This window comes from Serratia sp. N21D137, assembly GCF_047530005.1.
Lineage (GTDB): Bacteria > Pseudomonadota > Gammaproteobacteria > Enterobacterales > Enterobacteriaceae > Chania > Chania fonticola_B.
This window is the reverse complement of sequence record NZ_JBLJAJ010000002.1, coordinates 56673-114343: the sequence shown is the minus strand read 5'-3', so window position 1 is coordinate 114343 and position 57671 is coordinate 56673. Positions and strand designations below refer to the sequence as shown.

Below are 57671 nucleotides of genomic sequence, written 5' to 3'. Positions count from 1 at the left end.
GCATAAAGCGGAAGGTCTGATCGATGGAGTCATTCACCAACGTCAGATCCAGCTTATAGTGCTCGGCAATGCGCTGCCAGTAGGCAATGCCGGAACCACCAAGCGGGTCGACGCCCAGCTTCAGGCCCGCACGCTGAATGGCTGGCATATCGACAATGTCCACCAGCCCTGCCACGTAAGGCTGCACCAGATCCTGCGCATGCAGATGGCCGCCAGTCCAGGCTTTATCCAGCGATTGACGCTGCACGCCCTGCAGCTTGAGGCTCAGCAGTTCGTTGGCACGCTTTTCAATCACGGAGGTCAGGTTGGTATCGGCTGGGCCACCGTTTGGCGGGTTATATTTGATGCCGCCGTCTTCAGGTGGGTTATGCGAAGGCGTAATCACGATGCCGTCTGCCTGCGCGCCCCCTTTACGGTTGAAGCACAAGATAGCATGTGACACGGCAGGGGTTGGCGTAAAGCCGTTGTTTTCCTGCACCACCACGTCAACGCCGTTGGCGGTCAGCACTTCCAGCACGGAAATAAAGGCGGGTTCGGACAGCGCATGGGTGTCTTTACCCACGTAGCAAGGGCCAGTGGTGCCCTGTTGACGACGCACTTCGGCAATGGCCTGAGCGATCGCCAGGATATGTGCTTCGTTAAAGCTCTGACGAAGCGCGCTGCCGCGATGCCCTGAGGTACCAAATTTCACCGCGTGTGCAGCATTACCGGCCTCGGGTTGCAGTACATAATACTGCGACGTCAGCTGGGCTACGTTGATCAAATCACTTTGCTGAGCGGGTTGCCCGGCACGTGGGTCATTAGCCATCGACTACTCCCTAAAATGCCAGTACTGTGGCCGGGCAATGAGTCGCTTACGGCCACCGTAACGGGCTGTTCGCTAAATTAGACGGTGCCGCAAACTTTCTCGATCAGTTCCGCAGGGAACTGCATGGCCTGCATGATGTGTTCGATCATGCTGCGTTTGCGGCCGGTGTTGGTATTGGTGATAACCCAGTAAGGCGTACCTGGCACATGCTTGGGCTTGGTATGCGTTCCGTTGGCCAGCAGCGTTTGCTGATCGCCAGCAAAATAGGTACGGGTACGGCCATGCAACGAATCCGTTGCCGCGGCAAAGCCCGCCGCATCGAGGGTGTACAAGGTGGAAAGTACCAGCATAAAACGATTTACAGCTTTGCTCTGTTCGGCATATTCGTCCGACAGCAGCAGCTCGCGCACCGCACGCACGCGATCGCGCGGACGCTGTGCTGCAACAGCAGCCGCTGACGGCTCTGCCTGGCCACTGGCAACCACAGGGGCCGTGCGCACAGGCTGGCCTTCTGTAAACTTCAACATACGCCGTAAAATATCAGACGCACTTTCACCGATATGTTGCGTGTGGCTGGCAATATAGCGGTAAAGTTCTTCGTCGACTTCAATAGTTTTCATCTTTATCCAGTACGTTTTTTCTACTTATGAACCTGAAGCCAATTGGTGCATTCAAGCCATGGGATTATAAGGTTAAAAGCGCGGGCGCGAACACTACAATGTTCTCCCAAACGGCAAAAGCAGACTTTAGCCAATCGCCTTGGCCGCCAACCCCTCACCATACCATGAAATATCGGCAAAATTCTGCGAACCAACCAATAATCTCTCTGGTCATGTTAACCTAACTCATTATCTCAAGATCATGAACTTCACCATGAAATTACATTATCAATTACTGGCCGCAGCGGCTGCCACGCCAGCGAGCCTACCGATCGTGCTGATCCACGGCCTGTTTGGCAATCTGGATAACCTGGGCGTACTGGCGCGCGACCTGAACCAGCAGCATACGGTGATCAAGGTCGATCTGCGCAATCACGGGCTGTCACCGCGTGCAGCGGAGATGACCTACCCGGCCATGGCGCAGGATCTGTTGACGCTGTTGGACGATTTGCAAATCGAGCGAGCCATCGTGATCGGCCACTCGATGGGCGGCAAGGCGGCAATGGCATTGACCGCGCTAGCCCCAGAGCGGATTGAACGGCTGGTAGCGATCGATATCGCCCCGGTGGATTACGACACCCGCCGCCATGACCAGATCTTTACCGCACTGCAAGCCGTCACCGATGCGGGTATCACCCAGCGTCAGCAGGCTGCACAGCTCATGCGAGCCACGCTGGATGAAGAAGGCGTGATCCAGTTTCTGCTGAAATCTTTCCATGCTGGCAGTTGGCGGTTCAACCTGCCGGTGCTGATCGAGCAATATGAGAACATTATCGGCTGGCAAGAGGTTCCGCCCTGGCCACACCCGACGCTGTTTATCCGTGGCGGCCTCTCACCTTACGTGCAGGATAGCTACCGCGATGACATCGCCCGCCAGTTCCCGCAGGCACGCGCCTATGTGGTTACAGGCACCGGCCACTGGGTCCATGCAGAGAAGCCGGACGCCGTATTACGGGCAATTCACCGTTTTATTGACCAGCCCTAAGCTCAAGTGGCGAAAAAACGCGCTAGAGAGAATAGCTTAGCGCGTTTGTAGCTAAGTTAGGCATTGTCGTCGCTCCATCTGCTGGGGTAATATGGCGCGCTATAATTTTGCCACCCTGTCCAGGTGTGAAGCTGCGCTTGGCTGGGGGTGAATTTGGGTTAGGGTTTATTGGCCCGAATTGTGTAAATCGAACCGTCTGGAAGCGTAAACCGCTTTTTGATGCAAACTCCCTTGCAGTAGCGCAACAATGGCAAAAGAACAAACGGATCGCACGACGCTGGATCTGTTCGCAGATGAACGCCGTCCAGGGCGCCCGAAAACCAACCCTCTTTCCCGTGATGAACAGCTTAGAATTAATAAGCGTAATCAGCTACGACGGGACAAAGTGCGTGGATTACGGCGTGTGGAGCTGAAAATCAACGCAGACGCGGTAGATGCTCTCAACAAACTGGCCGACCAGCGCAATATCAGCCGCAGCGAATTGATCGAACAAATGCTGTTGGCCCAACTGGCAGAAGAACAGCCAGAACACTGATCTCTGCCGCCGCACGCGCGGCACGGCGTTAAGGATGACGCCAGATCGGTTCCACCTCCGCAGAGGCATCGCATAAACGCGATAAAACCTCAGGGCAAATTTCTGGCATGATACGCATTTACGGCTGAGCAAGCCTGCCCTTGGCAGCGCCTCAGGCCGCGTTTACGCAACACATTCATTTGAATTAAAAGGTTATCTTTACTATGGCTCATGTAGGCATTTTCTTTGGCAGCGACACTGGCAATACCGAAAACATTGCCAAGATGATCCAAAAGACGCTTCAGCAAAAATTCGGCAACGACGTGGCAGAAATCCACGACATCGCCAAAAGCAGCAAAGAAGATCTGGCAGCGTTTGATATCCTGCTGCTCGGTATCCCAACCTGGTACTATGGCGAAGCCCAGTGCGACTGGGATGATTTCTTCCCGACGCTGGAAGACATCGACTTTAACGGCAAGCTGGTGGCGCTGTTTGGCTGTGGCGATCAGGAAGACTACGCGGAATATTTCTGCGATGCGATGGGCACCATCCGCGACATCATTGAACCACGCGGTGCGGCCATCGTCGGCCACTGGCCAACCAAAGGCTACCATTTTGAAGCCTCCAAGGGTCTGGCTGATGATAATCACTTTGTCGGGCTGGCCATTGACGAAGATCGTCAACCTGAGCTGACCAACGAACGTGTAGACGCCTGGGTCAAGCAAATCAGTGAAGAGCTGAGCCTGGCCGAGATCGTCGGCTAAGCCTCTGCCCCGGCGGATACGTAGCACACAGTAAGGGCGCCGTAGAGCGCGCCCTTCTGTTATCGGCATCACGGATTAGAGCAATAGAAGCTACAAGTTTGTAACTTCCTACCTCGCCACGGTAGACTGAGATATCGGTTTATCCCATCCATCAAAGCTTTGCATGATTACCCTGTAAACGTGCAAAGATATGTTTGTTAACAACCGGCGGTTTCTATTTGCAGCAACCGGTTCTATAATGAGACGCAATTAACGCTTTGTGCCAACCGATGCCATAGGCGAGAACGCCTCAACTTGATTAGCATAGTAACAGGACTGAATCCGCATGACTGATAACAACTCCGCATTGAAGAAGGCTGGCTTAAAAGTCACTCTTCCGCGACTCAAAATCCTGGAAGTCTTGCAGGATCCGGCATGCCATCACGTCAGTGCGGAAGATCTGTACAAAAAACTGATAGATATGGGTGAAGAAATTGGCCTGGCCACGGTATACCGCGTGCTGAACCAGTTTGACGACGCAGGTATTGTGACCCGCCACAATTTTGAAGGTGGCAAGTCGGTTTTCGAACTGACTCAGCAGCACCACCACGATCACCTGATTTGCCTGGACTGCGGCAAAGTGATCGAGTTCAGCGACGAATCCATCGAAGTGCGTCAGCGCGATATCGCCAAGCAACACGGTATCAAGCTCACCAACCACAGCCTGTACCTGTACGGCCACTGTGAAACCGGTGATTGCCGCGAGAACGAAACGCTGCACAACAAGAACTGATCCTGGCCCGCCAGAACGCGAAAACCGCCTACACGGCGGTTTTTTTATGCCTAAATGACAGATAAAAAAATCCCCGGACAGGCCCGGGGAAAAATATCCACTCAATTATCACAATTGCAGTTTTCTCTCACCTCGCACTATCTCAGCCCACCTACCGACACGTAGGCGGGCGGAGTTCTCACTTACGCTTTTACTGGCTCGGCACGGCTGAAGCGTTTGCCATCCGGGCTAATCGCGCGGATTTGCACATCTCCCGCTACCGCAGGGCGCGCTTTATCGTCATAACGCTGCCACTGTTTGCCGCCGTCGGTGGAATATTCAATTCCCAGGCCAGGCAGAGCAATATTCGCCTCCAACTTGCCACCGATGATGCGTGCACCAGGGACCGGCAGGCGATAACTCACCCCCGCTTTATCCATCTTGGCCAGCTCACGTTGGCCAATCAGGTTGGCAAAGCGCAGCCAGTCCTTATCAAGGGTTTTGGTATCGACCTGATGGGTTTCGCCACCTTTGTACTCACGACCAGCTTTGTAATCCTGCTCCCAACTGGCGCGGTGCCATGCACGTTCTGCAAGCGACACGGCACGTGGGTAAATCATGTATTCCATCTGCTGGTCGGTACGCACCACTTCACTCCACAGTTGGGCGGAAAGACCGTATGCGCCCGGCCAAGGTTTATCGCTCTTGGCGGTGAAGTGGTTACCGTCACGGTCCACCGAAGTTTCGGCGTTCTGCGGCAGGTTATTCGGTGCAAAGCTGAAGATCTTCTGCTCGTCGCTGAAACGGGTGCCCCAGTAGTAACCGTGCTCGTCCGGGCTGACTTCATACGGGAAGTCCATATAGACGTAGTCCGGGTTAGAGATCACCACGTCATAGCCTTTGTTCGCCCAGTCGTTAGCCGAGTCGAAACCACCCCAGTACAGGGTATCCCAGAAGTTCACCGCCACATGGTTGGTCGCGAAGGCCTTCGAGTCTTTGGCATCTTTCAGGCCGTCCTGCCACGCCTGCATTCTGTCAATGCCGTGTGCTTTCACCAACTGGCTGACTTCCAGACCGAAGTAGCTTGGCAAGTGTTCCATATCTTCCACTTTGCCGTCTTTGATGATGGCCTGGCAAACCTGCGACTTGGCCCACGGCTTGTCTTCTTTGCTCAGATCGAGGATGCCCTTGCCCGCTTCCGGGTTTTTCACATCGGTATAGCCAGCACCCAGACGGATGTTCTTCGCTTCGTCCCCACCAAAGTGCCAGGTTTTCAGCGGCTGACCGGCCTCTTTGTGCATCTGGGCCACTTCGCCAATCACTTTGTCCACGAAGTTTTTGGACGAATCCAGGCATGGGTTCAGGTAGCTCTGACGGTTGAAGTACTGCACCGAGGTAGTGTTGGAGGTATCGGTCGGATCCACCAGGCGGAACTCGTTGGCCTCTTTCTCTTTCCCTTCGGCAAGCAGCTTCTTATAGCGAGCTTCCATGGAAATAATCGCCGCACGGGCGTGCGCCGGCATGTCGATCTCAGGGATCACTTCAATCTGGCGTGCCTGAGCATATTTAACGATGTCGATATAGTCCTGACGGGAGAAGAAGCCACCGTGCGGTGCCGGGCCAGAGCCATATTGTGGCATCAGGCAGGTGGTCTCGCTCAGGTCATGACAACGCTGGCCTCCCACTTCGGTCAACTCAGGCAGGCCAGGGATCTCAATGCGCCAACCTTCGTCATCGGTCAGGTGGAAGTGGAATTTGTTCAGCTTGTAGGCTGCCATTTGATCCAGCAGGCGTAATACGGCGTCTTTTTGGTGGAAGTTACGCGCCACGTCCAGGAAGATGCCGCGGTATTGGAAGCGCGGTGCATCTTTGGCATCCAGCGTCGCGATCTTCTTGCTGCCATCCGAAGGGATTAACGACAGGATGGATTGCAGACCATAGAACACCCCAGTCTGATCGAAACCGACGATCTCGGCACCTTTCTCGCCGATCTTCAGCTGGTAGGCACCAGGCACGGCCTGATCGCCTTTGAATGCCGCTGGCTTGATATCCGTCTTGATTGGATAACCGTTCGCCTGGCTCTCAATGCCCAGCAGTGCAAAACGCTCGGCTGCGGCATCTGCCGCTGGCTTGGTCAAGGCGCTCAGTTCCAGCGCCACGCCTTTGCTCAGGTCAATATCCTTAGCATGGACTTTAACTTCCATCGGGGTTGGGATGATTTGCCCACGCAGCGATGCCATCGGCAACACTTTCAGATCCTGGTTCTTGGTGAAGCGGCTTTCCGGCACCATCAGAATGTTGTTGTCATCCTTGGTACGCTTCCACTGGTCGCCGGTGAACGGGGCAACAAACTGGTGAACATCTTCCGTATCGGTATTCGACAGGATCTTCGGCTGAGCATCGCCGGAAGTGGCATACCAGCGCGGCAGGAAGTCGGTGCGGAACAGCTGCCAGTATTCAGCGATAATCGGGATTTCCACCGCCTGATTGGCCGGGAAGCTGGTGAATTTGTCCGTCGGTTCCAGCTTATACAGATCGCCGGTAATGTGGGTGATTTTGAACTGGTCGTTATCGACCTTCAGCGTCTGGCGCGGGCTGTGGAAATAGATCGCCCAGTCTTTATCTTTGATTTCCTGATTGCCGTTGGTCAAGGTGATCAGCACCTTGTGGCAGGACGCCCAGTCGGCACCCAGCTTGGCACAGTCTACGCCGTTCTCGGCGGCACGGTTGTCCAACATCTTCAGATTGACCTGCAACTGGCTGAGTTGATCAACCACCTGCTGGTTGGCCATGGCAGAACCCACGCTGCCCAATAACCCAACGGTAGCCGTCAGGGCGGCGAGAGCACTCATCTTAAACTTGTTCATCTGCAACCTCTTGCGTAATCAGTTGTTGTTAGCGCGAATTTCTTTCCACAGCTTGCCGCATTTGGCGTCATACGCCTGGCCATTGCCGGTATGGGCGGCCTGGATGCAGCTTTGGTAATCCAGCACCCGCACGGTTTCCTGCTCAGCGAACTGTTGGTGCTGTTTCTCTTGCTTCAACACGTTCAGCACCGCCTGGCAGGCCTGCAATTTCTCTGGTGAACCTTCCGCGGTATTGATACAGGCGCTGTAGGCTTGGCGCAGCTTGACGTCTTCCGGTGGCGCGGCCGACTGCGAGCAGGCGCTAAGCCCGGCAACCGCGACCATAATCAGCATCAGTTTTTTCATGGTTAAAGTCCTGTGGCATTTCCCCGGCAGCCTGGCCACCGGGGAGGCGCATTAGAAGATGGTGAACGGTGCGATAACGATGAATTTGACGTCTTTCTCATCCTGGAAGATGTTGCCGTAACCTCCGCCCCAGCTTGGGATATCGGAATGGTTGTCATACTGCGTGAAGTGCAGTTTGAACAGGGTGCCTTTGGCGCGCCCGTCCTGCATGGTGTACATCGCATCCAGGCTGTAAGCGCTCTCTCTCAGACGCTGGCTCTGATCGTATATCGGGTTGGTGCTTGGCTTGGCGTCCCAGGCGTAAACGTAGGAAGCGCCGACGGCCATGCCAGGCAGGTTCCAATTGCTGAGGTCATACATCACGCCACCGAACACGGCTTTTTCGCCGTTGGCGTTAAAGTCGGAGCGGTTATCCCACCAGATATCGAGGCGGCCGTTTGATGAGGCGTAGGTCGGGGTCATACGCTGCAGGAAGAAGCCTTGGTTACCTTCCGCCTTGACCATGGTGCCTTCCAGACGCCAGTTGAACTGGCCGGTGGTATAACCGAAGGTCAGCGCCTGCAACCATGCCAGACCATCATAGATGCTGTTCGGATCGCGATTATCACCGATGCGGTCTTCTGCGCCGTAGAACTGGTAGCTGGTGGTCATTGGGTTGCCAGCCAGGTCAAACTTGTAAGACGCCTTGGTGAAATACTGATTCACGTAGCCTTGCGCCTGGCCAAACGCGGCTTCCAGCACCAGGTCGTTTTTGAAATCGTATTTGGCACCCAGCGAGTGCAGGTAGGACACGTTGGTCTTGCGATCGTTCTGACGGAAATCGTCCATCTCGATGTGCCAAGGCGCCTTGTACTTGTTGGTCCACATGTAGGAGAAACTCAACGCACCTGAATCGCCATAGTCAAAGTTGGCACCGGCTTCAGCCCCCTGGTAGGTACCCGGCATAAAGCTCCAGTGCGGGGCCAGCAACGTTTGCCCGGTTGGCTGGATATAACCGGCACGCGCCCAGACCGGGCCATACTTGAACTTACCGGCCGCTTTATACAGGCTGATACCGCTTTTATCGCCGGAGTAATCTTCGTCATAGGTACGGTTACGGCTGGAGAACGCGATTTCGTTCGGGTGGCCACTCTCGCTGGATTCGGCCATTTCGATGGCGGTGAACGCCGCCACATCGAGACCAAACATGTCCGCCGCATAGCCGGAGGTGAAATCCAGGTTGGCGTTCCAGGTAGAGTGAGAGAGGTTGGTTTTAAAATCACCGGTTTCAACGTCTTTACGATCGCGTTGACGTTGCCAGTAATAGACCCCACCGGTCAGCGTAGAATCGTCGATAAACCCTTCCGCTTGCGCTTCTGGGGCCAGAACGAATCCGCTTCCTAATAGTGCACCCGCGACTGCGAGCGCCAGCGTTTTACGCTGAGCACCGTGCGTACCCATAAGAAAATTCCTCTTTGACTTTGACTTTAAAGTGCGCCCGCCTGCGTTCACCACTGCCCTGCACGGTCGCTAATATAAAAACCCTAATCGGGTAAAATTGTGCCGGGTGATAAAATTCACCTCGGCCTTGATACTGTAGCTAGACTATTTTTCGCGACGCGAATTATCAAATGAAAAGTGAGAGAGATTTGTCAAAGTATGACAAGGTGCACACATTGATGATAATTCGTTACAATAATGAGTAAGGTCACTATTTATAAATAATTCCCAATAAAATCAGATAATAAAATCTTAAAAAAGCTAATTCCCTGTGGATTGAAAGGTTTCAGCAAGCGAAAAACGCCGATTGGCGCTAAAAATGAGAGCGCTCTATAAATGATATTAATTCGCATCGCGAATATATAAGTCGAGATGATGAAAAATGACACGCAGTGATAACCAAGTTAATTCTTAGAAAAAAACAAGCGTGATCACCGCTAACAACAGCGCAAGGGAGGGTTGGTTTTAGGGATAAAGAAAGCCGAAAAGGGTGCAGCTTGTGTGCACGGGACTAGGTGCGGAAATTTGTAGGGGACGAACATGTTCGTCCCAAGTGGGTCAGGCAGTTAACCCTCCGTCGAGGATCAGGCTCTGTCCTGTCATATAACGACTGTCATCGCCGATCAGAAATACAGCCGCCCTGGCGACCTCGCTGGCCTTGCCCAAACGCCGCAGCGGGATTTGTTTGCGCAGCGCCTTCAGCGCCTCCGGTGGGATCGCGTCTGTCATCTCGCTGTGAATGATCCCCGGCAGCAGGCAATTCACCCGGATGTTAAAGCGCGCCACCTCCAACGCCAGCGACTTGGCCAGGCCTATCATCGCCGATTTACTGGCAGCGTATGCCGTCTGCCCCACATTGCCCTTGATCCCCGTTACCGAAGACATCAGTACGATAGCTCCTTCCCCCTGCCCCATCATGGCTGGCAGCAGGTGCCGGTTCCAGTAGAATACGGCATTGAGGTTAGTGTCGATCACTTGCCGCCAGCGCTCGCTAGTTTGTTGGATATGCAAACTGTCTTGGGTGATCCCTGCATTATGGATCACCGCCACAGGCGCTCCGAGGCGGATCAACAGTTCTGGTGCTACAAGGTTCACCGCCTGCTCATCACTGCCATCGCAAACAACGCTTTCCACCCAGCCAGGCAAGCCGGCACAGGCCTCAATCACCTCGGCTGAGGGCGATCGATCGCTACGGCAGGTCAGCACCACGTTCCACCGTTTGGCCAACTCTTCCACCAGCGCGCGGCCAATCCCCCGGCTACCGCCGGTCACTAAAACCCATTGTCTGGTCATAGGCTTATTTATGCTGTTCGGCCAGAGATTGGCACAGTTCACCCAGTGTCATATTGGGTTTATCGATAAACATTTCGGCACTCAACGTGGCGCCAAATTCACGCTTGGCCAGCACCATCAGTTCGACGTAATCCAGGCTATCGAGTTTTAGCTGATGCAAGGGCATCTCTGGCGAGAGGTCGTCCATCTCGAGATCTTTGGCGTCACAGATCATTTCGCTGACGGTGAGGTAAATTTGTTGGTACTTTTCCATGGTATATCCTTATGTTTTTAACTGGCCAACGGCCAGGTTTTCAAGGTGACTGCCGTTGTTATCAGCGGTTGCGACAGCGTGTTAGCCTGGATCTCCGCCCGTAACACCCAGCCGCTGTGTTTATCCCCCATGATCAACATTGGCGAAATCTGGTAGTACAGCCGCTCGGCAAGGTGAAAATGGGGATCGGGAGTAAAAAGCTGGGCGCTAAAGTGGGTCTCATGGTGTGTCTGCACCACCGGGATCTGCGCGAACACGTCGAGCAGCGTCTCGGCAGCCAGTTCGGGAAACGCTGCGCTCAGCGTCGCCAGCGTTGCCGGCGATTGCACCAACAGCTGAAATAACAGCGCATCAAAGAACCCCCAAGTCTGAGTGATATCCGAGACCTCTCCGGGAAATCGGCGGGCTAATGCCATCACTTCAGCCATCGTCAGCGAGTGTTCCTTCACGCCAACACTCAATGGCAAGAGTGGTGCCGAAGTCAGCGTGCTGCTAAAACAGCGTTCCTGCTTGGTACTGTCCAGCAACGTACCGGTCACCGAGCTTCCCTTGCTGGCTATCTGCAACTGATAGGACGTCTGGCACAACACTGGCTGGCGCAAACGTGCGCGGAAGGTATAGCCATCCTGATCCGGCGCTGCAGCCAGCAGGGCTGTGCTCAGGTGGCGTTTCATATCCAGCATCGCACGCATCCCATGTACGCTCAGCTTCGCCACACCGATTTTGCGCGCCTGTTGCAGATCAAAATGGATCGGATTGTAATCGCCAGAAAATGCGGCCCAGGCTTCAGCATCTTGCACGGTATAAGTGAGGTCCATGCTCATGCCTGCCCGATGACCAAGGCCGCATTGGCACCGCCAAAACCAAAGCTCAGATTCAGCGTATTTTGTAACGCTGCAGAGCGATGCCCCTCACCGATGTAATCCAGATCGCATTGTGGATCGGCATTCGTCAGGTGACAGGTCGCGGGCATCACCTGATGCTGCATGGCTTGCAGGCAAATAATGGATTCAAAACTGCCCGCCGCCGCAATCAGATGCCCGGAGTAAGATTTGGTGCTGGAAAGCGGTGTGCTAAAAGCGGCTTCACCGAAGGCCAGTTTGATGGCCTGTGTTTCGTTCAGATCGTTGAGCGGCGTAGAAGTGCCATGCGCATTGATATAGTCGATATCCGCCGCCGCCAATCCCGCCTGATCCAATGCTCGCGCGATAGTCTTGACCCGGGCAAGCTTGTCTTCGGCGGGGGCAGTAAAATCGACGGCATCGGAATAATTACCGTAACCTTTGATTTCGCCAAGGATAGTTGCCCCGCGAGCCAGCGCGGCTTCCCGCTCCTCCAGGCACAAAACGGCCGCCCCTTCGGATAGCACAAAACCGTTGCGATCCAGGCTGAACGGGCAGCAGGCCTTGCGGATATCTTCCTGCTCGCTCGCCAACGCACGAAGGATGTCGATGTTCCACACTGCGGCATCGGTACGCAGCGACTCCCCGGCCCCGGCAAGCATCATGGAGGCGCGACCACTGCGGATCACCTCAAAAGCATCACCGATGGCGATCGTCCCGGTCGCACAGGCCGCAATCGGGCTGTTTTGATAACCGCGCAGGCCCCAGAACAGGCTGCACGCCGCCGTAGCCGCATTCGGCATCGACAGGAAACAGCCAAACGGTGACCCCAAACCCGTGCGCAGATAGCCTTCATAATTCATATGGGTTTCATCCTGCCCCGCCCAGCCGCTGCCCATAATCGTGCCGCACTCCAGCAGATCGTAATGGGCCGCCGGGCTGTCGCCCTGAAACGCCATGCCCATAGCCTCACGGGCCGCTGCCAACACCAGCCGGGCAAAACGCGGCAGACGGCGACGGATCGCCGCAGGAACCCCTTTCAAGCTAGGCTCCTCGTCGATCACCCCCAGAAAACGCGACTGGATCCCGACGCTGGATTTATCGTAATAACGGTAACCTAGCTGATAATCCATGATCGCCGCCCAGCTTTGCGCTGCATTCATTCCCAGCGGCGTCACCGCCCCGTAACCGGTGACCACCACTCGGCGCGGCATTAAACCTTTATTCATGATTTCCCCTTTCCCTGTCATTGTCTTTTGTCACACCGCCGCCCAGTGCCAGCCAGAGTTTCATGGTGGCATTGAGGTAACCGTACTGCAGATCCGCCAGATTATTTTCAATGGTCAGCAGGGCATCTTCTGCATCCAGCAGAGTCTGGAAAGAAACGGCTCCCGCCTGGTATTGGCTAGTCGCCAGCGCTAAACGCTGCTGGCCTAGCTGCAGATTCTGCTGCTGGTTTTTTCTTTGCTGCTGATAGCCAAGCCGCTGCGTCATGGCGTTATCCACATCGGATAAGGCGCTGTAGACCGTGCTGCGAAACACAATCGCCGCCTGCCTGACATCCAGATCCGACTTTTCGATGGTCAGTTGTACGGTGTTCCATTCCACAAACGGTAAGGCAGCGTTAGCGCCCAGTGTTCTGGCCGGGTTACTGAACCACTGCTGGAAAACATGACTGGCAGCCCCGAGTGAAGCACTCAGCGAAAGCGTCGGATAAAAGCCCAGGCGGGCCACATCCGAACCTGCCAACGCCGCGCGCAGCTGGCTTTCCGCCGCTTTCACATCCGGGCGGCGGGCGATAACCTCAACCGGCAGCATCTTGGCTATCGGTACATCCTGGTGGGTGTCCAGAGAAGATCGCTCTACCTGACGATCGGTGGGCGAACGGTTGAACAGGATGGCCAACGCGTTGCGGGCCTCCTCGCGCTGTTGTTGCAACAGGCGCAGACGGTTTTCACGCTCGAGCACCGATTGCTGCGCCTGCAATACATCAAGTTGCCCAGCCGCGCCTGCTGCGTAACGGGACTGCACCATGTCGAGCGTCTGCTTACTGATTTGCAGCCCGGTTTGCTGTTGCGTGATCTGCTGATTGAAGCTGGCGATCTGCCAGTAATAGCGCGCGGTATCACCGATCAATATCAGCGCGGTGTTTTGCCGATCCTGCTCCGAGGCCTCAACCTGCCACTGAGCCTGCTCTCTGGCCCGCGCCAGCTTGCCCCACAAATCCAGTTCATAGCTCAGATCCAGCGAGGTGCGGTAAGACTCCGTCGGGGTGGTATTGCTGCGCAGGTTTTTTTCATTGCTTGCGCCGCCGCTAACCACCACGTCCGGCGTCAGGTTGGTATTCGTTAACCCCGCAGCCAGCCGCGCCTGCTGTAGCTGCAATCCGGCAATCGCCAGATCGTTGTTACTGGTCAGCACCCGACCAATCAGTGTCGAGAGCTGTGGATCGTCAAAGCTGTCCCACCAGCGTTGGCTGTGCTGTAAATAACCTGCCCCGCTCTCCTGCTGCCGCCATTCGGAGGGCACAGAAAGCATGGGTTGCTGATAGTCGCTTTTGACTAATGAGCCACACCCCGTCAGCAACAAGGGGAATAGCAGTGTCCAGGGAAGTTTGCCCATCATCATTCGCGTGCCAGCGCCTCCGTAGGGTGAAGGCGCGCTGCATTACGCGCTGGGAAAAAGCCAAACCCCAGGCCGATCAGCGCCGAGAATCCGCAGGCCAGCACCATCGGTGGCCAGGTAAAGATCATGGAAAACTCCTGCGTTACCCAGGAGAAAATCACCCCGGCCAGCCCGGCACCGATAATGCCAATCAGCCCGCCCAGCGCGCAGATCACCATCGCTTCGATCAGGAACTGGCGCATAATATCCGCAGGACGCGCCCCAACCGACAGGCGGATGCCGATCTCATGGGTTCGTTCCGTCACGGAGACCAGCATGATATTCATCACGCCAACGCCCCCCACCAGCAGGGAAATTCCGGCGATGGCGGTGATTAGCAGCGTCATGGAGTCCGACGCCTTGCGGATGGCCTGCGTCATCTGGTCATTGGTCTGGGTGAAAAAGTCACGCTGGCCATGCGCCTGCTCCAGTAATGCTTCTACCCGGCCTTGCACCTCACGCAATGAAATGCCGTCATTGACCCGCAGGGTTATCGATTCGATCGGCATATTGCCGGACATCCGCTCCAGCAACGCGGTGTAAGGCATCCACGCCCCAAGCATCATGCCGCTGAACTTGCCGCCTTTACGCTCGGCAATACCGATCACCCGGTAAGGCGTCCCCGCCAACTGGATGATCTCCCCCTCGGGCAACTCATCTGGCTCAAACAGCGTGGCGCGCAGTTCTGGATCGATGATCACCACCGGCTCACGCTCGTCCAGATCGCGCCCGGTAAAGCCGTTGCCGGAGAGGAAATGCAGGCCCTGCACGCGAAAATACGCGTTGCTGATGCCGGAAATCGACACCATGGCCTGCTTGCCTCCACGTACCGCTTTTACCGTATTGCTGACCAACGGCGACACGCTATCGACATAAGGTTGCTCCGCCAGCAGTTCGACATCGGCCACCGTGAGCGCCCGCGCAAAATCGGGGCGGAGATTATCCCAGCCCAGTCCCGGCCGGATCTCCAGCGTACTGGTGCCCAGCTGGCTGATTTCATTGAGAATACTTTGCCTAGCCCCTTCCCCGACCGCCATGGATGACACCACCGAAGAGATACCGATGATGATACCCAGCATCGACAGAAAGGCCCGGGCGCGGTGCCCCAACAAGGCCCGCCAGGCCATCTTGACGGCCTCTTTCACGCTTTGCCAAAACCTTGTACGGCCAGTAGCCACCGCAACCGGCAGCGCTGGCGGGGCCTCCAACGGCGCGACGGCATGATTGGCCTTGTCGGAAATAATCTCACCGTCGCTGATTTCAATGATGCGCTGTGCCTGGTTGGCGATATCACGATCATGGGTCACGATAATCAGAGTGTGTCCTGCCTGGTGCAGCGCGTGCAGGATCCCCATTAACTCCTGGCCGCTGGCACGATCGAGCGCCCCCGTCGGTTCGTCAGCCAGAATGATTTCCGCCCCGTTCATCAGTGCCCGGGCAATACTGACCCGCTGTTGCTGGCCACCGGAAAGCTGGGCCGGTTTGTAATGGATACGCTGCTGCAACCCAAGCCGGGTCAGTAAATACTCGGCCCGTTGCTGACGTTCAGCCGTCGGCATCGCCGTATACAGAGCCGGGATGGCGACGTTTTCAGCGGCGCTGAGGTACGGCATCAGATGATAGCGCTGGAAAATAAATCCAATGTACTGGCTGCGTAATTGAGCCAACTGTTCGCTACTGGCCTGGGGGGTGGAAATACCCTTGATGGACATTTCCCCCTGCGTCGGCTTATCCAGGCAGCCGATAATATTCATCAGCGTGGATTTCCCCGAGCCGGAAGCGCCAATGATCGCCACCATTTCACCCCGCTGAATGGTGAGTGAGATAGATTTCAACACCGCCACCGTCTGCAATCCGGACACAAAATGGCGGGATACGCCGCGCAGGGCGATCACAGGCTCATTATGTTCAGCCATGATGATCGCTTCCCGTCACCGAGGAGCTCAACACCACGCGATCTCCCTCGTTGAGCCCTTCTTTGACTTCGGCAAACTGCCGGTCATTAAGCCCAATACGGACCCAACGTAGCTCAAGCTGCTTGCCATTCATCACCTGCACCTGATAGCGGTCTGCATCCCGCTGTGCACCAAAGGCGGCAACCGGCACTCGCAGGATATTCCTGGCCTGTTCGGTGATGATAAACACCTGGGCAGTCATTGAGGTTCGTAGCAAACGCTGGGCGTTGGCGATCACAAATACGCCGTTGTAATACACCGCAGAGGCTTGTTGGCTGGAGGACGTCGCGAGGCTGTCGTCCAGCAAGGCCTCGCCAGGCGCTTCCTGGATCGATCCCATCACACTCTCATAGCGCTTTTTCGGATCGGCAACCACGTAAAACCACAGTGGCTGCCCAACGCGAACCTTGAGGATGTCCGTTTCTGAAATACGGGTATGCACTGACATGGTATCGACATCCGCCAACACCAAAATGGTGGGTACGGTTTGAGAAGAGACAATGGTTTGCCCCTCTTTGGTGACAATCCCCAACACTTCACCATCAATCGGCGCGACAATGCGGGTAAAGCCCAGGTTGGCGCGGGCCGTTTCCAGCTCCATCTGCGCTTGAACGATTTGGGCATCATTCACCTTTAGCTGGGCGACCTGCGTCTGGAGCTGGGCCTGGGCTTTCTGCAACTCACTTTTTATGCCAGAGCCTTCGCGATCCATTCTGCGCTGCCGGGTCAGTTCCTGCTGATACTGTTTAAGCATCGCCTGAGTGACCTGTTTCTGCGCCTGCGCGCTTTGTAATGCCGCTTCTGATTTACGCAGCGCATTCTGCTGCAACGTAGGATCAATCTCCGCCAACAGTTGCCCGCGAGTGACGCGATCCCCCTGTTTCACATACAGCTTTTGCAGTTGCCCGTTGACCTGCGCCCCGACGCTGACTTGCAGCAACGGTTTAAGTACCCCGGTAGCCAGCACCGTTTTCTCAATGTCACCACGGGTAATTTCGGCAGTATTGAGGGCACCCTCTGATGTTGGCGTCATGAAATACCAGACAACCGCACCGCTCAATGCGGCCAATGCCAACACCACCATCAGCAACTTCGTCCCTGTCATTTTAATTTTCATGAGTATGCTGCCGCTGTCAGGTCTGGTTGCGATGCGAACAGGGTATCAACCTGCGCCATCCCCCCATTGTCCATGCGATAAACCCGATCAAACATCGACAGCACGCTTTCGCTGTGTGTCACGGTGATCAGCGTTTTTTGATGTTCACGGCAATGGGCAAGCAAGGTCGTCATCACCTGATGCGCCGTATTTTCATCCAGGTTGGCCGTGGGTTCATCCAGCACCAGCACCGGGCAATTGCTGTACATTGCCCGTGCCAATAACAGGCGTTGGCGCTGCCCCAGGGACAACCCGGCATGGCTTTCACGGATCAGGGCGTTGAGGCCACCCGGCAGTTTTTCAACGACCGAGTGCAGATTCAGCCCCTCAAGGGAACGTTTAATCCGCTGGTGTTGATGCTCATCCACGTTCTCATCAAACAGCGTGATGTTCTCTAGCACCGAGGCATTGAACAAAATATCTTCCTGACTTTGCAGGAAGAACAAGGTGTGTAGCTGCCGATAATCGACCGGTTGACCATCGACCACCACCTCACCTTGCTGCGGAGCCATCAGGCCGGTCATCACTTTCAGCAGCGTGCTTTTGCCCGTCCCCGACTCACCGACAATGGCAATCCGTTGGCCGGGTTGCAGCGATATCGACAAATCATGCAGCACCGGCAACTGGGCATCGTAGGCAAAGACAATATGGCGAAAACTCAACCGAGAGCTGAACTGCGGGAGCGTTTTAGGTGCCGCTTCATGCTCTGAACTGGAAGGAAACAGATCCCGCGCACGGGTATCAATGACGTGCAGCTGGTTCTTTTGCAAAATGGCGTAGAATATTTTGGTGATATACGAGGTGAAAATCTCCCGCACAAAACTGTAGGCAAAAAACTCCCCCAGCGTCAGGACCCCCTTTTTCAACAATGGCAACGCCAGCAGCATGAAAAACACCATCTCCAGGCTGCCGATCAGCTGATACAGGCTGCTTTTGACCTGCTCATAGATCCTCTGCTGCTGCTGGCAGGTAAACAGAGACAGCGCGTAGCGGGCAAACACGCTTTTGCGCTGGCTGTCCAGCCCAGCGGATTTGATGGTGGAAAAACCCTGAATGCTTTCCAGAATAAAATCGCTTTGCTCCGCCGTTTTTACCTGCAACTGCTGGGTGTAATAGCGATCGCGATAGATGGCCCAGATGCTGATCAATCCCATTAGCGTCACGCCAACGCCAGAGACCATCGCCAGCAGCGGGCTCATGTAACACATGACGCCTAACGCGATAGCGCCGATAATCCAATCGGTACGCAGGCCGTTATCCAGCTCAATCTTGATGCCGGACGCAAGCTGCCAGTTGGAAAAGCGGCTGAACACGTCGCCCGGTGCGCGTTTGGCAAAGAAGTTGAGCGAATTACCGAGTAACCGCGAGAAACCGGCAACGCTGTTGACCACCACAAAGCGTTTGATAAACCGCTCCGTAACCCAACGCACGGCGAAGGCCAGCAGGGTAGAAACAAAAAACGCCAGCAGGAAATAGAAATACGGGAAGTCGGCGTCACCCGCCGAGGAGTAAACCTGATTGATGGCGCTGCCTACCATCGTCGGCATGATGAACAGGGTTAAGGAAATCAGAAAGGCCAGCACCATCAGCCGATAGATACCCGGCATCCTGGCGGTCTCTTTCAGGCTCATGCACTCCAGGGCTTTAAAACCCGTACTGCGCTTTTTATCAGCCTGTGCCTTTGGGTCGGGTTGTCTTTCACTGTCCAGCACCAGCGCGTAGCCGCTGATTTCCAGTTTTAATGCATCGATGGGCAACAGCTGCTGGCCTATCGCAGGGTTCATCACGCAGACATAGTTGCCTTGGCGGTACGCCAGCAGCACATAGTGGCTGGCACCATAGTGTAAAATGGCAGGCAGGGGCAGCTCCGCCAGCTCCCCATGGTCGAAAATCACCGGGTAAGCGGGTATGGCCAGCTCAGAGAGAATGGTACATAACGTGGTCAACGAGGTGCCATGCTGCGACGCTGGATAGCGTTCACGCAAGTTCTCCAGCGGGGCATCGATGCCCTGCGTCTGCGCCAGCATGGCGATGCAGGCCAACCCACACTCATTGGTTTCACCTTGAAAAACCTGCGTCGGGATTATCTTTTCCATGATCTGACTTCTTCAATTTCCAGATTATTCATTGATAAAAAATAACGAATGCGAGTGCCATAACAGCCAGTCTTCAGGATGCCGAGCTATCGACGCTTCAATGATTTCCGGCAGCCTGGCCTTCAGGCTGCGAGCCTGCACCGGTGGCTCAATATGGATTTTGAGTTCCTGGTCGTAATACAGGTAATAAAAAACCACCTGCGCCGATAACGCCCGGGCAATGCGTATCACTCCGCTGTGCAGATTGGCAGGGCGATCAAAAAGCCGACAAGGTAGTTTTGCCGTTGCCGCCGTATTGGCATTGACGGTGTAATCAGGGGTGATATCAGGGAAGATCATGATGTTGCGCCGATGATCCGCGGCCTCCATGATCGCCGCCATCAGGTTGCCGGCAATTTCCCGGCTATCGTCATGGATCGAACAATAAGCAAGATTGACCTTCCCTAGCTGGCGGACTTGTTCCTGATAGATTTCCACACTGCTGGAAACGATCACCGTTGCCTGACCAGGGAAAGCCGCCCCCCCAACCATCCCGGCCAACACATCGGAAACCATATGCAACGGAGCTAGCACCACCGGCGAACCGGCTTGATGCAAAGGCTCCACCACGGCATTCAACTGCGCTTTACAACGCTCCATCTGAGCCTGTATCTGTGGGCTTTGCCCATAGGTAGCCGCCAGATCCAATAGCCGCCGACGATAGCTCATCCCGGCAAAATCCAATTTACGGCCATCGCCAAGCAAGCACTGCTTATTGGCGGCGGCCACAAAAGCACGCCTACGCTCCCCTCGGTCTCCCAGCCGCAACCTTCTGCCCCACGCCGCCAGCACCAGAAACCAACGATAATCACCGTGCTGCAATAACCAACAGACGGCACCTCTCTGTGCTTTGCGCAAAGGTGCCAGACTACGCATCAGCGTTGCCAGGCTATTTCGCCATGCCAGATAGGCCCATACAGCAAAGAAACGCATTAGGGCTCCAGCGGTTTGTCATGCTGTAACAGCGACAACAGGTGATCAGCAAACGCTGGGAACTCACGATCCTGCAGTGCCAACCATTTCCTGTTGACGATAAAGCTCGGCGTTGCGTCTATGTTGTAATAGCGGGAGACCTCGGTCATATAGCTCAGCAAGGCTTTCACCTGCGGGGTCTGGCTAACACGGGCGTACTCCGCGGGATCGATATTTTGCTCCTGCAGCCAGATATCACGATTTTTAGGGTTACTCAGATCGACCTTGTCCCGGATAATTGCGTCATAGGCGCTTTGACGGTGCTGCGGTTCAATGCCCATTACCGTTAACGTCGCAAACAACGAGGAAAAACTGGCCAAACCATTCATCTGCTCGTTATTGATATGCAAACGGACCAACTTGCTCCCGGCAGGCATCCGCGCTTCCAGCTTATCCAGGTTTTCTTCATTCAGGGCGCAGTAGTGGCAGCCATAAGAGAAGAGTTCGATAAGGGTATTGCCTTCTTTGATCGGACTATTATTAACCTTATTATTATCGAAAGCGATCAGGCTTTGCTGATCGTCACTAGTATTCAATACAAAATAGTGAAAATAGGCTGTCGTCATAAGTGATGAAACAATAATAACCACTAACGTATACAGGGTAATAAACAGAGGGGTTCTGAACATAAAAACTCGTCCTAAAAAGGCCTGCTAATTAGCTTTATCGTTGCGAAACAGGCTGACACGAAAAAGTCGCATCAGCACTGAAGTAAACGCTGAATAAGGGTCCACGTTACCCGCCCTTACTGGACACAGGCTTGAGCGTAACTCGGACTCAATAACCCTCTATTCAAGGGTAGTAAGGACGGTGGCAGCAGGAAACCTTTACTCAGTATTACTGCTCAATAATACCGCAATTGGCCAGCGCAGTAGGTTTAGAGTCCTGGCTGATGACTTTACCGGTTTTGTCGGTACAGGTTGTTACCATATTGCACTTGAAACCAGAGGCGACATATTTGGTCGTACAGGTTTTACAGGTACCGCCGACGATTGAGTTGGCTTGAGAAACAGTAAGCTTTTTCACAACATAATCCTTATATAGTGAGTATAAATCAGCCTTGGCATTATCTATCTTGATAGAAAATAACCATGCTTAGTATAAAGACACAATGAAATATGCCTTTATTAAAGCATGCTGATTATTATTTACCACCCTGTATTTCGGGCAAGAATAGCCGATCAACTAACGCAGATCAATAAGTTTATGGCTAATACGCAGAGCGCAAAAATATAAGTATAAGTGGTCGCAACCTTTCGTTATTTCGATATTTAGTAATAGGAATAAGCCAAGGTGAGCGACTCAAAATTTACGCAAAATAAAATGCAGGCCAGATAAATCCCGCGAGTTTATTACCCTGATTTTATTATGGGCTTATAGTGACAGTTAACAGCACGCAGGCCAAATGACCAAAATCAGGGACAGTCAGCGGGAAGGGAAACGACATGAGGGTAGCATTCAAAGCAAAACAGAAGATGTCTCTTGACCAGAAGATCCGATCAAGAGACAAACAGGCAAGGAAACACGCTAGGCTTGGCTAAGCTTAAGCGCCAATCTTGGCCCAGGTGTCACGCAGGCCTACGGTGCGGTTAAACACCAAACGATCGGCCGTAGAATGGCGGCTGTCGGCGCAGAAATAGCCTTCACGCTCGAACTGGTAGGCTTTCTCCGGCTGGGCAGTTGCCAGGCTTGGCTCAACAAAGCCTTGCTTGATAATCAGCGATTCCGGGTTGATGGTGGCGAGGAAGTCCTCTGCCGCCGCCGGGTTAGCCACGCTGAACAGACGATCGTACAGGCGAATTTCTGCCGGTAAGGCGTGTGCAGCAGACACCCAGTGGATCACGCCTTTCACCTTGCGGCCATCGGCAGGATCTTTGCTCAGCGTATCGGGATCGTAGGTGCAGAAAATGGTGGTGATTTCACCCTCTGCATCCTTCTCTACGCGTTCAGCCTTGATCACATACGCATTGCGCAGGCGCACTTCTTTGCCCAGCACCAGACGTTTGTACTGCTTGTTGGCTTCTTCACGGAAGTCTGCACGATCGATATACACTTCGCGGCTGAACGGCACTTCACGGCTGCCCATCTCCGGCTGGTTCGGGTGATTAGGCATGGTCACCATTTCCACGTCTTGCGACATGTTCTCGATGATCACCTTCACCGGATCCAGCACGGCCATGGCGCGCGGTGCGTGCTCATTCAGATCGTCACGAATACAGGACTCCAGCGCCATCATCTCGACGTTATTATCCTGTTTGGTGACGCCGATACGCTGGCAGAACTCGCGAATAGAGGCGGCCGTATAGCCACGACGACGCAGGCCGGACACGGTTGGCATACGTGGGTCATCCCAGCCTTCAACGATCTTCTCGGTCACCAGCTGGCTCAGCTTACGCTTGGACATGATGGCGTATTCGAGATTCAGGCGTGAGAACTCGTACTGACGCGGATGACAAGGGATGGTGATGTTATCCAGCACCCAGTCGTACAGACGGCGGTTATCCTGGAACTCCAGGGTACACAGCGAATGGGTGATCCCTTCCAGCGCATCGGAAATGCAGTGGGTGAAATCGTACATCGGATAGATGCACCATTTGTTCCCGGTCTGGTGGTGTTCCGCAAACTTGATGCGGTAGATCACCGGATCGCGCATCACGATAAACGGCGAGGCCATATCGATCTTGGCGCGCAGGCAAGCGGTACCCTCGGCAAACTCGCCGTTACGCATCTTCTCAAACAGCGCCAGGTTCTCTTCAACCGTGCGGGTACGGTACGGGCTGTCTTTGCCCGGAGCCGTCAGCGAGCCACGGTATTCACGGATCTGCTCGGGAGAAAGCTCGTCAACATAGGCCAGGCCTTTGTTGATCAGCTCAACCGCATACTGGTGCAGTTGATCGAAATAGTCCGAGGAATAACGAACGTCGCCGCTCCAGGTAAAGCCTAACCACTCCACATCGTGCTTGATGGAGTCGACAAATTCGATGTCTTCTTTTACCGGGTTGGTGTCATCGAAACGCAGGTTACATTGGCCCTGATAATCCTTGGCGATGCCAAAGTTCAGGCAAATGGACTTGGCATGGCCGATATGCAGATAGCCATTAGGCTCCGGTGGGAAACGTGTATGAACCGACGTATGCTTCCCTGATGCCAGATCTTCATCAATGATCTGACGGATAAAATTGGTTGGGCGGGCTTCTGCCTCACTCATGTCACTATTCCTCAAATGCAAAGCGCTACACATATAACCTTCTATGTTCCAATAAGCCGCGCCCAGAAACAACCGTTATTCGTCAAGTTCCCGTGCTGCAAAAACAAAAAAAGCGGGAAAAGATCGCTCTTTTCCCGCTGATACTGCTTACCGCCCGTTTAACGCCCGGGCGGAGCCAGGGTTAAACCCAACTTATTTCTGGATCTCAAACAACTTGGTTTGACCAGCAACCACATTGCCGGTTGCCAGCGCCGTCAGGCCAGCATAGTCGTCAGCATTGCTGACCACTACCGGGCTGATCATCGAGCGCGCGTTGGCGTTCAGGTATTCCAGATCCATTTCCAGGATAGGTTGGCCTGCTTTCACCTCAGCACCCTCTTCCACCAGGCGTTTGAAGCCCTGACCGTTCAGCGCCACGGTGTCGATACCCATGTGCACGACGATCTCCGCGCCCTTGTCTGTTTCCAGGCAGAAAGCGTGGTTGGTGTTGAAGATTTTCACCACGGTGCCATCAGCTGGCGCCACGACGGTTTTATCGGTTGGGCGAATAGCCACACCGTCACCGACCGCTTTGCTGGCGAAGGCTTCGTCCGGCACCTGATCCAGAGCCACCACTTCACCGGTTACCGGCGCCACCAGCGCTTCCAACACGGTTTTAGCAACGTTAGGAACGGCCTGCGGTTTAACTTCTGCCGCAGCGGCTGCGGCGGCTGGAGCAGAGGCTGCCGCTATCGGGCCTGCTGCAATCACTTTAGTCATCGCACTGGCAATCAGTTCGGCACGAGTCCCGACAATCACCTGCACGCTTTGCTTGTTCAGACGGATCACGCCAGAAGCACCCAGGCGTTTAGCCAGAGCATCGTTCACCAACGCAGAATCTTTGACGTTCAAACGCAGACGGGTGATACAGGCATCGATCCCGGTCAGGTTGTCAGAACCCCCGATGGCGCTCACATAGCGACGAGCCAGGGTAGTGGTTTCATCTTCGTTTTTACCCGCAGCGGTATCCACGTCATAACCGTCGGTTTCGTCACCGGCAACCGCCAGTTCACGGCCTGGGGTCATCAGGTTGAATTTTTTGATGGTGAAGCGGAACACCACGTAGTAAATAGCGAAGAACACCAGGCCTTGCGGGATCAGCATGTACCAGTGAGTCGCCAGTGGGTTACGCGTTGACAACGCCATATCCACCAGACCGGCACTGAAGCCAAAACCGGCAATCCACTGCATGCTGGCCGCGATGAACACGGAGATACCGGTCAGAATGGCGTGGATCACATACAGCACAGGCGCAACGAACATGAAGGAGAATTCCAGCGGCTCGGTGATCCCGGTGAAGAAGGCAGCAAACGCCCCCGCCATCATGATACCCAACACTTTCGCTTTGTTCTCAGGACGCGCGCAGTGGTAGATGGCCAGTGCTGCACCAGGCAGACCGAACATCATGATTGGGAAGAAGCCTGCCTGGTAACGGCCGGTGATACCGACAGTCGCTTTACCCGCTTCGATAGACTGCGAGCCACCCAGGAAGTTAGGAATATCGTTAATACCAGCAACGTCAAACCAGAATACCGAGTTCAGCGCATGGTGCAGACCGACCGGAATCAACAGACGGTTGAAGAAAGCGTAGATACCGGCACCGGCAGAGCCGAGCTTTTGGATCTGTTCACCGAAGCTGACCAGACCGTTGAACACCACCGGCCAGATGTACATCAGGATGAAGGCAACCAGGATCATCAGGAAGGAGATCAGGATTGGCACCAGACGGCGGCCGCTGAAGAATGACAGCGCTTTCGGCAGTTCAACACCGCTGAAACGGTTGTAGACTTCGGCAGAAATGATACCCACCAGGATACCCACGAACTGGTTCTCAATTTTGCCAAAGGCGGCTGGAACCTGATCGAGAGGGATCTTCTGAATCATTGACACGGCGGCAGGTGAACACAGCGTGGTCACTACCAGGAAGCCGACAAAACCGGTCAGTGCAGCAGCACCGTCTTTGTCTTTGGACATACCGTAAGCCACACCAATGGCGAACAGGACCGACATATGATCGATAATGGCCGCACCAGATTTGATGAACAAGGCTGCCAGAGCATTGTCCCCACCCCAGCTAACCGGGTCAATCCAGTAGCCGACACCCATCAGGATGGCCGCGGCAGGCAGTGTGGCTACCGGAACCATCAAGGCCCGACCCACCTTTTGTAAATAACTAAGAATGTTCACCTTTTCCCCCTATTCGTCCGATGCCGGACCCTATTGGCAGTTTATTGAGATAACTCACTACCTTTTTAGAAATAACGCTTGGCACGTATCACTCATGCGGAGTGTAAAAAAATTATTTCGTATCGCAAATTAAAACCTCCTTTTTTGTGACAAATGTCACCAAAAAGTAGTGTTAAACCGCCACATTGCTAGCCATCGCACAAAACTTATTTTATCATTCAAAAAATCAACGAGCAGTAATCCCGAATACCCGCTTCACAAAGCTGAGTTACGCTTTAAGCTACGGTTGTTGCCCGTACCAGTATAGACACAGTTTATTCTACCTAGAGGTGTACGATGAGACTTATCCCACTACAAGACACTACTCAAGTCGGCAAATGGGCCGCGCGCCATATCGTTCAGCGTATCAACGCCTTCAAACCGACCGCAGATCGCCCGTTCGTCCTTGGCCTGCCAACCGGTGGCACCCCGCTGGAAGCCTACAAACACCTGATCGCGATGCACAAAGCCGGTGAAGTCAGCTTCAAGCACGTCGTGACCTTCAACATGGACGAGTATGTTGGCCTGCCGCAGGAACACCCGGAAAGCTACCACACCTTCATGTACCGTAACTTCTTCGACCACGTTGATATCCCACGTGAAAATATCAACCTGCTGAACGGCAACGCACCAGACGTTGACGAAGAGTGCCGTCAGTACGAAGCCAAGATGAAATCCTACGGTAAAGTTAACCTGTTCATGGGCGGCGTAGGCTTCGATGGCCACATTGCGTTCAACGAACCAGCCTCTTCACTGGCTTCACGCACCCGTATCAAAACGCTGACCGAAGAGACCCGCATCGCCAACTCCCGCTTCTTCGACGGTGACGTGAGCCAGGTGCCAAAATATGCCCTGACCGTTGGCGTAGGTACCCTGCTGGATGCGGAAGAAGTGATGATCCTGGTCACTGGCCGTGGCAAGGCACAGGCGCTGGAAGCCGCAGTGGAAGGCAGCATCAACCACCTGTGGACCATCAGTTGCCTGCAGCTGCATGCCAAAGCCGTGGTAGTTTGTGACGAACCGTCCACCATGGAACTGAAGGTGAAAACCGTTAAGTATTTCCGCGAGTTGGAAGCGGAAAGCGTTAATAGTCTTTAATTTTTTGCAGGGGGCTACATGTTCGCTTTAACCCAATGCCGGATTTTTACCGGCCACGACGTGCTTGATGACCATGCGGTAGTGATTGCTGATGGCCTGATTGAACGAGTCTGCCCACTGGCCGAGCTGCCAGCAGGCATCGAAACGCGCGATCTGGGTGGCGCCATCCTAGCCCCCGGTTTTATCGACGTGCAGCTTAACGGCTGCGGCGGCGTGCAATTTAACGACTCACTGGAAGCCATCTCGGAAACCACGCTGGAAATCATGCAGCATGCCAACGAGAAATCCGGCTGTACCAGCTATCTGCCAACGCTGATCACCTGCAGCGACGATTATATGAAGCACGGCATCAACGTGATGCGCGCTTATCTGAAGAACCATCCCAATCAGGCCCTTGGCCTGCATCTGGAAGGGCCGTACCTGAGCCTGGAGAAGAAAGGCACCCACAACCCGGCGTTTATCCGCAAGCCTACCAGCGAGATGATCGACTACCTGTGTGCCAATGCCGACGTGATCAGCAAAGTGACCATGGCGCCAGAAATGGTGGAACCACACTTTATCAAACAGCTGAGCGACGCCGGGATCGTGGTGTCCGCAGGCCACTCCAACGCCACTTACGATCAGGCACGCGTGGGTTTCGCCGCAGGCATTACCTTCGCCACCCATCTGTACAATGCCATGCCGTACATCAGTGGCCGCGAGCCGGGCCTGATGGGCGCGATCTTCGACACGCCAGAAGTGTATACCGGCATCATTGCCGATGGGCACCACGTGGCCTGGGCGAGTATCCGTAACGCCAAGCGGGTAAAAGGTGATAAATTGGTGCTGGTCACCGATGCTACTGCACCAGCAGGCGCGGATATCGATCAGTTTATTTTCGCGGGTAAAACCATTTATTATCGTGACGGCCTGTGCGTTGACGAAAACGGCACACTGAGCGGTTCCGCACTGACCATGATCGAAGCGGTGCAGAACAGCGTAGAGCATGTCGGTATCGCACTGGACGAAGCGCTGCGTATGGCAACGCTCTACCCGGCTCGCGCTATCGGTGTCGAACAGCGTTTAGGCACCATCGAAGCAGGCAAGGTCGCCAACCTGACCGCCTTTACCCGTGATTACCAAATCACCAAGACCCTCGTTAACGGCAACGAGGTTTAATCCATGAACAGCGAGTAGAATTATTGATGAGCACTGGCGGACAAGCACAAATAGGGAATGTTGACTTAGTTAAGCAACTTAACGGCGCAGCAGTATATCGCCTGATCGACCAGCAAGGCCCGATCTCGCGCATTCAGATTGCCGAACTCAGCCAGCTAGCCCCCGCCAGCGTCACTAAAATTACTCGCCAACTGTTGGAGCGCGGGCTGATCAAAGAGGTCGATCAGCAAGCCTCCACCGGTGGCCGCCGTGCCATTTCCATTGTCAGTGAAACCCGCAATTTCCACACCGTTGCCGTCCGCCTGGGCCGCCATGATGCCACCATCACCCTGTACGATATGGGCGGTAAGTCGCTCGGCGAGGAGCACTACCCTCTGCCGGAACGCACCCAGGAGACACTGGAAAACGCACTGCTCAACGCCATTGCGCAGTTTATCGAAAGCTACCAGCGCAAACTGCGCGAACTGATCGCCATTGCCGTGATCCTGCCCGGCCTGGTCGATCCGGCTTTAGGTGTAGTGCGCTATATGCCGCACATCAGCGTCGATAACTGGGCGTTGGTCGAAAGTCTGCAGCAACGCTTCAACGTCACCAGTTTTGTCGGCCACGATATCCGCAGCCTGGCCTTGGCGGAGCACTACTTCGGGGCTACCCGGGATTGTGAAGACTCCATTCTGGTGCGCCTGCACCGGGGCACCGGGGCCGGGATCATCGTCAACGGCAAAATCTTCCTCGGCAATAACGGCAACGTGGGGGAGATTGGTCATATTCAAATCGATCCCCTCGGCGAGCGCTGCCACTGCGGTAACTTCGGCTGCCTGGAAACCGTGGCGGCCAACGCTGCTATCGAACAACGCGTACGCCACCTGCTGAGTCAGGGCTACCCAAGCAAAATGACGCTGGAAGACTGTAGCATTGCCGCCATCTGCAAAGCCGCCAATCGCGGAGATTTGCTGGCCAGCGAAGTGATCGAACACGTTGGCCGCTATCTGGGCAAGGCGGTAGCCATCGCCATCAACCTGTTCAACCCGCAAAAAGTGGTGATCGCCGGTGAAATCACCGAAGCGGACAAAGTGCTGTTACCCGCCATCCAAAGCTGCATCAACACCCAGGTGCTGAAGGATTTCCGCAGAAACCTGCCGGTGGTCACTTCCGAACTCAATCATCGTTCAGCGATCGGCGCTTTTGCCCTGGCAAAACGGGCAATGCTCAACGGTGTACTTCTCCAACGGCTGTTAGAAAGTTAAACTGCCTGTTTGGCAGGGATGCACTTCTGGCTTTTTTGCCCTGCCGTTTATCATGAGACCAGCAACAATGACTATCAAAAACGTGATATGTGACATCGACGGCGTGCTGCTGCATGACAATACCCCGATCCCTGGAGCCGATCTGTTCCTGGCTCGTATTCAGGAGCAGGGAATGCCGCTGGTGGTGCTAACCAACTACCCATCGCAAACCGCCCAGGACCTGGCCAACCGCTTTGCCGCCGCTGGCCTGGACGTGCCAGAAAGCGCTTTTTATACCTCAGCGATGGCGACGGCCGATTTCCTGCGCCGCCAGGAAGGTAAAAAAGCCTATGTGGTGGGCGAAGGCGCACTGATCCACGAACTCTACAAAGCCGGCTTTACCATCACCGATATCAACCCGGATTTCGTGATCGTGGGTGAGACCCGTTCCTACAACTGGGACATGATGCATAAAGCGGCCTTCTTCGTGAACAACGGGGCACGCTTTATTGCCACCAACCCGGATACCCATGGCCATGGTTTCACACCGGCCTGTGGGGCTTTGTGTGCGCCGATCGAGAAGATCACCGGCCGTAAGCCGTTTTATGTCGGCAAGCCTAGCCCGTGGATTATCCGCGCCGCGCTGAACAAGATGCAGGCACATTCGGAAGAGACGGTGATTGTCGGGGACAACCTGCGCACCGATATCCTGGCTGGCTTCCAGGCCGGGTTGGAAACCGTGCTGGTGCTGTCTGGTGTCTCAAACCTGGACGATGTTGAATCCATGCCGTTCCGCCCGAGCCATATCTTCCCTTCCGTGGCGGATATCACCATTTTTTAAGCCGCAAGCAATGGCCCCTCACCCTAACCCTCTCCCACAGGGAGAGGGGACCGATCCAGTTCGCTGATGTTTTGGCGTTCTTCCCTCAGTAGCAAAGGTTCGCCTTAAACATCCCCCTTATTGCAGATCAAACTTCTGCACGTGACAACGACTCTGCGCTGGCTCCCTCTCCCTGTGGGAGAGGGTTGGGGTGAGGGGAAACATCGATCATCAAAATGTCTGAAAATTTATCTCGCCCTCGCCTCATTCGGTAATAAATTAGATATTCGTCAATTTTTACCGCTAAAAAATGCATATCCGCTAATTTTAGCCCCCCACCCCAAGACTATTTTTCAGCGTAACGTTAAATCGCTTGCATCTACCTCAGCTTTTGACGCATTTTCATTATCAGAAGGCAGCAAAGCCGCACCGTTACTGAACATGCAGGCACGCTGTACATCACATCACCGCCATAAAATGTCGTTAGGAGAGTTTGTATGTGTTCTATTTTCGGTGTGCTCGATCTGAAGTCCGATCCGGTTGAATTGCGTAAAAGAGCGTTGGAACTGTCGCGCCTGATGCGCCATCGCGGCCCAGACTGGTCCGGCGTTTTCGCCAGCGATAAAGCCATTCTGGTTCACGAGCGCCTGTCGATTGTTGATGTGAATAACGGTGCTCAACCGCTTTACAACGCCGCGCACACCCACGTATTGGCGGTTAACGGTGAAATTTATAACCATCAGGCCCTGCGTCAGCAACTGGGTGAGCATTATCAGTTCCAGACCGGCTCCGACTGCGAAGTGATCCTGGCGCTGTATCAGGAAAAAGGCCCGAACTTCCTGGACGATCTGCAAGGTATGTTTGCCTTTGCCCTATACGACACTGAAAAAGACGCCTACCTGATTGGCCGCGACCACCTCGGCATCATCCCGCTGTATATGGGGCATGATGAGCACGGCAACCTGTATGTCGCTTCTGAGATGAAGGCGCTGGTGCCGGTCTGCCGCAGCATTAAAGAGTTCCCGGCGGGCAGCTACCTGTGGAGCCAGGACGGTGAAATCCGCGAATACTACCAGCGTGACTGGTTCGACTATGACAACGTCAAAGACAACGTCACCGATGCCAACGCCCTGCGCAACGCGCTGGAAGAGTCGGTCAAAAGCCACCTGATGTCCGACGTGCCTTATGGCGTGCTGCTCTCCGGCGGGCTGGATTCCTCGGTGATCTCTGCCATCACCAAAAAATATGCCGCACGCCGGGTAGAAGATGATGAGCGCAGTGAAGCCTGGTGGCCACAGCTGCACTCCTTCGCCGTCGGGCTGGAAGGTTCCCCGGATCTGCGTGCGGCTCAAGAGGTCGCTAACCACCTTGGTACCGTCCACCATGAAATCCACTTCACGGTACAGGAAGGTCTGGATGCCATTCGCGATGTGATCTACCACATCGAAACTTACGACGTCACCACCATCCGCGCCTCCACGCCGATGTACCTGATGTCACGCAAGATTAAAGCGATGGGCATCAAGATGGTGCTGTCCGGCGAAGGGGCTGATGAGGTGTTCGGCGGCTACCTGTACTTCCATAAGGCGCCAAATGCCAAAGAATTCCACGAGGAAACCGTGCGTAAGCTGCTGGCGCTGCATATGTACGACTGCGCTCGCGCCAACAAAGCGATGTCTGCCTGGGGTGTAGAAGCCCGCGTGCCGTTCCTGGATAAAAACTTCCTGGACGTGGCGATGCGCATCAACCCGCAGGATAAAATGTGCGGCAACGGCAAGATGGAGAAGCACATTATTCGCCAATGCTTCGAGTCTTACCTGCCAGCTAGCGTGGCCTGGCGCCAGAAAGAACAGTTCTCCGACGGTGTCGGTTACAGCTGGATCGATACGCTAAAAGAAGTCGCTGCCAAGCAGATTAGCGATCAACAGCTTGAAACCGCACGTTTCCGCTTCCCGTACAACACGCCAAACAGCAAAGAAGGCTACCTGTACCGCGAAATTTTCGAAGAACTGTTCCCACTGCCAAGCGCAGCGGAATGTGTCCCTGGCGGCCCTTCCGTAGCCTGCTCGTCGGCAAAAGCCATTGAATGGGACGAATCCTTCAAAAAGATGGACGACCCATCAGGCCGCGCAGTAGGCGTACACCAATCCGCTTATAAGTAAACCGTCAGCGCTTTACCTTCGGCGGGCCTGATGGCCCGCTTTTTTGTGGATGTTTTCAACCGTTAATGGCCTAATCTGCCGAATTTATCACCATAATGTTCACAACCCAGTCAAACAACCCGTTCAGTCGCTTTTTCGGGAAAAAACTTGTTGACGCAAATCGGCCATATACGCATAATGCGCCCCGCAACGCCGATGAAGGTTGAGCGAAAAAGATGGCTACGTAGCTCAGTTGGTTAGAGCACATCACTCATAATGATGGGGTCACAGGTTCGAATCCCGTCGTAGCCACCAATCTTTTTTGCGGGAGTGGCGAAATTGGTAGACGCACTAGATTTAGGTTCTAGCGCCGCAAGGTGTGCGAGTTCAAGTCTCGCCTCCCGCACCATTTTCTTTCATCGTCGTGCATGCAGCAGGTGGGGTATCGCCAAGCGGTAAGGCACCGGTTTTTGATACCGGCATTCCCTGGTTCGAATCCAGGTACCCCAGCCATCTTTTTCAGGATGGGGCGCTGTAACAATTTGATTGTGTTATTGGGGTATCGCCAAGCGGTAAGGCACTGGTTTTTGATACCAGCATTCCCTGGTTCGAATCCAGGTACCCCAGCCATACAACGCAATTGAAAGTCACAAAGATTAGTAAATGGCTACGTAGCTCAGCTGGTTAGAGCACATCACTCATAATGATGGGGTCACAGGTTCAAATCCCGTCGTAGCCACCATGCTGTCTGTTTTACATTTGGGGTGTCGCCAAGCGGTAAGGCTCTGGTTTCTGATACCAGCATACCCAGGTTCGAATCCTGGCACCCCAGCCAAATTTAGAAAAGCTCGCTTCGGCGGGCTTTTTGCTTTTCTGCGTTTCTACGTTTGGATAAATGGGCGCAACATTCGGCGCCCCATGTCATCACAGACCTAATGCATACTTCAGCGCCCGCTCTTTCAACTTGCCCGCCCTTTCCGCCACCATCAACGCCAAATTGCGCGCCACGCCCAGCGGAGCCAGGTTATTGCTGAACGCGGTATAAAACAGATCCATGCCGCTTTGCATCAGCAGGTTATCGGTACGACGACGGCGCTGATAGCGCATCAGCACCTCTTCACTCGCCCAATCCTCTCCCTGCTCACGGGCGTCGGCCACGATCTCCAGTAACGCATCCACATCGCGATAGCCAAGGTTCACCCCCTGCCCGGCCAGCGGGTTGATGGTATGCGCAGCATCGCCGAGCAGCACCAGCCCGGATTGCACATAGCGTTGCGCGTGACGGCGCACCAGCGGGAATGATCCGGCGGCATGAGCCTTCACCGTGCCCAAGCGGGAGGGGAAAGCCGCCGCAATCTCTTGTTCGAGTTGCGCCATAGGTAACGCCTGCAACTGGCGAATACGCTGCGGACTGTCATACCACACCAGCGTTGCCCACTGGTCGTACAACGGCAGAAACGCGCGTGGGCCAGTGGGGAGGAATTGCTGCCAGGTCACATCCTGCTGCGGTTGATCGGTTTCCACGGTGATCAACATGCAAGACTGACGGTATTGCCAACCGCTGGTGCCAATCGCCGCCAACTTGCGCACCTGTGAGTGAGCACCGTCGGCACCCACCACCAAACGCGCCTGTATGGCCTCTGACGAGCTTAATGTCACCTGCCATTGGTCATCGGCTCGATGCATCGCCTGCAGCCTGGCAGGGCAGTACAGCGTTAAATTCTCGCACTGTACCAACTGCTGCCATAGCGCGAGCTGCAAAATACGGTTCTCGACCATAAAACCCAGTTCTGGCAGTCCTAGCGTTGCAGCATCAAACGCCACCCGTGATGACTCCCATTCCCAGGTTTCCAGCCTGCGGTAGGGTGCCGATCTCATCTGCAACACCGCAGGCCAGGCATCAAGCTGCTGCAACAAGCCAACGGAGGTGCAGCCAATAGCGGAGATCCGCAGGTCCGGCGGGCTTTGGGGATCGAACGTATCGGGAGCCTCATGCTCTAACAAAGCGACCGATAACCCGGCGCGAGCCAGCCCCAGTGCGGCAGCGGCTCCCACCATCCCACCGCCAACCACCACGGCATCAAAGCATTTTTGTGAAGTGTTCATTTTGGCTATACTTTTGGTTAAAAGGGCATCTTGGTTCAGTGTACCGGATTTTTAATCTGGCTTCAGGTCGCATGCTACTGCCACTCCGCTGGTCACCAGCGCGCCAAATGATTACAATGGCCTTCCTGCATGGCGCGTAACGCAACTTTCTCTCCGCACTGAGTAATGGCAAGTCAATGACGAAAAAACTACATATCAAAACCTGGGGCTGCCAGATGAACGAGTACGACTCATCGAAAATGGCAGATTTACTGGGAAGCACACACGGCTTCGAGTGGACTGAAAACGCTGAAGAAGCAGATGTGTTGCTGCTCAATACCTGCTCGATCCGCGAGAAGGCGCAGGAAAAGGTTTTCGCGTTGTTGGGCCGTTGGAAGCAACTGAAAAAGAACAACCCCGATCTGATCATTGGCGTCGGCGGCTGCGTTGCTTCACAGGAAGGGGAACATCTGCGCCAGCGCGCGCCCTGCGTTGACATCGTTTTTGGCCCGCAGACATTGCACCGCCTGCCGGAGATGATCAACCACGTGCGCGGTTCGCATAGCCCGATCGTGGACATCAGCTTCCCGGAAATCGAAAAGTTCGACCGCCTGCCGGAACCCCGTGCCGACGGGCCAACCGCCTTTGTCTCAATCATGGAAGGCTGCAACAAATACTGTACGTTCTGCGTGGTGCCTTACACTCGCGGTGAGGAAGTCAGCCGCCCAAGCGATGATGTGCTGTTTGAAGTCGCTCAGTTGGCCGCCCAAGGCGTACGTGAAGTGAACCTGCTGGGCCAGAACGTCAACGCCTATCGTGGCGCAACCTTTGATGGCGGCATTTGCTCATTTGCCGAACTGCTGCGCCTGGTGGCCTCCATCGACGGGATCGATCGCATCCGCTTTACCACCAGCCACCCGATTGAGTTCAGCGATGACATTATCGCGGTGTATGAAGATACGCCCGAGCTGGTCAGCTTCCTGCATCTGCCGGTACAAAGCGGTTCAGATCGCATTCTGACCATGATGAAACGCGCCCACACGGCGCTGGAATACAAAGCGATTATCCGCAAGCTGCGTCAGGCTCGGCCCAATATCCAGTTCAGCTCCGATTTCATTGTCGGTTTCCCAGGGGAAACCCAGGCCGATTTTGAACAGACCATGAACCTGATTGCCCAGGTGAATTTCGACACCAGCTTCAGCTTTATCTACTCTTCACGCCCCGGTACTCCGGCGGCAGACATGGTTGACGACATCAGCGAAGAAGAGAAAAAACAGCGTCTGTATCTGCTGCAAGAACGGATCAATCAGCAGGTGATGCAGTTCAGCCGCCGTATGCTGGGCACCGTGCAGCGTATTCTGGTCGAGGGCACCTCACGCAAGAGCCTGATGGAACTCTCTGGCCGCACCGAATGCAACCGGACGGTCAACTTTGAGGGGACACCGGATTTGATCGGCCAGTTCGTTGACGTCGAAATTACTGAAGTGTTAACCAACTCTCTGCGCGGTACCCTGGTCCGCACCGAACAGCAGATGGAACTGCGCGTGCACCAATCCCCTCAAGCGGTGATTGCACGTACCCGTAAGGAAGATGAGCTGGGCGTCGGTAGCTACCAACCCTGATCGCCCCGCCACCTTGGCATTTTCCTTTTTCTCTGCCGGGCAGTCATTGTCCGGTAATTTTGTTTTTTTATTTTGATTATGAGGCGACACAATAATGCAACTCCCACACTGCCCGAAGTGCAATTCCGAATACACCTACCAGGATAACGCCCTGTTCATCTGCCCTGAGTGCGCCCATGAGTGGAGCGACAGCGCGGCCGTTGAAGATGCCGATACCCTGATTGTCAAAGATGCCAACGGTAACCTGCTGGCCGATGGTGATGCGGTGACCGTGGTCAAGGATCTGAAGGTTAAAGGCAGCTCTTCCATGTTGAAGATCGGCACCAAGGTGAAGAACATCCGCCTGGTCGAAGGCGATCACAACATCGATTGCAAAATCGACGGCTTTGGCCCGATGAAGCTGAAATCCGAATTTGTGAAGAAGAGCTGATTTCCGCTGTTAACCTGCTGTTGGGCCAAACTATTTGGCCCAATTCTGCCCCCTCCCCCCTTGAATTCCCTTCGCTGCGCACAGATAGATCAGAGGTAAACTTGCGCCAGTGCGGTACACCATGAATAATTCAGGGTAGAGCTGTTCGGGGGTTGCCCTGAATGCCCGCGCTGAAATCGCGTTACGTGACATCAACCAGGCCCTGTTGAGCCTTGAGGAATCGTTTGAACGTCGCAACACAAGAAATCCTGTTGGAGCCCGCAGACAACCAACGCCTGTTGAGCCTGTGCGGCCCGTTTGATGACAACATCAAACAACTCGAACGTCGGCTGGGGATTGAAATCAACCGCCGTGACAACCGTTTCAAGCTGGTCGGTAAAAACCTGTGCGTGGTTGCCGCCGCCGATATTCTGCGCCATCTGTATGTGGATACCGCGCCGATCCGTGGCGTGACCCCAGATATCGATCCGGAACAGATCCACCTGGCCATCAAAGAGAGCCGGGTGCTGGAGCAGGTGGCAGAGAGCGTGCCGGATTACGGCAAATCGGTCACCATCAAGACCAAGCGCGGCATGGTGAAGCCCCGCACGCCGAACCAGGCGCAATACATCGCCAATATTTTCGCCCATGACATCACCTTTGGCGTTGGCCCGGCGGGTACCGGTAAAACCTATCTGGCGGTTGCGGCTGCGGTAGATGCGCTGGAGCGCCAGGAAATCCGGCGTATCCTGCTGACCCGCCCGGCGGTTGAAGCTGGCGAGAAGCTGGGCTTCCTGCCGGGTGATCTGAGCCAGAAAGTCGATCCGTATCTGCGCCCGCTGTATGACGCCCTGTTTGAAATGCTGGGCTTCGAGCGCGTGGAAAAGCTGATCGAGCGTAACGTGATCGAAGTTGCGCCGCTGGCCTACATGCGTGGCCGTACGCTGAATGACGCCTTTATCATTCTCGATGAAAGCCAGAACACCACCATCGAACAGATGAAGATGTTCCTGACGCGTATCGGTTTCAACTCGAAAGCGGTGATCACCGGCGACGTGACCCAGATCGACCTGCCACGTAATCAGAAATCCGGCCTGCGCCATGCGGTGGAAGTGCTGTCTGAGGTGGAAGAGATCAGCTTTAACTTCTTCCACAGCGAAGACGTGGTGCGCCACCCGGTAGTGGCCCGTGTGGTGGTCGCCTATGAAGCCTGGGAAGCCGCCGAACAAAAACGCAAAGACGCCATCGCCGAACAACGTAGACGTGAGGCACCGGTTGCCTCTGAACAGGAAACACCATGAGCCAGGTTATTCTGGATTTACAAATTGCCTGCGCCAGCAGTGAAGGATTACCGGATGAAGCCACCTTCCAGCGTTGGCTGGAAGGGGTATTGCCACAGTTCCAGGAAGAGGCCGAAGTCACCATCCGCCTGGTGGATGAGGCGGAAAGCAATGAGCTGAATCTGACCTATCGTGGTAAAGACAAGCCCACCAACGTGTTATCATTCCCGTTCGAGGCACCGCCGGAAGTCGAACTGCCGCTGTTGGGTGATTTGATTATTTGCCGTCAAGTGGTTGAACAGGAAGCGGTTGAGCAACAGAAAGCGCTGGAAGCACACTGGGCGCATATGGTTGTTCACGGTAGCCTTCATCTGCTAGGGTATGACCACATCGAAGACGATGAAGCCGAAGAAATGGAATCTTTGGAAACCGAGATAATGCAGGAGATGGGTTACCCAGACCCTTACCTCGCGGAAAAAGATCCCACCTGATGTTAGCTGAGCACCCCGCAGCCCCGATTGGGGCTGTCGCTAATTTTGATAACTCAATAGAGTGATATTAACTAAAACGCCATGAGCGACGACCATTCACAAAGCAATGACAGCCCCAGTCCCAAGAAGGGGTTCTTTACTCTTATCCTTAACCAGCTGTTCCATGGTGAACCAAAAAACCGTGGCGATCTGGTAGAGCTGATCCGTGATTCCGAGCAAAACGACCTGATCGATCCCGATACCCGTGACATGCTGGAAGGCGTGATGGATATCGCCGAACAGCGCGTGCGCGACATCATGATCCCGCGCTCCCAGATGGTGACGCTCAAGCGTAACCAAACGCTGGAAGAGTGCCTGGACGTGATTATCGAATCCGCCCACTCGCGCTTCCCGGTGATCAGCGAAGATAAAGATCACATCGAAGGCATTCTGATGGCCAAGGACCTGCTGCCGTTTATGCGCGCAGACTCCGAGCCGTTCAGCATCGACAAGGTGCTGCGTACCGCCGTGGTGGTACCGGAAAGCAAGCGGGTTGACCGGATGCTCAAGGAGTTCCGCTCCCAGCGTTATCACATGGCGATTGTCATTGATGAATTTGGCGGTGTCTCTGGCCTAGTGACCATCGAAGATATTCTGGAGCTGATTGTCGGAGAAATTGAGGACGAATATGACGATGAGGAAGATCGTGACGTTCGCCAACTGAGCCGCCACATGTTCACCGTGCGGGCGCTGGCGCCTATCGAAGACTTCAACGACACCTTCGGCACCCATTTCAGCGACGATGAGGTGGACACCATCGGCGGTCTGGTGATGCAAGCCTTCGGCCACCTGCCTGCGCGCGGGGAAACCATTGAAATCGAAGGTTACCTATTTAAAGTTGCGATGGCCGACAGTCGACGTATCATCCAGGTTCATGTCAAAATTCCGGACGACGCCCCGCAACCGAAACTGGAAGAATAACTTATCCATGGCTAAAGCCTCATTACTTGATCGCCAGCGGGTTCGCGCCCTGCTGGCGCTGTTGACCGGTGCCTGTGGCACGCTGGCCTTCTCCCCTTACGATATCTGGCCTGCAGCGATTGTTTCGCTGTTCGGCCTGCTGGCCGTAACCCTCAACCGCACGACCAAACAATCCGCCCTGCTCGGTTTCTGCTGGGGCATGGGGCTTTTCGGTAGCGGCGTGAACTGGGTTTACGTCAGCATTGCCGACTTCGGCGGTATGCCGTTTGCCATCAATATCTTCCTGGTCGTGCTGCTGGCCGCCTATCTTTCGCTGTATACCGGGTTGTTCGCCGGTTTACTGACGCGGATCTGGCCACGTACCACCTGGTGGCGGCTGGCCATTGCCGCCCCGGCGCTATGGCAACTGACCGAGTTCCTGCGCGGTTGGGTGCTGACCGGTTTCCCCTGGTTGCAATTTGGTTATACCCAGATCGACGGTCCGCTAAAAGGCATTGCGCCATTGCTCGGCGTGGATGCGATCACGCTGATCCTGATGTCCCTCAGCGGCCTGCTGGTGTTTGCCCTCAATCAGCGGCGCATCATCCCGGCGGTCATTGCTATCGCCATGCTGTTGCTGCCGTGGCCGCTGCGCCAGATCCACTGGTTTACGCCGCAGCCGGATAAAGCGGTGAACGTCGCCATGGTGCAGGGCAATATCGAGCAGTCGATGAAGTGGGATCCGAAGGCGTTGCTCAGTACGCTGCAAACCTATCTGGATGAGAGCCGTCCGTTGATGGGCAAAGTGCCTATCATCATCTGGCCGGAGTCCGCCATTCCCGATGTAGAGAGCAATCAGAACGGTTTCCTGACCATGATGGACGATCTGATGCGCGCCAAGAACAGCAGCCTGATCACCGGTATCGTGGACGCTCGCGCTACCCAGCAAGGCACGCAGTTCTTCAACAGCGTGATCGTGCTTGGCGAGGAACAGCCTTACAGCTACCCGGCAGCCAATCGCTATGACAAACATCACCTGGTGCCCTTTGGTGAGTTTGTGCCGTTGGAAACGCTGCTGCGCCCGTTGGCTCCGTTATTCGACCTGCCGATGTCCTCGTTCAGCCGTGGTAACTATGTGCAGCCGCAGCTCAGCGTACGCGGTTATAACCTGACGGCAGCCATCTGCTATGAAATCGTGCTGGGCCAGCAGGTGCGCGATAACTTCCGTCCGGATACCAACTTCCTGCTGACCGTGTCCAACGATGCCTGGTTCGGCCACTCCATCGGCCCATGGCAGCACTTCCAAATGGCGCGTATGCGTTCATTGGAACTGGGCAGGCCGTTGCTGCGTAGTACCAATAACGGCGTGACCGCTGCCGTTGGCCCAACCGGCGAAGTATTGGCATCCATCCCACAATTCACCCGTAAGGTGCTGGAAGTGAAGGTGACACCCACTACCGGTATCACGCCGTATGCCCGCTTTGGCTCTGCGCCAGTGTGGATCATCACCGTGCTGCTGGGTGGCATCGCGCTGCTCATTAGCTGGCGCCGTAGATAAGTTCTCGTTGGGCACGGTGCCTTACCGTGCCCCCTTCATTTCTTGTTGCCCCTTCCCTTCTGATGTTTCTGGCATGCTCCTTGCTTCAATTACCCTGTAGAACGTTGCTGATTTACTTTAACTGACATCTTGTCGCATCTGTGCACAACTCCAGCGCAAGCCTCGCACCTCGGTGGTGCACCAGGAGTTTATTGCATTCATTTGGTGCGCGTGATGTCTCAAAAAATGAAACAACTTAGTTTCATCTTGTTCACAATCGGTTATTTTCTATCGTAAATCGGCATTAGGACTATCTTTATAGCTCAGCCGTATAAACTCGCTCTCCCTGAGTGCGGGCAATCACAACAGCATAGGAGTTGGACCATGCAAATGCGCAAATTGGCGTTATCGTTACTGCTGATCGGAATGGCGAGTAGCGTAGCCCATGCGGAAGAACTGACCGGTACGCTGAAGAAAATCAAAGATAACGGCGTGATTGTTGTTGGCCACCGTGAATCCTCAGTTCCGTTCTCCTACTACGATAATCAGCAGAAAGTTGTGGGTTACTCCCAGGATTATTCCAACCAAATCGTTGATGCCATCAAGAAGAAATTGAACGAGCCCAATCTGCAGGTGAAAATGCTGCCGATCACCTCGCAAAACCGCATTCCACTGTTGCAAAACGGCACCTTCGATTTTGAGTGTGGCTCGACCACCAACAACCTTGAGCGCCAGAAACAGGCTGCCTTCTCTGATACCATCTTCGTCGTCGGTACCCGCCTGCTGGTCAAGAAAGGCTCCGACATCAAAGACTTTAAAGATCTGGCCGGTAAAGCCGTAGTCGTCACTTCAGGCACCACTTCTGAAGTGTTGCTCAACAAGCTGAACGACAAAGATCAGATGAAAATGCGCATTATCAGTGCCAAAGACCACGGCGACTCCTTCCGCACCCTGGAAAGTGGCCGTGCGGTGGCGTTTATGATGGATGATGCCCTGCTGGCGGGCGAGCGCGCCAAGGCCAAACAGCCGGATCAGTGGGAAATCGTTGCCACTCCACAGTCCAAAGAAGCCTACGGCTGTATGATGCGTAAAGACGATCCACAGTTCAAAAAGCTGGTGGATGACACTATCGCTCAAGCTCAGACTTCTGGCCAGGCAGCCAAATGGTTTGAGGTTTGGTTCAAACAGCCAATCCCACCAAAAAACCTCAACATGAACTTCGATCTGTCCGACGACATGAAGCAGTTGTTTAAAGAGCCGAACGACAAAGCACTGAACTAATCTAAAAAGATCAAGCCAGCCAAGCTGGCTGTTGTAGATGACCGTAATAGGACAGACAGGTATGCGGGAGGCCGTTCCCCTCCCGCATTCTTTCCTCAACACGACTCAAGGCACACCAAAAAGCCAGCCTGACTGGCGTGCGCCACGATTGCACGGTCATCAAGTTGTAAGGTTTGTAAGGTGTTTTGCACCTGTTTGCCGGAGTTAGTTATGTCAATAGATTGGAACTGGGGTATCTTTCTGCAGCAGGCCCCGTTTGGGAATACCACCTACCTGGGCTGGATCTGGTCCGGCTTTCAGGTTACGGTCGCCCTCTCCGTCTGTGCGTGGATTATTGCCTTCTTTGTCGGTTCACTGTTCGGTATCTTGCGTACCGTGCCCAACCGTTTTCTCTCCTCACTAGGTACCTGTTACGTCGAACTGTTCCGTAACGTGCCGCTAATCGTGCAATTCTTTACCTGGTATCTGGTGATGCCGGAGCTGCTGCCAGCCGATATCGGCATGTGGTTCAAGAGCGAGCTCGATCCCAACGTGCAATTCTTTGTTTCTTCCATGCTGTGCCTTGGGTTGTTTACCGCTGCGCGCGTTTGCGAGCAGGTGCGTGCCGCAATCCAATCCCTGCCCCGCGGCCAGCAGGCTGCCGGGCTGGCCATGGGCCTGACGCTGCCACAAACCTATCGCTATGTGCTGCTGCCCAACGCCTATCGAGTGATCGTGCCACCGATGACCTCGGAAATGCTCAACCTGGTCAAAAACTCCGCCATTGCCTCAACCATCGGGCTGGTGGATATGGCCGCTCAGGCCGGGAAGCTGCTGGATTACTCCGCACACGCCTATGAATCCTTTACTGCCATCACCCTCGCCTATGTCGCTATCAACGCGGTCATCATGCTGTTTATGCGTATTGTCGAGAAGAAAGTGCAGTTACCTGGCCATATGGGGAGTAAATAATGTACCAATTTGATTGGGGATCGATTGTCCCAAGCTTCCCGTATCTGCTGCAGGGGCTGGTCGTCACGCTGAAAATTACCGTGACGGCTATTGTGTTCGGTATCCTCTGGGGCACCGTTCTGGCGGTGATGCGCCTGTCGTCGATCAAGCCGATCAGCTGGTTTGCGGCGCTGTACGTCAACCTGTTCCGCTCCGTACCGCTGGTGATGGTGCTGCTCTGGTTCTATCTGGTGGTTCCAAGCTTATTACAACAAGTTCTTGGGCTGTCACCGAAAACCGATATTCGCCTTATCTCGGCTATGGTAGCCTTTTCGCTGTTTGAAGCCGCGTACTACTCGGAAATTATCCGGGCAGGCATTGAAAGCGTCTCGCGCGGTCAGTCCTCTGCCTCACTGGCGTTGGGCATGACCCAGTGGCAATCGATGCGGCTGGTGATCTTGCCGCAGGCGTTCCGCGCCATGGTGCCGCTGCTGCTGACCCAAGGGATCGTGTTGTTCCAGGATACCTCGCTGGTGTACGTACTTAGCCTGGCCGACTTCTTCCGCACCGCGTCAACCATTGGTGAGCGTGACGGTACACAGGTGGAAATGATCCTGTTCGCCGGTTTGGTCTATTTTGTTATCAGTCTCGCCGCCTCGGCGCTGGTAAGCTATTTGAAGAAAAGGACTGTTTGATGATATCCCTGAAAAATGTTTCTAAGTGGTACGGTCACTTTCAGGTTCTGACCGACTGCACCACCGAAGTCAAAAAAGGCGAAGTGGTGGTGGTCTGCGGTCCTTCCGGCTCAGGCAAATCGACCCTGATTAAAACCGTCAACGGGCTGGAGCCGATCCAGAAAGGCGATATCGAGGTTAACGGTATTCAGGTCAACAACAAGAGCACCAACTTGGCGCAACTGCGCTCCAAAGTGGGGATGGTGTTCCAACATTTTGAACTGTTCCCTCACCTGTCGATCATTGAAAACCTGACGCTGGCGCAGGTTAAAGTCCTCAAGCGCGACAAGGCCGCCTCACGCGATAAAGCCTTGAAGCTGCTGGAGCGCGTGGGCCTGTCGGCACATGCCGAAAAGTTCCCAGGGCAGCTCTCTGGTGGCCAGCAGCAGCGCGTGGCGATTGCCCGTGCGCTGTGTATGGATCCGATCGCCATGCTGTTTGATGAGCCCACCTCCGCGCTCGATCCAGAAATGATCAACGAAGTGTTGGACGTAATGGTCAAGCTGGCGCAGGAAGGGATGACCATGATGGTGGTGACCCACGAAATGGGCTTTGCCCGTAAGGTAGCCCATCGGGTGATCTTTATGGATGAAGGGAAGATTGTGGAAGACACCAATAAGGATGACTTCTTCAACAACCCGCAGTCAGAACGTGCCAAAGACTTTTTGGCCAAAATCCTGCATTGATTTACCAGATGCGCCCTGCCCCCCAGGGCGCATCAATAGTGCTTGTTTCTTTCGCACTTTCCCCCGATCCTCAAAGCATAATGATAACGCTGAAGGAGAAAGTGATGTCCCGCCCTATTATTATCGATTGTGATCCAGGCCTTGATGACGCTATTGCCCTTGCCATGGCGCTACGTGCCCCTACGTTGGATGTTAAAGCCGTCACCACTTCCGCCGGTAACCAGACACCGCAAAAAACCCTGCATAACGCACTCGGCCTGCTGACGCTGATGCAACGGCAAGATGTTCTGGTCGCTGGCGGTGCCGCCAAGCCCTTGATGCGCGATCTGGTCATTGCCGATTACGTGCACGGTGATACCGGTATGGGAAACACCCATCTGCCAGTACCGGATTTTCAGCCAGTCAAGCAAACTGCGGTCGAGTTAATTGCCGATCTGCTACGTACCAGCCCAGAGCCGATTACGCTGGTGGTCACCGGCCCGATGACCAATATTGCCTTGCTGCTGTCACAGCACGCAGAGTTGAAAAGCAAGATTGAACGCATCGTGTTTATGGGCGGTGGGCTGAATGCTGGCAACACCACGCCGGTGGCCGAATTCAATATCTACGTCGATCCGGAAGCGGCCGAAATTGTGCTGCAATCCGGCGTGCCCCTAACCATGGCCGGGTTGAACGTCACCCATCAGGCATTGGTGTTACCACAGGATATCGAGCGCATCCGTAGCATTAATAATCCGGTAGCGGCAGCGGTAGCCAGCATGCTCGATTTCTACCTGCCGTTGTATCTCAGCCACCCGCGCGGCCTGCCGGGTGCCGCCATGCACGATCCTTGCACCATCGCCTGGCTGCTGGCCCCGGAGCTGTTTGAAAGCCGTGAGCTGTGGGTGGGTGTGGAGACCCAAGGTCACTACACCGTGGGCATGACGGTAGTGGATGAGTTTGGCCAAAACGGTAAACCGGCGAACGTCGAGGTGTTGACCCATATCAACCGCCAGGGCTTTATCGATCTGATGGTCGAGTGTGTTTCACGTTATTAAATGACCCCTCACCCTAACCCTCTCCCACAGGGAGAGGGAACCGATCGAGCAGGCCTGAAAATACGGTGATGCGCCTTAGATAAGAGGACTCGCTGATTTTTCTGCATAATACCTTTACTCCCTACTTCCCGAAGCAGCACGAACCAACCACGCGCTCCGAACAGCCCCCTCGCCCTTTGGGAGAGGGCTGGGGTGAGGGGACAGAACGTGCCACATCCTCAACTACGTTATCTACATCAGTCCTGTAACAAACTAACACCTGCAACTGAGCACAACTCCGAACCCGCTTTTTACCGCTACGCCGAGGCCTCTGGCAGGTGAGGATTATGCAGGTTAGCCAACCGCTGAGCGCAAGGAGGCGCGATTGCGAGCCCCCATGAACGGGTTTACGGCGTGTCGGCGTTCTGCATAATCCCCAGCTGAAGTACCGTCACAATCAGCTACTCACCGTAGACATCATACCGACGTCAAGGTGCTAGCCCATATCAACCGATTGGGCTTTATCTCGACATAGAGCAATAACTCCGGACTGGTTTACTTTCGTCCGATAAAACAAGACAATGCAGCCACAATGATACAGGGAGAGACGAATGAAAGGATATTTTCGCAAGTTACTGATCGGTTTGCTAGCCGTCGTTATTGTGGCCGCGGCACTGTTTTTTTGGGTCCGGTATGAACTTAAGCAGGATGCCACACTAGCTTTTAACCAAAACAGCATCGTCAAAGAACATCTAGGTGAAGTGACCATAGAAGAACTCGGTCTGAGTCAGTTTGCACCGATGAGTAACTGCCAGGATGATTGCGACCACTATCTGGTAAAGTTGAAAGGTGAAAAAGCTAGCGCTGCCGCCGTTATGGACTTTGCAAAAGGGGATACTGAACTCTCCTATGCGATATTGTGCCTGGCTGACGGCACCAATATCGCCCTGACGGAAGATGCGCAGATTCTGGTGCAAAATAACAGAGGGGACTCCCCCTGCCAGTGATGCTTTCTCAATAAGCTGTAAATTCCCCTCACGCAACATGAGGGGAAATCGCCTTAAGGCTCAAACGGCCGGCGTTGGAACTGATCGTGGCCGCACTTCGGGCACAGAGGCAGTACTTCCGGCGTATAGAAAGCCAGATGGTGATGGCATTTCTCACACACCAGATTGCCCAGCCCGACCACCTCGCCGCTGTGGTAGACGCCGTGATGGCTGACATCCTTAAACACCTCACGCCACTCCAACTGGGTTTTATCGGTGATATCCGCCAGTTCCTGCCACAGGCTTTCTTTAATCACGCGCATAAACACGCTGTCGGTGAATTCCTCCCGGCTCTCTTGATAGCTGCGGGCGAACTCTTCCAAATCGCGGCGCACCGCCCGGGTCAACTGCTCCACTTCCGTACGGCTGAGTTCCTCCACCTCGTTCAAACGTTTCTCGGCGCTGGCGACCAATTGGTCAATGTCACGCTCACCATTCTTTAAACGTTCCGTCAGTGATGTCACCAACTCGCGGTAATACTGAGCAACCTTGTTCATAGCTTCTCCTCGATGAACTACTGCGACAGGACTTCTCCCCTAAAACTACTCGTTATTATTTTAGTCGTAAATCACTGATGTGGCTTGGCTAGGTGAGGTTTTGGCAGATTGTGAGTCACATCATGGCACAGATATTTTTTTAATACGTCGAGTCAGACCGCTTGGTGTTGTTGCTGGCAGGTCTTATCAGCTATGCTATGCAGATCTAAAGATACTCACAGAATGCTACGGATGTAGCTGTTACACACCTACAGGACCATCGGCCGCCATGCAAGAGCAATACCGCCCCGAAGAGATAGAATCGAACGTACAGCTTCACTGGCAAGAGAAGCAAACTTTCAAGGTTACCGAAGACGCCAGCAAGGAAAAGTATTACTGCCTATCCATGCTGCCATACCCTTCTGGTCGTCTGCACATGGGTCATGTTCGGAACTACACCATTGGCGACGTGATCTCCCGCTACCAGCGTATGCTGGGCAAAAACGTGCTACAGCCAATTGGCTGGGATGCGTTTGGCCTGCCAGCCGAAGGCGCGGCGGTAAAAAACAAAACCGCACCGGCCCCTTGGACCTACGACAACATCGAATATATGAAGAACCAGCTGAAACTGCTGGGCTTCGGCTATGACTGGGATCGCGAGATCGCCACCTGCGATCCTGACTACTACCGTTGGGAGCAGTGGTTCTTCACCAAGCTGTACGAAAAAGGCATGGTCTACAAGAAGACTTCGGCGGTGAACTGGTGCCCACACGATCTGACCGTACTGGCCAACGAACAGGTTATCGACGGCTGCTGCTGGCGCTGTGATACCAAGGTTGAGCGTAAAGAGATCCCACAGTGGTTTATTAAAATCACCGATTACGCCGATCAACTGCTCAACGATCTGGACACGCTGGAAAGCTGGCCAGAGCAGGTGAAAACCATGCAGCGCAACTGGATTGGCCGTTCCGAAGGGGTAGAAATCACCTTCGACGTTGCCGACAGCGCTGAGAAAGTCACCGTTTACACCACCCGCCCAGACACCTTTATGGGGGCTACCTATGTCGCCGTTGCCGCAGGTCACCCGCTGGCACAGCAGGGCGCGGTCAACAACCCGGCGCTGACAGACTTCATCGACGAATGCCGCAACACCAAGGTTGCCGAAGCCGAAATGGCCACCATGGAGAAGAAAGGCATGGCCACCGGCCTGTTTGCCATCCATCCGTTGAGCGGTGAGAAGCTGCCAATCTGGGTCGCCAACTTCGTCCTGATGGAATACGGCACTGGCGCGGTAATGGCCGTCCCTGGCCACGATCAGCGTGACTGGGAATTCGCCACCAAATACGATCTGCAGATCAAACCGGTCATTTTGAACCTGGATGGCAGCAAGCCAGACGTCAGCGCCGAAGCGATGACCGAAAAAGGCACCCTGTTCAACTCCGGTGAATTCGACGGCCTGGATCACCTGGCAGGCTTTAACGCCATCGCCGACAAGCTGGTGGCCAAAGGCGTCGGCCAGCGCAAGGTGAACTACCGTCTGCGCGATTGGGGCGTGTCCCGTCAGCGCTACTGGGGGGCTCCAATCCCAATGGTCACTCTGGAAGACGGCACCGTAATGCCAACGCCAGAAGACCAGTTGCCGGTCATCTTGCCGGAAGATGTCGTGATGGACGGCATCACCAGCCCGATCAAAGCCGATCCCGAGTGGGCAAAAACCACCGTTAACGGCCAGCCGGCGCTGCGTGAAACCGACACCTTCGACACCTTTATGGAATCTTCCTGGTACTACGCGCGCTACACCTGCCCGCAGTACGATAAAGGCATGCTGGATCCGGCTGCGGCCAACTACTGGCTGCCGGTCGATCAATATGTTGGCGGGATCGAACACGCCATCATGCACCTGATGTATTTCCGCTTCTTCCACAAGCTGATGCGTGATGCTGGCCTGGTCGATTCAGACGAGCCTGCCAAACGCCTGCTGTGCCAAGGCATGGTGTTGGCCGATGCCTTCTACTACACCGGCACCAGCGGCGAACGCGTCTGGGTATCTCCGGTTGATGCCACCGTCGAACGCGACGAGAAAGGCCGCATTGTCAAAGCAACCGATCCTGAAGGCCGCGAACTGGTCTATGCTGGCATGAGCAAAATGTCGAAGTCGAAGAACAACGGCATCGACCCGCAGGTGATGGTAGAAAAATACGGCGCGGATACCGTGCGTCTGTTCATGATGTTTGCTTCCCCAGCCGAAATGACGCTGGAATGGCAAGAATCTGGCGTTGAAGGGGCAAACCGCTTCCTCAAGCGCGTCTGGAAACTGGCTTACGACCACGTTGAGCAAGGGGCGGTTCAGCCACTGAACGTCAGCGAGCTCAATGAAGATCAGAAAGCCCTGCGCCGCGACGTGCATAAAACCATCGCCAAAGTCACCGACGATATCGGCCGCCGCCAGACCTTCAACACCGCCATCGCCGCCGTGATGGAGCTGATGAACAAACTGGGCCGTGCGCCGCAGGAAAGTGAACAGGATCGCGCGCTGCTGCAAGAAGCCTTGCTGGCCGTGGTACGTATGCTGTATCCGTTCACACCGCACGTCTGCTTCACCCTGTGGCAGGCGTTGAACGCCGAAGGCGACGTAGACACGGCACCATGGCCGGTAGCAGACGAAGCCGCCATGGTGGAAGATTCCAAACTGGTGGTGGTACAGGTTAACGGCAAAGTGCGGGCAAAAGTCACCGTGCCAGCCGATGCTACCGAAGAACAAGTGCGTGAGCGCGCCGCCCAGGAACATCTGGTGGCCAAATATCTGGAAGGGGTCACGGTACGTAAAGTGATCTATGTTCCAGGCAAATTGCTTAACCTGGTTGTGGGTTAACTCAAGGAGGCTTTGTGCGACATCGTATTCTGACGTTGTTGCTGGGGTTGGCGGTGCTTGTCACCGCCGGCTGCGGTTTTCATCTGCGCGGCACCGCGCAGGTGCCCACAGAATTACATACGCTGATCCTGGATAGCTATGATCCCTTTGGCCCACTAACCCGTGCCGTGCGCGAGCAATTGCGTCTAAGCGGGGCAACCGTGGTCAAATACGATCCAGCCCACAAGGAAGTCCCGTCACTGCGCATCGTCAATTCGACGCAGAGTCAGGATACGGTTTCGATCTTCCAGGACGGTAAAACGGCCGAATTTCAATTGGTGATGACGGTTCAGGCCCAGGTATTGATCCCAGGGCATGATATCTACCCGATCAACGTCAAAGTCTTCCGCTCTTTCTTTGATAACCCACTGACTGCGTTGGCCAAAGACGCCGAGCAGGACATCATTATGCAGGAAATGCGTGAGCAGGCTGCCCAGCAAATTCTGCGTAAGATGCTGGCGGTGCACGCGGCAGTGCAAGAAACGCAAGAAAAAGCCGCTATCGCTGCTGAAAAAGCGGCCAGTACCCCAGCACAATGATCCGTCTTTATCCTGAACAACTTGCCGCGCAGCTCCGAGAGGGGCTGCGCGCTTGTTATTTATTGAGCGGTAATGAACCCTTGTTGCTGCAGGAAAGCCAGGATCTGATCCGCCAGGCTGCCCAACAGCAACAGTTCACCGAGCACTACAGCATTTCCCTGGATGTTCATAGCGACTGGGATGCCATCTTCAGTATCTGCCAAGCCATGAGCCTGTTTGCCAGCCGGCAAACCCTGTTGCTGATTTTCCCCGAGAACGGCCCAACGGCCCCGATCGGCGAGCAACTGGTCAAGCTGTCCGCTTTGCTGCATGACGATATCCTGTTGGTACTGCGCGGCCCACGCCTGACCAAAGCCCAGGAGAACAGCGCCTGGTTCAAGGCTCTCAGCGCCAATGGCGTCATGGTCAGTTGCCAAACGCCGGAACAGGCACAGCTGCCGCGTTGGGTTGCCCAGCGAGCCAAATCCATGCAGCTGGATCTCGATGACGCAGCCAATCAACTGCTGTGTTACTGCTATGAAGGCAACCTGCTAGCACTTTCGCAGGCGTTGGAACGACTTTCGCTGCTGCACCCCGATGGCAAACTGACGTTGCCCCGCGTAGAGCAGGCAGTAAACGATGCAGCCCACTTCAGCCCGTTCCATTGGCTGGATGCCGTGCTGGCAGGCAAGAGCAAACGTGCCTGGCATATCCTGCGGCAGCTCCAGCAAGAGGATGTCGAGCCGGTGATCTTGCTGCGTACCCTGCAACGGGAACTGCTGATGCTGCTGAACCTGCAACGCCGCATGGCACACACCCCGCTGCGTACGCTATTCGATCAGCTCAAGGTCTGGCAGAACCGCCGCAGCCTGATCACTCAGGCTCTACAACGCCTTTCGGGTGAACAATTGCGGCAGGCAGTGCACCTGTTGGCGCAAATTGAGCTCACCCTCAAGAAAGACTACGGCCAGTCGGTTTGGCCGGAGCTGGAAACCCTGTCGATGCTGCTCTGCGGCAAACCTCTGGCCACGAGTGTCACCGATGCCTACTAGCCCGCAACAGCCACATACCCTGCACGCCTTTTTCGGTGGCACCTTTGACCCAATCCACTACGGCCATCTGCGCCCGGTGGCGGCCTTGGCTGAAGAAGTCGGCCTTGATAAGGTCACGTTGTTGCCCAACCATGTGCCTCCTCATCGGCCACAGCCGGAGGCCAACGCGCAGCAGCGGCTAACCATGGTTGAGCTGGCCATCGCAGGTACCCCGTTATTTGCCGTGGACGATCGTGAATTGCACCGCACCACCGCGTCCTACACCATCGAGACTTTCGAAACGATTCGTAAAGAACGTGGCGCCGCAGCGCCTCTGGCGTTTATTATTGGCCAGGACTCGCTGCTGAGCCTGCACAAATGGCATCGCTGGCAAGACCTGTTGCACTTCTGCCACCTGTTGGTGCTGGCGCGCCCGGGTTATAACCAGCAGATGGATACGCCAGAACTGCAACGCTGGCTGGAACAGCACCAAATCACCGATGCCGCCCTGCTCAGCCGCCAGCCGCACGGGTTTATCTACCTGGCAGATACCCCTTTACTGGAGATATCCGCCACCGAGATACGCCAGCGCCGTCACCAAGGCATCAGTTGTGACGATTTACTGCCGCGCCCGGTGCAGCGTTATATCGAGTTACAGGGTTTATATCGATAGGCCGCATGCTATACTGCGCCGCTATTTTTCAGGTATCCGCTGAAAACCCCAAGGATCTTGGCTAGCTGGGCAAAACCAGCAGGCTTTCAGCGGCATCCTGCCGAAACCATCACGATTCAGGCCAGTGACTTTGGGCAGTTGCCCTCAGCTTCCTGATGAACAGAACAACCCGAGGGGGAACCTTTGCAAGGTAAAGCGCTCCAAGATTTCGTTATCGATAAAATTGATGACATGAAAGGCCAGGATATTGTCGCTCTAGATGTTCAGGGTAAATCCAGCATCACCGACTGCATGATCATCTGTACCGGCACTTCAAGCCGCCATGTGATGTCGATTGCCGAACACGTCGTGCAAGAAGCCCGCGATGCCGGTATGGAACTGTATGGCATGAAAGGCCAGGCCGTTTCCGATTGGGTAGTGGTCGATCTGGGCGAAGTGATTGTGCACGTGATGCAGGAAGAAAGTCGCCAATTGTACGAACTGGAAAAGCTCTGGGGTTAAGCGGTGAAACTGCAATTGGTTGCAGTCGGCACCAAAATGCCCGACTGGGTGCAGACCGGCTTTATGGATTACCTGCATCGCTTTCCGAAAGATATGCCGTTTGAACTGACCGAGATCCCGGCGGGCAAACGCGGCAAGAATGCGGATATCAAACGCATTCTGGAAAAAGAAGGCGAGCAGATGCTGGCAGCGGTGGGCAAAGGTAACCGCATCGTTACGTTGGATATCCCTGGCACCCCGTGGGAAACGCCCCAGTTGGCACAACAGCTCGAGCGCTGGAAACAGGATGGCCGCAACGTCAGCCTGTTGATTGGCGGCCCTGAGGGGCTGGCTCCGGCCTGTAAAGCCGCAGCTGAGCAAAGCTGGTCGCTTTCCCCGTTAACGTTACCGCATCCTTTAGTGCGTGTTTTGGTGGCAGAGAGCCTCTACCGCGCCTGGAGTATTACTACAAATCATCCTTACCACCGGGAGTAACCGGTGGTGACAGTAACAGAGTGAAAAAAAGCAGCGGGATGAAAATAGAACGTAACCCTTTTCGCGACTATACGGCCGAGTCCGCCCTGTTTGTACGCCGCGCCGTGGTGGCGTTTTTTATCATTCTGGTGCTGACAGGCATCCTGATTGCCAATCTGTATAATCTGCAAATCGTGCGTTTTGAAGATTACCGCACCCGCTCCAATGAAAACCGCATCAAGCTGCTGCCTATCGCCCCCAGCCGCGGCATAATTTACGATCGTAACGGAACCCCGCTGGCGCTTAACCGCACCATTTACCAGTTGGAACTGATGCCGGAGAAGGTGGACGATCTAAAAGCCACGCTGGAGGCCTTACGCCCGGTAGTCGATCTCACCGACGACGATATCGCCAACTTTGAAAAAGAACGCAAGCGCTCGCGCCGTTTCGTCTCGATCCCGGTGAAAACCCCACTGACCGAAGTGCAGGTGGCCCGTTTTGCCGTCAATCAATTCCGCTTCCCCGGCGCGGAAGTCAAAGGCTATCAACGCCGCTATTATCCTTATGGGTCTGCCCTCACCCACGTGATCGGTTACGTGTCGAAAATTAATGACCGCGACCTCGAGCGCCTGGACAAAGACGGCCAGCTACGCAACTATGCCGCCACCCATGATATCGGCAAGCTGGGTATCGAACGCTATTATGAAGATGTCCTGCATGGCAAAACCGGCTATGAGGAGGTTGAAGTCAACAACCGTGGCCGGGTGATCCGCCAATTGCATGAGCAACCCCCTTCCGCCGGTAAAGACGTTTATCTGACGCTGGATCTCAACCTGCAACGCTATATCGAGCAGTTGCTGGTGGGTAGCCGTGCCGCCGTCGTGGTCAGCGATCCGCGCACCGGGGGAATTTTGGCGATGGTTTCCAACCCTAGCTACGATCCCAACCTGTTTGTTGATGGTATCTCCAATAAGGATTATCAGGGGCTGCTCAACGATCCGAACCGCCCGCTGATCAACCGTGCCACCCAAGGGGTGTACCCTCCGGCCTCCACGGTTAAACCCTATATTGCCGTTTCCGCCCTAAGTGCCGGGGTGATCACCAAAAATACCGTCGTGTTCGATCCGGGCTGGTGGCAATTGCCAGGGTCAGAGAAACGCTTCCGCGACTGGAAAAAATGGGGCCATGGCCGCCTCAACGTCACCAAAGCGCTGGAGGAATCTGCGGATACCTATTTCTATCAGGTAGCGTACGACATGGGGATCGATCGCCTATCCACCTGGCTGACCAAATTCGGCTACGGCGAATATACCGGTATCGATCTTTCCGAAGAGCGTTCCGGCCTGATGCCAACCCGCGACTGGAAATTCAAACGTTACAAGAAACCGTGGTATCAGGGCGACACCATTCCGGTGGGCATCGGCCAGGGCTACTGGACCGCTACGCCAATCCAGATGGCCAAGGCGCTGAACACCCTGATTAACGACGGCAACGTCAAAGATCCGCATCTGCTGCAAAGTACCAAGATCAACGGCGTATTGGTGCCGTTCAAGCAAAAAGAGAGCAAGCAGATCGGCGATATCCATTCAGGCTTCTGGGAAATAGCCAAAGACGGCATGTACGGCGTTGCCAACCGGCCTAACGGCACGGCGCGCAAGTTCTTTGACAAGACACCGTATAAAGCCGCGGCAAAATCGGGTACCGCGCAGGTATTCGGCTATGAAACCTATAACGCCCACAAACTCGCTGAACACCTGCGGGACCATAAATTGATGACCGCCTTTGCGCCCTACGATAACCCAACTGTTTCGGTGGCCATCATTTTGGAGAACGGCGGTTCAGGCCCGGCGGTAGGTACCATTACCCGCCAGATCCTCGACCACATCCTGTTGGGCGACAACAATACGCAATTACCGGATGCAGTACCGCTGCCGCCAGGTATAGAAGGTGATTAAGGTAGAACATGACTGAAAGCCAACAAAAGGGCTCTATCTGGACCAAAATCCATATCGACCCGACATTCCTGCTGTTTATTCTGGCCCTGCTGATCTACAGCGCCGTGGTGATGTGGAGTGCCAGCGGCCAGGATATGGGCATGATGGAGCGCAAAATCGGCCAGATCCTGATGGGGCTGATCGTGATGGGCGTGATGGCGCAAATCCCACCGCGGGTTTATGAAAGCTGGGCACCCTACCTGTATATTTTCTGCGTGATATTGCTGATCCTGGTGGATGCCTTTGGCCAAATCAGTAAAGGGGCGCAGCGCTGGCTGGATCTGGGCTTTGTGCGTTTCCAGCCTTCGGAAATCGCCAAGATCGCCGTGCCACTGATGGTGGCACGCTTTATGAACCGTGACGTGTGCCCGCCTTCGCTGAAGAATACCGGCATCGCGCTAGTGCTGATCTTCCTGCCCACTTTGCTGGTTGCCGCACAGCCCGATCTGGGCACCTCGATCCTGATCGCCGCCTCTGGCCTGTTTGTGCTGTTCCTGTCGGGAATGAGCTGGAAGCTGATCGCTGTGGCTGCCGTAGCGCTGGCCGCCTTTATCCCGGTGTTGTGGTTCTTCCTGATGCACGGCTATCAGCGTGACCGCGTGATGATGCTGCTCGATCCGGAAAGCGATCCGTTAGGGGCCGGTTACCATATTATTCAGTCGAAAATCGCCATCGGCTCTGGTGGCCTATCGGGTAAAGGCTGGCTGCACGGCACTCAGTCTCAGCTGGAATTCCTGCCGGAACGCCATACCGACTTTATCTTCGCGGTGTTGGCGGAAGAACTTGGCCTGATCGGCGTACTGGTGCTGCTGGTGCTGTATCTGCTGGTGATTATCCGCGGGTTGATGATTGCCGCCCGGGCACAGACCACCTTTGGCCGCGTCATGGTCGGTGGGCTGATGCTGATCCTGTTTGTCTATGTGTTTGTTAACATTGGTATGGTCAGTGGCATTTTACCGGTAGTTGGCGTACCTTTGCCTTTGGTCAGTTACGGGGGGTCGGCGCTGATCGTACTCATGGCTGGGTTCGGCATCGTGATGTCGATCCACACGCATCGGAAAATGTTGTCTAAAAATCTATAAGAGGTGTGCAATGCGTAAGGAATGGCTTTGGGTCGGCGCGGTTGCTGCTGCGGTATTACTTTCCGCCTGTACCACGACGGAAGAAACACAGGCTCCGGTGCAACAAGCCTACAACGGGCCGGTGACCGAAATCGGCGGCGTGGAGCCTCACTATGAACCCTATAACCCTGGTACCCTGCAGGATTATAAGGTTAATGGCGACACTTATCGTATCGTGCAAGATCCGCAGAACTTCTCGCAAACCGGCCTGGCGGCCTGGTACGGTGAAGAGGCCAACGGCAACACTACCGCCATTGGTGAGCGGTTCGATCCCAATGCGCTGACCGCTGCACATCCCACCTTGCCTATTCCTAGCTATGTACGCGTCACTAACCTGGCCAATGGTCGTCAACTGGTGGTACGCGTGAACGATCGCGGCCCTTATACTTCTGGCCGGATTATCGATCTGTCCAAAGCTGCCGCCGATCGCCTCAACCTGTCCAGCAACACCAAGGTGAAGGTCGACTTTATCAAGGTTGCTCCAGACGGCACGTTGAGCGGTCCTGGTACCGTGGGTACCGTCGTCGCCAAACAGAGTTACGCCCTGCCTCCACGCCCGGATCTCAGTTCCGGCAGCGGTATGGATGCACCGATGCAGCAATCAGCACCGATTGCCGCCCCTGCCGCTCAAACGATTGACAACGGCAGCATGAACTACAACGACAACAGCACTACCCCTGCCGCCTCCACTGGTCGTAGCGGTGGTTTCCTTGGTGCGCCGCAGCCGTTAGCCCCTGGCGTATTGGAAGGGACAGAACCCCAACCGGTCATCAGCGCGCCAACTGCAACCCCGGTTGTGGCCACCGCAGCCGCAGCCAGTACCAGCGGTAGCTATGTCGTACAAGTAGGTGCCCTGAGTAATGCCGAGCGTGCGCAAAGCTGGCAACAACAGCTGAGCCAGCAGTTTGGCGTTCCTGGTAAGGTCGCCGCCAACGGCGCCGTCTACCGCGTGCAGCTTGGCCCGTTCAGCAATCGTCAACAGGCCGCACAGCTGCAACAGCGTCTGGCCAGTGAGGCACAACAACAGTCCTTTATCACTGCCGCACCCTAGTCGTGAAACTCGGCTGGCCGATGCCGCCGACAGCAGGTCGTTGACTTATCTGAAACATTTTCTTTCAGGTAAATCTGTGTAAACCCCCTACTGTCGGCCGAATGGCTAATGCCTGCCGGGGCCCCGTCTGCTATAGTGTGACTCGTTTTTTAACTTAACTTTTACGGATGTTGTAGTCCCGATCATGAAACAGGTAACCTCTTTTCGCTTAATCAAAAGCCTCACGCTTGGCACTGCCATCGCGCTCAGCGCAGCGTCAGTTGCCCACGCAGACGACGTTAATATTAAAACCATGATCCCAGGTGTGCCGCAGATTGATGCCGAGGCCTACATCCTGATTGATTACAACTCCGGTAAAGTGTTGGCGGAATCGAACGCCGACGCACGCCGCGACCCTGCCAGTCTGACCAAAATGATGACCAGCTACGTCATCGGCCAGGCGCTGAAATCCGGCAAGATTGGCCAGGACGATCTGGTCACCGTGGGTCAGGATGCCTGGGCTACCGGCAACCCGGTGTTCAAAGGTTC

The 57671-nt window shown here is 54.9% G+C and carries 51 protein-coding genes and 6 tRNA genes (2 of these 57 cut by a window edge); 37 read left to right on the top strand and 20 right to left on the bottom strand.

Annotated elements, in window-relative coordinates; translation table 11 throughout:
• Nucleotides 1-808 carry the start of a phosphoglucomutase (alpha-D-glucose-1,6-bisphosphate-dependent) gene (pgm, locus tag ACMV5H_RS02350; RefSeq protein ID WP_071682262.1) on the bottom strand. It extends 836 nt beyond the left edge of the window, so only the first 808 of its 1644 coding nucleotides appear in the window; it begins with the start codon at nucleotides 806-808; its stop codon lies beyond the left edge, outside the window.
• A 77-nt stretch (nucleotides 809-885) separates the two neighbouring features.
• Nucleotides 886-1428, bottom strand: a complete 543-nt coding sequence (gene seqA / locus ACMV5H_RS02345) for a replication initiation negative regulator SeqA (protein WP_414821396.1) — start codon at nucleotides 1426-1428, stop codon at nucleotides 886-888.
• A gap of 241 nt (nucleotides 1429-1669) precedes the next feature.
• On the opposite strand from seqA, the gene ybfF reads away from it, so the two are divergent.
• The 4 genes from ybfF to fur all read left to right on the top strand — a co-directional run bounded on the left by ybfF (nucleotide 1670) and on the right by fur (nucleotide 4502).
• The gene (ybfF, locus tag ACMV5H_RS02340) at nucleotides 1670-2452 is read left to right on the top strand and encodes an esterase (protein WP_414821395.1); all 783 of its coding nucleotides are present in this window, start codon (nucleotides 1670-1672) and stop codon (nucleotides 2450-2452) included.
• A gap of 247 nt (nucleotides 2453-2699) precedes the next feature.
• Nucleotides 2700-2987, top strand: a complete 288-nt coding sequence (gene ybfE / locus ACMV5H_RS02335) for a LexA regulated protein (protein ID WP_021805298.1) — start codon at nucleotides 2700-2702, stop codon at nucleotides 2985-2987.
• Between the two features lie 203 nt (nucleotides 2988-3190).
• On the top strand, nucleotides 3191-3730 hold the full coding sequence (gene fldA / locus ACMV5H_RS02330; RefSeq protein ID WP_414821394.1) for a flavodoxin FldA: 540 nt from the start codon (nucleotides 3191-3193) through the stop codon (nucleotides 3728-3730).
• Nucleotides 3731-4055: 325 nt separating this feature from the next.
• The gene (fur, locus tag ACMV5H_RS02325) at nucleotides 4056-4502 is read left to right on the top strand and encodes a ferric iron uptake transcriptional regulator (protein ID WP_021805300.1); all 447 of its coding nucleotides are present in this window, start codon (nucleotides 4056-4058) and stop codon (nucleotides 4500-4502) included.
• A 182-nt stretch (nucleotides 4503-4684) separates the two neighbouring features.
• Here fur and ACMV5H_RS02320 read toward each other — a convergent pair whose 3' ends face one another.
• The 16 genes from ACMV5H_RS02320 to nagE all read right to left on the bottom strand — a co-directional run bounded on the left by ACMV5H_RS02320 (nucleotide 4685) and on the right by nagE (nucleotide 25876).
• A complete protein-coding gene (locus ACMV5H_RS02320) occupies nucleotides 4685-7348 on the bottom strand; it encodes a beta-N-acetylhexosaminidase (protein ID WP_209530131.1) in 2664 nt (887 codons plus the stop codon).
• An 18-nt stretch (nucleotides 7349-7366) separates the two neighbouring features.
• Nucleotides 7367-7693, bottom strand: coding sequence for a ChiQ/YbfN family lipoprotein (gene chiQ, locus ACMV5H_RS02315; protein ID WP_021805302.1), 327 nt, complete (start codon nucleotides 7691-7693; stop codon nucleotides 7367-7369).
• A 51-nt stretch (nucleotides 7694-7744) separates the two neighbouring features.
• Complete coding sequence (gene chiP / locus ACMV5H_RS02310) at nucleotides 7745-9133, bottom strand: chitoporin ChiP (RefSeq protein WP_021805303.1); 1389 nt, start codon at nucleotides 9131-9133, stop codon at nucleotides 7745-7747.
• Between the two features lie 597 nt (nucleotides 9134-9730).
• On the bottom strand, nucleotides 9731-10465 hold the full coding sequence (locus tag ACMV5H_RS02305) for an SDR family oxidoreductase (protein ID WP_094982659.1): 735 nt from the start codon (nucleotides 10463-10465) through the stop codon (nucleotides 9731-9733).
• A 4-nt stretch (nucleotides 10466-10469) separates the two neighbouring features.
• Nucleotides 10470-10718, bottom strand: coding sequence for an acyl carrier protein (locus tag ACMV5H_RS02300; RefSeq protein ID WP_021805305.1), 249 nt, complete (start codon nucleotides 10716-10718; stop codon nucleotides 10470-10472).
• 17 nt (nucleotides 10719-10735) lie between these two features.
• Nucleotides 10736-11536 carry a MaoC/PaaZ C-terminal domain-containing protein gene (locus ACMV5H_RS02295; RefSeq protein WP_115158762.1) on the bottom strand — a complete coding sequence of 267 codons (801 nt, stop codon included), beginning with the start codon at nucleotides 11534-11536 and terminating at the stop codon, nucleotides 10736-10738.
• Nucleotides 11537-11538: 2 nt separating this feature from the next.
• Nucleotides 11539-12789: a beta-ketoacyl-[acyl-carrier-protein] synthase family protein gene (locus ACMV5H_RS02290; RefSeq protein WP_414821393.1), complete on the bottom strand. Its 1251-nt coding sequence runs from the start codon at nucleotides 12787-12789 to the stop codon at nucleotides 11539-11541.
• Complete coding sequence (locus ACMV5H_RS02285) at nucleotides 12782-14188, bottom strand: efflux transporter outer membrane subunit (RefSeq protein ID WP_414821392.1); 1407 nt, start codon at nucleotides 14186-14188, stop codon at nucleotides 12782-12784. The genes ACMV5H_RS02290 and ACMV5H_RS02285 overlap by 8 nt, the downstream gene beginning before the upstream one ends.
• Nucleotides 14185-16140 (bottom strand): ABC transporter permease, encoded by a 1956-nt coding sequence (locus ACMV5H_RS02280; protein WP_414821391.1) that lies wholly within the window; start codon nucleotides 16138-16140, stop codon nucleotides 14185-14187. Before ACMV5H_RS02280 ends, ACMV5H_RS02285 begins: the two co-directional genes overlap by 4 nt.
• A complete protein-coding gene (locus tag ACMV5H_RS02275; protein WP_094982727.1) occupies nucleotides 16133-17284 on the bottom strand; it encodes an efflux RND transporter periplasmic adaptor subunit in 1152 nt (383 codons plus the stop codon). Before ACMV5H_RS02275 ends, ACMV5H_RS02280 begins: the two co-directional genes overlap by 8 nt.
• Nucleotides 17285-17292: 8 nt before the next feature.
• Complete coding sequence (locus ACMV5H_RS02270) at nucleotides 17293-19431, bottom strand: peptidase domain-containing ABC transporter (protein WP_021805311.1); 2139 nt, start codon at nucleotides 19429-19431, stop codon at nucleotides 17293-17295.
• 24 nt (nucleotides 19432-19455) lie between these two features.
• Nucleotides 19456-20403, bottom strand: a complete 948-nt coding sequence (locus ACMV5H_RS02265; protein ID WP_209523547.1) for an ABC transporter — start codon at nucleotides 20401-20403, stop codon at nucleotides 19456-19458.
• Nucleotides 20403-21071 carry a thiol:disulfide interchange protein gene (locus tag ACMV5H_RS02260; protein ID WP_414821390.1) on the bottom strand — a complete coding sequence of 223 codons (669 nt, stop codon included), beginning with the start codon at nucleotides 21069-21071 and terminating at the stop codon, nucleotides 20403-20405. The genes ACMV5H_RS02265 and ACMV5H_RS02260 overlap by 1 nt, the downstream gene beginning before the upstream one ends.
• Before the next feature lie 208 nt (nucleotides 21072-21279).
• Nucleotides 21280-21468, bottom strand: coding sequence for a DUF4762 family protein (locus tag ACMV5H_RS02255; RefSeq protein WP_021805314.1), 189 nt, complete (start codon nucleotides 21466-21468; stop codon nucleotides 21280-21282).
• 517 nt (nucleotides 21469-21985) lie between these two features.
• Nucleotides 21986-23650 (bottom strand): glutamine--tRNA ligase, encoded by a 1665-nt coding sequence (gene glnS / locus ACMV5H_RS02250; protein WP_021805315.1) that lies wholly within the window; start codon nucleotides 23648-23650, stop codon nucleotides 21986-21988.
• A 192-nt stretch (nucleotides 23651-23842) separates the two neighbouring features.
• Complete coding sequence (gene nagE / locus ACMV5H_RS02245) at nucleotides 23843-25876, bottom strand: N-acetylglucosamine-specific PTS transporter subunit IIBC (protein WP_414821389.1); 2034 nt, start codon at nucleotides 25874-25876, stop codon at nucleotides 23843-23845.
• A 336-nt stretch (nucleotides 25877-26212) separates the two neighbouring features.
• On the opposite strand from nagE, the gene nagB reads away from it, so the two are divergent.
• From nagB to ACMV5H_RS02190, 11 genes are all read left to right on the top strand, one after another.
• On the top strand, nucleotides 26213-27013 hold the full coding sequence (nagB, locus tag ACMV5H_RS02240; protein WP_021805317.1) for a glucosamine-6-phosphate deaminase: 801 nt from the start codon (nucleotides 26213-26215) through the stop codon (nucleotides 27011-27013).
• 18 nt (nucleotides 27014-27031) lie between these two features.
• A complete protein-coding gene (nagA, locus tag ACMV5H_RS02235; RefSeq protein ID WP_414821388.1) occupies nucleotides 27032-28171 on the top strand; it encodes an N-acetylglucosamine-6-phosphate deacetylase in 1140 nt (379 codons plus the stop codon).
• A gap of 26 nt (nucleotides 28172-28197) precedes the next feature.
• Nucleotides 28198-29418: a DNA-binding transcriptional regulator NagC gene (gene nagC / locus ACMV5H_RS02230; protein ID WP_147281002.1), complete on the top strand. Its 1221-nt coding sequence runs from the start codon at nucleotides 28198-28200 to the stop codon at nucleotides 29416-29418.
• Between the two features lie 67 nt (nucleotides 29419-29485).
• Nucleotides 29486-30238, top strand: coding sequence for an HAD-IIA family hydrolase (locus ACMV5H_RS02225; protein ID WP_021805320.1), 753 nt, complete (start codon nucleotides 29486-29488; stop codon nucleotides 30236-30238).
• Between the two features lie 476 nt (nucleotides 30239-30714).
• Nucleotides 30715-32379: an asparagine synthase B gene (asnB, locus tag ACMV5H_RS02220; protein WP_021805321.1), complete on the top strand. Its 1665-nt coding sequence runs from the start codon at nucleotides 30715-30717 to the stop codon at nucleotides 32377-32379.
• Between the two features lie 217 nt (nucleotides 32380-32596).
• Nucleotides 32597-32673 (top strand) — tRNA-Met (locus ACMV5H_RS02215).
• A 9-nt stretch (nucleotides 32674-32682) separates the two neighbouring features.
• A tRNA-Leu gene (locus ACMV5H_RS02210) sits at nucleotides 32683-32767 on the top strand.
• Nucleotides 32768-32796: 29 nt separating this feature from the next.
• A tRNA-Gln gene (locus tag ACMV5H_RS02205) sits at nucleotides 32797-32871 on the top strand.
• Nucleotides 32872-32913: 42 nt separating this feature from the next.
• Nucleotides 32914-32988, top strand: a tRNA-Gln gene (locus ACMV5H_RS02200).
• A 35-nt stretch (nucleotides 32989-33023) separates the two neighbouring features.
• Nucleotides 33024-33100 (top strand) — tRNA-Met (locus tag ACMV5H_RS02195).
• Between the two features lie 18 nt (nucleotides 33101-33118).
• Nucleotides 33119-33193: transfer RNA gene (locus ACMV5H_RS02190), tRNA-Gln, on the top strand.
• 89 nt (nucleotides 33194-33282) lie between these two features.
• On the opposite strand, the gene ubiF is transcribed toward ACMV5H_RS02190, so the two are convergent.
• On the bottom strand, nucleotides 33283-34464 hold the full coding sequence (ubiF, locus tag ACMV5H_RS02185) for a 3-demethoxyubiquinol 3-hydroxylase (protein ID WP_261455164.1): 1182 nt from the start codon (nucleotides 34462-34464) through the stop codon (nucleotides 33283-33285).
• A gap of 176 nt (nucleotides 34465-34640) precedes the next feature.
• Here ubiF and miaB point away from each other — a divergent pair, with 176 nt between their 5' ends.
• The 12 genes from miaB to ACMV5H_RS02125 all read left to right on the top strand — a co-directional run bounded on the left by miaB (nucleotide 34641) and on the right by ACMV5H_RS02125 (nucleotide 46375).
• Nucleotides 34641-36065 (top strand): tRNA (N6-isopentenyl adenosine(37)-C2)-methylthiotransferase MiaB, encoded by a 1425-nt coding sequence (gene miaB, locus ACMV5H_RS02180; RefSeq protein ID WP_414821387.1) that lies wholly within the window; start codon nucleotides 34641-34643, stop codon nucleotides 36063-36065.
• A 94-nt stretch (nucleotides 36066-36159) separates the two neighbouring features.
• Nucleotides 36160-36495, top strand: a complete 336-nt coding sequence (locus ACMV5H_RS02175) for a zinc ribbon domain-containing protein YjdM (protein ID WP_021179990.1) — start codon at nucleotides 36160-36162, stop codon at nucleotides 36493-36495.
• 224 nt (nucleotides 36496-36719) lie between these two features.
• Nucleotides 36720-37775: a PhoH family protein gene (locus ACMV5H_RS02170; RefSeq protein ID WP_021805324.1), complete on the top strand. Its 1056-nt coding sequence runs from the start codon at nucleotides 36720-36722 to the stop codon at nucleotides 37773-37775.
• On the top strand, nucleotides 37772-38245 hold the full coding sequence (gene ybeY / locus ACMV5H_RS02165) for an rRNA maturation RNase YbeY (protein ID WP_021179992.1): 474 nt from the start codon (nucleotides 37772-37774) through the stop codon (nucleotides 38243-38245). The genes ACMV5H_RS02170 and ybeY overlap by 4 nt, the downstream gene beginning before the upstream one ends.
• 81 nt (nucleotides 38246-38326) lie before the next feature.
• Nucleotides 38327-39205, top strand: a complete 879-nt coding sequence (corC, locus tag ACMV5H_RS02160) for a CNNM family magnesium/cobalt transport protein CorC (protein WP_021179993.1) — start codon at nucleotides 38327-38329, stop codon at nucleotides 39203-39205.
• Between the two features lie 7 nt (nucleotides 39206-39212).
• Complete coding sequence (gene lnt / locus ACMV5H_RS02155) at nucleotides 39213-40742, top strand: apolipoprotein N-acyltransferase (protein WP_414821386.1); 1530 nt, start codon at nucleotides 39213-39215, stop codon at nucleotides 40740-40742.
• A gap of 363 nt (nucleotides 40743-41105) precedes the next feature.
• A complete protein-coding gene (locus tag ACMV5H_RS02150; protein ID WP_021179995.1) occupies nucleotides 41106-42002 on the top strand; it encodes an amino acid ABC transporter substrate-binding protein in 897 nt (298 codons plus the stop codon).
• 210 nt (nucleotides 42003-42212) lie between these two features.
• Nucleotides 42213-42953: an amino acid ABC transporter permease gene (locus ACMV5H_RS02145; protein ID WP_021179996.1), complete on the top strand. Its 741-nt coding sequence runs from the start codon at nucleotides 42213-42215 to the stop codon at nucleotides 42951-42953.
• A complete protein-coding gene (gene gltK, locus ACMV5H_RS02140) occupies nucleotides 42953-43627 on the top strand; it encodes a glutamate/aspartate ABC transporter permease GltK (RefSeq protein ID WP_059200136.1) in 675 nt (224 codons plus the stop codon). The genes ACMV5H_RS02145 and gltK overlap by 1 nt, the downstream gene beginning before the upstream one ends.
• Nucleotides 43627-44352 (top strand): amino acid ABC transporter ATP-binding protein, encoded by a 726-nt coding sequence (locus tag ACMV5H_RS02135; RefSeq protein ID WP_021179998.1) that lies wholly within the window; start codon nucleotides 43627-43629, stop codon nucleotides 44350-44352. Before gltK ends, ACMV5H_RS02135 begins: the two co-directional genes overlap by 1 nt.
• A gap of 104 nt (nucleotides 44353-44456) precedes the next feature.
• On the top strand, nucleotides 44457-45389 hold the full coding sequence (gene rihA, locus ACMV5H_RS02130; RefSeq protein WP_021805328.1) for a pyrimidine-specific ribonucleoside hydrolase RihA: 933 nt from the start codon (nucleotides 44457-44459) through the stop codon (nucleotides 45387-45389).
• A gap of 590 nt (nucleotides 45390-45979) precedes the next feature.
• Nucleotides 45980-46375: a hypothetical protein gene (locus ACMV5H_RS02125; protein ID WP_094983090.1), complete on the top strand. Its 396-nt coding sequence runs from the start codon at nucleotides 45980-45982 to the stop codon at nucleotides 46373-46375.
• Nucleotides 46376-46428: 53 nt separating this feature from the next.
• Here the strand turns inward: ACMV5H_RS02125 and ACMV5H_RS02120 are convergent, their stop codons facing one another.
• Complete coding sequence (locus ACMV5H_RS02120; protein WP_021180000.1) at nucleotides 46429-46911, bottom strand: zinc ribbon-containing protein; 483 nt, start codon at nucleotides 46909-46911, stop codon at nucleotides 46429-46431.
• Between the two features lie 268 nt (nucleotides 46912-47179).
• Between ACMV5H_RS02120 and leuS the strand changes: the two genes are divergently transcribed.
• From leuS to dacA, 10 genes are all read left to right on the top strand, one after another.
• Nucleotides 47180-49762 (top strand): leucine--tRNA ligase, encoded by a 2583-nt coding sequence (gene leuS / locus ACMV5H_RS02115; protein WP_065686404.1) that lies wholly within the window; start codon nucleotides 47180-47182, stop codon nucleotides 49760-49762.
• A gap of 14 nt (nucleotides 49763-49776) precedes the next feature.
• Nucleotides 49777-50340 (top strand): LPS assembly lipoprotein LptE, encoded by a 564-nt coding sequence (lptE, locus tag ACMV5H_RS02110; RefSeq protein ID WP_021805330.1) that lies wholly within the window; start codon nucleotides 49777-49779, stop codon nucleotides 50338-50340.
• Nucleotides 50337-51371 carry a DNA polymerase III subunit delta gene (gene holA, locus ACMV5H_RS02105; RefSeq protein ID WP_414821385.1) on the top strand — a complete coding sequence of 345 codons (1035 nt, stop codon included), beginning with the start codon at nucleotides 50337-50339 and terminating at the stop codon, nucleotides 51369-51371. The genes lptE and holA overlap by 4 nt, the downstream gene beginning before the upstream one ends.
• A complete protein-coding gene (gene nadD, locus ACMV5H_RS02100) occupies nucleotides 51361-52023 on the top strand; it encodes a nicotinate-nucleotide adenylyltransferase (protein WP_021805332.1) in 663 nt (220 codons plus the stop codon). Before holA ends, nadD begins: the two co-directional genes overlap by 11 nt.
• Before the next feature lie 183 nt (nucleotides 52024-52206).
• Nucleotides 52207-52524, top strand: a complete 318-nt coding sequence (gene rsfS / locus ACMV5H_RS02095; RefSeq protein WP_021180005.1) for a ribosome silencing factor — start codon at nucleotides 52207-52209, stop codon at nucleotides 52522-52524.
• A 3-nt stretch (nucleotides 52525-52527) separates the two neighbouring features.
• The gene (rlmH, locus tag ACMV5H_RS02090; protein WP_004949595.1) at nucleotides 52528-52998 is read left to right on the top strand and encodes a 23S rRNA (pseudouridine(1915)-N(3))-methyltransferase RlmH; all 471 of its coding nucleotides are present in this window, start codon (nucleotides 52528-52530) and stop codon (nucleotides 52996-52998) included.
• Between the two features lie 38 nt (nucleotides 52999-53036).
• Complete coding sequence (gene mrdA, locus ACMV5H_RS02085) at nucleotides 53037-54932, top strand: peptidoglycan DD-transpeptidase MrdA (protein WP_037375141.1); 1896 nt, start codon at nucleotides 53037-53039, stop codon at nucleotides 54930-54932.
• Between the two features lie 8 nt (nucleotides 54933-54940).
• Nucleotides 54941-56053 (top strand): peptidoglycan glycosyltransferase MrdB, encoded by a 1113-nt coding sequence (gene mrdB / locus ACMV5H_RS02080; protein WP_021805334.1) that lies wholly within the window; start codon nucleotides 54941-54943, stop codon nucleotides 56051-56053.
• Between the two features lie 10 nt (nucleotides 56054-56063).
• Entirely contained in the window at nucleotides 56064-57143 is a 1080-nt protein-coding gene (gene rlpA, locus ACMV5H_RS02075; protein WP_179248219.1) for an endolytic peptidoglycan transglycosylase RlpA, read from the top strand.
• A gap of 184 nt (nucleotides 57144-57327) precedes the next feature.
• A protein-coding gene (dacA, locus tag ACMV5H_RS02070; RefSeq protein ID WP_021805336.1) for a D-alanyl-D-alanine carboxypeptidase DacA crosses the window boundary here: on the top strand, nucleotides 57328-57671 show its beginning. It continues 868 nt past the right edge of the window; the window shows 344 of its 1212 coding nt (coding positions 1-344); the start codon lies at nucleotides 57328-57330; the stop codon falls past the right edge of the window.

Bases quoted from the DNA above. Each gene is read 5' to 3' on its own strand.
- seqA (WP_414821396.1), bottom strand. From the start codon at position 1,428: ATGAAAACTATTGAAGTCGACGAAGAACTTTACCGCTATATTGCCAGC.
- ybfF (WP_414821395.1), top strand. From the start codon at position 1,670: ATGAACTTCACCATGAAATTACATTATCAATTACTGGCCGCAGCGGCT.
- ybfE (WP_021805298.1), top strand. From the start codon at position 2,700: ATGGCAAAAGAACAAACGGATCGCACGACGCTGGATCTGTTCGCAGAT.
- fldA (WP_414821394.1), top strand. From the start codon at position 3,191: ATGGCTCATGTAGGCATTTTCTTTGGCAGCGACACTGGCAATACCGAA.
- fur (WP_021805300.1), top strand. From the start codon at position 4,056: ATGACTGATAACAACTCCGCATTGAAGAAGGCTGGCTTAAAAGTCACT.
- ACMV5H_RS02320 (WP_209530131.1), bottom strand. From the start codon at position 7,348: ATGAACAAGTTTAAGATGAGTGCTCTCGCCGCCCTGACGGCTACCGTT.
- chiQ (WP_021805302.1), bottom strand. From the start codon at position 7,693: ATGAAAAAACTGATGCTGATTATGGTCGCGGTTGCCGGGCTTAGCGCC.
- chiP (WP_021805303.1), bottom strand. From the start codon at position 9,133: ATGGGTACGCACGGTGCTCAGCGTAAAACGCTGGCGCTCGCAGTCGCG.
- ACMV5H_RS02305 (WP_094982659.1), bottom strand. From the start codon at position 10,465: ATGACCAGACAATGGGTTTTAGTGACCGGCGGTAGCCGGGGGATTGGC.
- ACMV5H_RS02300 (WP_021805305.1), bottom strand. From the start codon at position 10,718: ATGGAAAAGTACCAACAAATTTACCTCACCGTCAGCGAAATGATCTGT.
- ACMV5H_RS02295 (WP_115158762.1), bottom strand. From the start codon at position 11,536: ATGGACCTCACTTATACCGTGCAAGATGCTGAAGCCTGGGCCGCATTT.
- ACMV5H_RS02290 (WP_414821393.1), bottom strand. From the start codon at position 12,789: ATGAATAAAGGTTTAATGCCGCGCCGAGTGGTGGTCACCGGTTACGGG.
- ACMV5H_RS02285 (WP_414821392.1), bottom strand. From the start codon at position 14,188: ATGATGATGGGCAAACTTCCCTGGACACTGCTATTCCCCTTGTTGCTG.
- ACMV5H_RS02280 (WP_414821391.1), bottom strand. From the start codon at position 16,140: ATGGCTGAACATAATGAGCCTGTGATCGCCCTGCGCGGCGTATCCCGC.
- ACMV5H_RS02275 (WP_094982727.1), bottom strand. From the start codon at position 17,284: ATGACAGGGACGAAGTTGCTGATGGTGGTGTTGGCATTGGCCGCATTG.
- ACMV5H_RS02270 (WP_021805311.1), bottom strand. From the start codon at position 19,431: ATGGAAAAGATAATCCCGACGCAGGTTTTTCAAGGTGAAACCAATGAG.
- ACMV5H_RS02265 (WP_209523547.1), bottom strand. From the start codon at position 20,403: ATGCGTTTCTTTGCTGTATGGGCCTATCTGGCATGGCGAAATAGCCTG.
- ACMV5H_RS02260 (WP_414821390.1), bottom strand. From the start codon at position 21,071: ATGTTCAGAACCCCTCTGTTTATTACCCTGTATACGTTAGTGGTTATT.
- glnS (WP_021805315.1), bottom strand. From the start codon at position 23,650: ATGAGTGAGGCAGAAGCCCGCCCAACCAATTTTATCCGTCAGATCATT.
- nagB (WP_021805317.1), top strand. From the start codon at position 26,213: ATGAGACTTATCCCACTACAAGACACTACTCAAGTCGGCAAATGGGCC.
- nagA (WP_414821388.1), top strand. From the start codon at position 27,032: ATGTTCGCTTTAACCCAATGCCGGATTTTTACCGGCCACGACGTGCTT.
- nagC (WP_147281002.1), top strand. From the start codon at position 28,198: ATGAGCACTGGCGGACAAGCACAAATAGGGAATGTTGACTTAGTTAAG.
- ACMV5H_RS02225 (WP_021805320.1), top strand. From the start codon at position 29,486: ATGACTATCAAAAACGTGATATGTGACATCGACGGCGTGCTGCTGCAT.
- asnB (WP_021805321.1), top strand. From the start codon at position 30,715: ATGTGTTCTATTTTCGGTGTGCTCGATCTGAAGTCCGATCCGGTTGAA.
- ubiF (WP_261455164.1), bottom strand. From the start codon at position 34,464: ATGAACACTTCACAAAAATGCTTTGATGCCGTGGTGGTTGGCGGTGGG.
- miaB (WP_414821387.1), top strand. From the start codon at position 34,641: ATGACGAAAAAACTACATATCAAAACCTGGGGCTGCCAGATGAACGAG.
- ACMV5H_RS02175 (WP_021179990.1), top strand. From the start codon at position 36,160: ATGCAACTCCCACACTGCCCGAAGTGCAATTCCGAATACACCTACCAG.
- ybeY (WP_021179992.1), top strand. From the start codon at position 37,772: ATGAGCCAGGTTATTCTGGATTTACAAATTGCCTGCGCCAGCAGTGAA.
- corC (WP_021179993.1), top strand. From the start codon at position 38,327: ATGAGCGACGACCATTCACAAAGCAATGACAGCCCCAGTCCCAAGAAG.
- lnt (WP_414821386.1), top strand. From the start codon at position 39,213: ATGGCTAAAGCCTCATTACTTGATCGCCAGCGGGTTCGCGCCCTGCTG.
- ACMV5H_RS02150 (WP_021179995.1), top strand. From the start codon at position 41,106: ATGCAAATGCGCAAATTGGCGTTATCGTTACTGCTGATCGGAATGGCG.
- ACMV5H_RS02145 (WP_021179996.1), top strand. From the start codon at position 42,213: ATGTCAATAGATTGGAACTGGGGTATCTTTCTGCAGCAGGCCCCGTTT.
- gltK (WP_059200136.1), top strand. From the start codon at position 42,953: ATGTACCAATTTGATTGGGGATCGATTGTCCCAAGCTTCCCGTATCTG.
- ACMV5H_RS02135 (WP_021179998.1), top strand. From the start codon at position 43,627: ATGATATCCCTGAAAAATGTTTCTAAGTGGTACGGTCACTTTCAGGTT.
- rihA (WP_021805328.1), top strand. From the start codon at position 44,457: ATGTCCCGCCCTATTATTATCGATTGTGATCCAGGCCTTGATGACGCT.
- ACMV5H_RS02125 (WP_094983090.1), top strand. From the start codon at position 45,980: ATGAAAGGATATTTTCGCAAGTTACTGATCGGTTTGCTAGCCGTCGTT.
- ACMV5H_RS02120 (WP_021180000.1), bottom strand. From the start codon at position 46,911: ATGAACAAGGTTGCTCAGTATTACCGCGAGTTGGTGACATCACTGACG.
- leuS (WP_065686404.1), top strand. From the start codon at position 47,180: ATGCAAGAGCAATACCGCCCCGAAGAGATAGAATCGAACGTACAGCTT.
- holA (WP_414821385.1), top strand. From the start codon at position 50,337: ATGATCCGTCTTTATCCTGAACAACTTGCCGCGCAGCTCCGAGAGGGG.
- nadD (WP_021805332.1), top strand. From the start codon at position 51,361: ATGCCTACTAGCCCGCAACAGCCACATACCCTGCACGCCTTTTTCGGT.
- mrdA (WP_037375141.1), top strand. From the start codon at position 53,037: ATGAAAATAGAACGTAACCCTTTTCGCGACTATACGGCCGAGTCCGCC.
- mrdB (WP_021805334.1), top strand. From the start codon at position 54,941: ATGACTGAAAGCCAACAAAAGGGCTCTATCTGGACCAAAATCCATATC.
- rlpA (WP_179248219.1), top strand. From the start codon at position 56,064: ATGCGTAAGGAATGGCTTTGGGTCGGCGCGGTTGCTGCTGCGGTATTA.